Genomic DNA, 56445 nt, shown 5'->3' on the forward strand with positions numbered 1-56445 from the left:
ACCGCCCTCCGCCGCAGCGGCGCCCAACTCGTCGCCTCCGGCCGCCTCCACATCCAAGCCGTCCTCGCCGCACTCGACGCCGCAGAAGCAGCCGAGACGACCACGTCCTGAATCCGTGGCGGGCCCGGTCCCGGGCCCGCCGCACCGCGCGCAGGCGGCCTCACGGCCAGGGTCCGTGGGGCCGCCCCTCCGTGTCCCCGCCCGCACGGTCGGGGAGGTCCGTGGCAAGTACCGGAACGGGTGACGGTGTCCGAATTCCACACGGTCGAGTGAGCATGACCGGCGGGCGCTCGGCGAGCGCTGGGACGATGCGGCAGTCCGCAATTACGTTCGAGAGATTCGCCCCGGGTGAACCGTGACGGACGAACCGTGCCGCGAGTTGTTCGAGCAGCGTCCGGATCCGCGTCCGCCGGGGCCCGGTGCCGTCGCCGCACGCCGCCCTCGCGGGACCGCCCGGATTCGAACGTCGTTCCCCACCGATCGGACCGAGGAGCTTGTGATGACCCTTCCCGACGAGCCACGGGGTACCGCGGCGCTGCTGGTCGACTCCCGCGGGCGGTACCTGCTGCACCTGCGGGACGCCAACAAGCCGATCTGCGACCCGGGTACCTGGAGCATCCCGGGCGGGGACCGCGAGGCCGGGGAGACCTCGCTGGAGGCCGTCCGGCGGGAACTCGCGGAGGAGACGGGCCTGAGGGTCCCGCTGGAGCCCTTCACGGTCGTCGACTGCGTCGGCCCGGACGGCACCGCGGGCCGGATCCGCGTCTACCTCGGCGCCTGGGACGGCGACGCCGACGACCTGCCGTGCACCGAGGGGATCATGCTCCGCCACTTCGGTACGGACACGATCCCGTACCTGACGATGTGCCCCTGGACCAAGGAGGTCATCGACCTCCACGAGGCCCGGGCACCCACGCGCCCGCGGGTGCCGGACCTGGCCCGGTCCGGCGGCCGGGCCCGCCCGAACGTCGTCGGGGTCCACCTCTACCTGGAGGACGAGGACCGGGTGCTGCTCGGGCTCCGGCACCCCGACTCCGCGTTCGCGCCCTCCACCCACCACTTCCTGGCCGGCCACTGCGAACAGGAGTCCGCCGTCTCCTGCCTGGTCAGGGAAGCCGAGGAGGAGGCCGGTCTCACGATCGCCCCCGCCGACGTGGACCTCGCCCACCTCGTGCACGTCGTGGACCACCCGGGAGGGCAGCCGCGCATGCAGCTGGTCTTCCGTGCCCGGCAGTGGACCGGCACGCCCCACGTGCGGGAGCCCGACCGGTGCCTGTCCTGGGACTGGTGGCCGGCCGACGCGCTGCCGGAGCGGATGGTCCCGTACGCGCGCGCCGCGATCGAGGGCGTCCGCGCCGGCCGCCTCTACACCGAGATGGGCTGGTGAGCACCACCCGCCCGCCGGAGGCCGGGTCATGAGCGGCGGGCAGCGGCACCGGGAGGCGATCGACGTCCACCTGATCCTGCGCCGGGACCGGGCCGCGGGTCCTCAGGTGCTGCTCTCCCGCCGCGCGGGGGACGTCTACGCCTCGGGCCTGTGGCACCTGCCGTCGGGCCATCTGGACGGCCCGCACGAGGACGTGGTCACCGCGCTGTGCCGCGAGGCGCGCGAGGAGACCGGTGTCGTGATCGACCGCGCGGCGGCCCGCTTCGCGGTCACCGTGCACCACCGCGGACCCGGCGGCCGGTCCCGGACCGGGGTGTTCTTCGAGGTGCGCACCTGGCAGGGCGATCCCGGCATCCGGGAACCGGCCGTGTGCGACGCCATGGGCTGGTTCGCGCTCGACGACCTGCCGGAGCCGATCGTCGCCTACTGCCGGGCGGGACTGGACAGCTACCGCGCCGGCGAGCAGCTGGCCGTGCACTTCCAGGAACCCGGGGACGCGATCGCCCACGACCCGGCCGTCGACCGACGCCGCCCCGTCCCCAGCACCAGCACCAGCACCAGCACCAGCACCAGCACCGAGACGACGGGGCCGGACGCCGCCTAGCGCGCGGTCGGCCGCGGTGTCCTCCGTCCGGGCGTTGATGCTCGCCCGCGTGGCCCAAGACCACCTCGACCCGGACCCCGGATCCGCGCGCGGGGTGCTTGCGTGGCGTTCGGCGGCGCCGTCGGCCCCGGCCCGCCGGGGTCGGGGCGGGCGGTCGAGGAGACGAGGGAACACGCATGCACACCACGGTCCACCTGTTGGCCGCCGACGCCCCCGCCCAGATGCTCCCGGCGCGACAGCTGATGGCGTTCACGCTCGCCTCCCACATCATCCTGGTGCCGATGGGGGTGGCGCTGCCGCTCCTCACCCTCGTCATGCACCACCGGGGCCTGCGCCGCGACGACCCCGTGGCCCTGCTCCTGGCCCGTCGCTGGTCGGCGGTGATGGCCGTGCAGTTCGCGATCGGCGTCGTCACCGGGACCGTGCTGTCGTTCGAGTTCGGGCTGCTCTGGCCGGGGCTGATGGGCCGGTGGGGCGACGTGTTCGGCATCGGGTTCGGCGTGGAGGCATGGGCGTTCTTCCTCGAGGCCGTGCTCATCGCCGTCTACCTGTACGGCTGGCGCCGGCTCCCGCCCCGCACCCACTTCCTGCTCGGGCTGCCGCTGCCCGCCGCGGCGCTGCTCGGGGCCTTCGGCATCCTCTCCGCCAACGCGTGGATGAACACCCCGCAGGGCTTCACGCTCGACTCCCAGGGCAACCCGGTCGACGTGGACGTCTGGAAGGCGATCTTCACGCCGATGTTCGGGCCCCAGTACTGGCACTTCGTGGTGGCGATGCTGATGACGGCGGGGTACGTCGTGGCGGGGGTGTACGCCGTCGGATGGCTCCGCGGGCGCCGGGACCGCTACCACCGGCTCGGCTTCACGGTGCCGTTCACCGTGGCCGCGGTGGCCACCCCGGTGCAGCTCGTGCTGGGCGACTCGATCGCCCGGGCGGTGTTCCACAAGCAGCCCGTGAAGTTCGCGGCGATGGAGATCGTCTGGGACACCGACAGCCACGTTCCGGAGTACCTGTTCGGTCGGCTGCATCCGGACGGGTCGATCTCCGGGGGCATCAAGGTCCCCCAGCTCGACTCCATCCTGGCCGGGTTCAGTCCGGACACCGTGGTGCGGGGGCTGACCTCGGTGCCGTCGAGCGACCGGCCGAACGCCACCCAGGCCACCATCGCCCACGGCGCCTTCGACCTGATGGTCTGCATCGGAACGGCGCTCGCGTTCCTGGCCGCCTGGTACGGCCTGGTCTGGCTGAGGCACCGCAGGCTCCCCCGGTCCAAGTGGTTCTACCGCGGGGCGGCCTGCGCCGGCGTCGGGTCCGTCGTCGCCGTCGAGTGCGGCTGGGTCGCCACCGAGGTGGGCCGCCAGCCGTGGATCGTGTACCAGAACATGCGCGTGGCCGACGCCGTGACGTCGACGCGCTCCGCCACCCTCTGGACGATGTTCGGCCTGGTGATCCTCCTGTACGTGTGCATCTTCGGGGCGTTCCTCGCCGTCCTGCTCAAGATGCGCGCCCGCTGGCGCCTGGCCGACGGTGGCACGGGCCCGGCCGGGCCCGCGGAGGAACCCGAGGCCGTGACCCCGTACGGTCCGCGCTCCCGGGTCCCGGTCGGTGACGACGGGTCCGCCCCGTCCGGCGGGGGCGAGGGCTGATGGCCGCGCTCGTCGCCTTCGTGCTGCTGCTCGCCGTGGCCGCGTACGCGTGTGCGGGCGGGACCGACTACGGGGCGGGCTTCTGGGACCTGACGGCCGGCGGGGCCGAGCGCGGGCGGCGTCCCAGGTGGCTGATCGACCATGCGATGGCGCCGGTGTGGGAGGTCAACAACGTCTGGCTGGTCTTCGTCCTCGTCCTCACGTGGACCGGGTTCCCCGTGCTGTTCCAGACCGTCTTCACGGCGATGTGGCTGCCCCTGGCGCTGGCCGCCCTCGGCATGGTCCTGCGCGGGGCCGGCTTCGCCCTGCGCAAGCCCGTCCGCCGGCTGTCCCGGCGGCGCCTGTACGGGGCGGCGTTCGCCGTCTCCTCCCTGCTGACCCCGTTCTGCCTCGGGGTGACCGTAGGCGCCATCGCCTCGGGACGGGTCGTACCGGGTACGGAGGCGGTGGCCCACGCCTGGTTCAGTGCCGCCTCCCTCGCCTTCGGGCTCCTCACCGTGGCCTCGACCGCGCTGCTCGGCGCCGTGTTCCTGACCGCCGACGCCGCCCGCTTCGAGGCGCCCGACCTCGTCGGCTACTTCCGGGTCCGTGCCCTGTGCGCCTTCGTGGCGGTCGCCCTGACCGCCGCGGGCGTGCTCGTCGTCACCCACGGCGACGCGCCCTACGTGTGGCACGGGCTCACGCACGGCGCAGGCCTCGGCCTTGCGGTCGCCTCGGCGGTGTCCTTCCTCGTCACCGGACTCCTCGTGCTGCGCGGCCGCGCCCGGTGGGCCCGCTTCGGTGCCGTCGCCGCCGTCGGTGCGGCCGTGCTCGCCTGGGGCTTCGCCCAGCGCCCGTACCTGATCCCCACCTCCCTCTCGCTGGCGGACGCCGCCGGCGACTCCCAGACCCTGGCCTGGCTGCTGGTGGTCAGCCTCGTCGCCCTGCTGCTGGTCGGGCCGGCCGTCGGCCTGCTCTACTGGCTCGACACCCACGGCGAGCTCGAACCCCTCGCCGACTCCGACCTGCGTCGTACCCGCCCTGCCGGCGGCGCCCCGCCCGACGACGACTGACCCCGCGGACGGTGTCACCCTGAGCCCCGACCCGAGCGGCGCGGTCGCCGGCCGGGCCCGTCCGGGCGGGCCGTAGGGTACTGCTCCGTGCACCGACTCGAGATATCCGATCTGATCACCGCAGTGGATCCGGACACCGGCCACCGGCTCCCGGTCCGGCGCGCCGAGGTGATCCGGCAGTTGCGCGCGCAGGGCGACGAGCGCGCGGCCGGCATCGTCGCCGGGCTGGCTGCCGACGGGGACGGCGTGCTCGACCCGCAGGCGGTGGACCGGCTGCTCATCAGCGTGCACACCGAGCTGCAGCGCCTGAGCGAGGAACTCCGGATCGGCGAACGCCTCGTCCAGCTGCTGCGCCCGGTCTTCGCCGCGATCCGGGCGACCGGGCAGCCCGGGCCGTACCGCCTGGTCGACATCGGCTGCGGCCTGGGGTACCTGGTCCGCCGGCTGGCGGCCACCGGCGCCCTCGGAACGGACGTCGAGCTGGTCGGGGTCGACCTCGACGCCGCACTGGTCGGCCGGGCGGAGCAGCTCGCCCGCGAGGAAGCGCTCGACTGCCGCTTCGTCCACGGCAACGCCTTCGCGCTCCCGGAGGCGGCGACCGTCTACGTCTCCACCGGAGTGCTGCACCACTTCCGCGGGCCCGCCCTGGCCGAGTTCTTCCGGGCCCAGGCCGCCTCCCCCGCGCAGGCGTTCTGTCACTACGACATCGCCGCGACCCGCCTCGCCCCCATCGGTGCCTGGATCTTCCACCGCGCCCGGATGCGCCACCCGCTCGGGCGCCACGACGGCGTCGTCTCCGCGCAGCGCGCGCACGACGACGAGACGCTGCTGCGCGCCGCCGATGTACCCGGCATGCGGCCCCTGCTGTACGAGCCGCGCGGCGCGGCCAACCCGTTCTGCACCACGCTGCGCCCGGTCATCGGGGTGCGCCCGCACCTGGAAGCGCCGCTGCGCCAGGCCCTGGGGCGGGCGGCGCGCCGGCTCGTCGGCCCGGAGCACCTCGCCGGGGCCACCGGATGACGCCCGCGGTACCGCTGGTGCTCCTCGGCCTGCTCGACGCCGGGTTCAGCGGCTTCCGCGCCTACGCCGGCCGCGACGCCCGCATCCGCAAGCACCGGGCCACCGCCCGTGCCGCCCTGCGCGGGCTGGCCGTCGGGGCCGTCCTGATGCTCGTCCCCGTGCTGGCCGCCGTCCTGCTGCTGGTGACCGCCACCGACCCGGGCCGCACGTACGGGCTGCTGACCGTCGGGGGCACCGGCTACCTGGTCCCCCTCACCGGTTACGCCGCCGCCGTGTTGCTCTCCCTGGTCGCGTACTTCTTCCTGCCGTTCCGCGCCGGCACGCTCGCGGTGGTCGTCGGCCTCGGCCCGCTGACCCTGCTGCGCCCGCTGGCCGTCCTCGCCGCCTGCTGCGGCGCGCTCGTCAACGGCGGCGGCTGGCCCGCGCTGCTGGTCGGCGCGACGGCGGGCGCCGCCGTGCTGTGCGTGGAACCCGCCGTCCATCGACGCTGGTACCGCAACGTGCTGTGACACCCGTCCGGCGACCACCCCGGCCGGAGCACGACCCGGGTCCACCTCTCGCGGAGGTGCCGCCGCGTGCTTCTCGCGGGAGTGCCGCCGCGTGGTGTGTGGGGGAGGTGCTTGACGGGGGTGGCAGGCTGGTCCGGAGGCACGCCCGGGCCGGAGGTGGCCGAAGGCCAGGGCGAAGCCCCAAAGCCTCCGGGGTGGGCCTGCCGCAAGGCCTGCAGGCCGCCCCCGTCAAGCACTGAGGGGACCCACACACCACGCGGCGGCCCACGAAGCCGCGGTGAGGGCCCGCGGCCGTGGTCGTGACGGCGCGGAACCGCCGCACGCCCGCAGCCCCGGGCCCCGGCTGGCGCGCGTACCTACTGGTACGGGTCGAAGGGGATACCGGCCGGCTTGGCCTTGGCCAAGTGGGACGGCAGGGCGCTGTCGGTGAGGCCGAAGTGCGCGCTGCCGAAGTCGGCCTGGCTGAGCTTGTCGCGCAGGCCCGCGGGGTAGCCGTTCCAGCCGACGAGGGCGGGGAACTGCCAGGTGTGCTTGTGGTTCTCCGGGGGCTCGTCGTTGGTGTTGGCGGCGCGGAAGCAGTGGGTCGAGACGCCGTCCTTGTGGTAGACGATCTTGGGGTGGGTTCCCTCCCAGCGGATCTGGTCGCGGGTGCGGACGGTGAAGTCCCCGTGGTTGGACGTCGCGACGTACTTGGCCTCGTTGTTCTGGCTCCACACCACCACGTGCTCCCAGTCGTGGCGGTGGCCGCCGAGGCTGATGCCGGGGATGGCCTGGTCCTTCTCGAAGTACAGGCCGTAGATGACGGCGCACCAGCCGTTGTTGCACTTCGCCCGCGCGTACCCGTTGGTGTTGTCGAGGTCCGAGGCGTCCCGGCAGCTGCCGTTGAGGGCCCCGGTGGGGCTGAGGCCGCCGTTGAGGACTCCGTTCGGGCCGATGGCAGGGGTGGGGTAGCAGCCGTCGGTGTCGTAGTCGTAGGCCGGCTGGAAGGTGAGCTCCAGCGGGTCGGCCTGGGAGGGCAGGGCGGGGGGCGGGGCCGCGAACGCGACCTGGGGGACGCCGACGACGAGCGCGAGGGCGGCGCCGACGACTACGACGGATCTCGGGATGTGACGCTTCGTCCGCACACGGGCCTCCGGGCGCATGGGGGGTCTGGGACGTACGGAGGCCTGGCTACCGCTGGGTAGCCGGCCGCGAGCATCATTCGCCACCCCGGTCCGGCACGGCAAGGGTCCGGACGGCAAACATCCGCCGGAAGAAGGGGAGTTGGGTACGCCCCCGCGTCAGGAGACCGGGTCCGCGGCGTCGGCCGCGCGGGTACCGGGTACGGGCGCGCCGGATACCGGGGTGCCGGCCAGGGGCGCGCCGGGGGCCGCGATCCGGTCGGGCGCCGCGGCGGGGCGGCGGCCGGCCAGGCGGCAGCCGAGGCAGTTCGGGTGTCCGGCCCGGGCGGACGCGTCACGGGTGCCCATGCCCCACTGGTCTGCGGGCCGGGGGCCGGGAGCCTTGCCCCAGCCGGTCAGGTGCAGGGCCCAGGTGAGCAGGGCGGCCGCCACCACGACGACCAGTCCCAGCCACGTCCCCGGCGTCCAGCCGCAGACGCCCACGCCCAACAGCGCCGCTCCGACCGTGGCGACCGCCGTGCCGCCCCACCCGGCCACGGTGTGGCCCTCGTCGTACTGGTGTCCCTTGTGTTCGCTCATGTCCTGCACCCTCTCCGAGCTGCACCGACCTATGATGTCTCAGCAAGTGAGGAATTTATCTTAGACAGTAAGAGATTTTCAATGGAGGGCACGATCCGACCCGCAGCCTCGCCCGCGGAAGCGATCTCCGCGATGGACCACCTGATCGCGACGAGCATGGTCGGGCAGCAGGAGTTCGCCCGGCAGCTGGGACTGGGCGTGACGGACCTGGTCTGCTTCGCCTACGTCCTGGAGGCCGGCGACACCCCGGTCACCGCCGGGGACCTGGCGGTGCGCGCACACGTCACCACCGGAGCGGTCACCGGGATCATCAACCGCCTCGAACGCGGCGGATACGTCACCCGCCAGCCCGACCCGGCCGACCGGCGGCGGGTGCGCGTGGTCGCCGTACCGCAGGCCGCGGACCGCGTCCGTGCGATCTACGAGCCGTACTACGTGCGCCTGGCGACCCTCTTCGCGCAGTACTCGCCGGACGAAGTGGCGGTCATCGCCGACTGGTTCAACCGGGCCGGGGAGCTGGCGGCGACGTACCTCGCCGAATCCTGCGAGACCTGAAACACACGGTGGAGCGGGGTGGGGGGGGGGGGGGGGGGGGGGGGGCCCCCCCCCCCCCCGCGCGGCCGGGGGGGGCGGGGGGTGCGGGGGGTGCGCGGGGGGGGGGGGGGGGGGGGGCCGCCCCCGCCCCCCCCCCGCCCCCCCCCCCACCCGGGGGGGGGGGGGGGGGGCCGGGGGGGCCCCCGCCCCCCCACCCCTCCCGCGTCCCGGTCAGGTCCGGTAGCGGTAGAGGATCCGGCCCCGGGTCAGGTCGTACGGGCTCAGCTCCACGAGCACCCGGTCATGCGGGAGGATCCTGATGTGGTTCTTCCGGATCTTCCCGCTGATGTGCGCGAGCACGTGGTGGCCGTTGGGGAGTTCCACGGTGAAGGTGGCGTTGCGCAGGCACTCGATGACGGTGCCTTCCATTTCCAGGCCGTTCGAAGTTCTTGGCAAGGTGTGTCGCTTCTCGATTCGTCGTGTGGGTCGGGGTGTCGGTGAGGTCATGTGAGCCGGGTCAGGCGAGGTCGGGCGGGTTCGCGCCGGCGGCCGCGGTCAGCTCCGTTCCAGTTCCAGGTAGCCGCTCGTGCGCCGGGCTCCGGCGCTCTCGAAGAGGGCGATGGCGGGGGCGTTGGACTCGTCCAGCTCGGCCCAGGCCGATCCGGTTCCGGTGCGGTGCAGCGAGCCCAGCGCGTGGGCCAGGAGCGCCCGCCCGACGCCGTGCCGGTGCTGTTCGGCCCGTACGGCGATGAGCCCGATCCGGGCCCGCCGGCGGACCGGCACCACCCGGACCAGTCCGACGTACCGGCCGTCGCGGACCGCCACCGCGTACTTCGACGGGTCCCCCAGCGTGTCGCCGGGCGGCAGGGGCAGCACCTCGGCCGGCATGGTGCGCCACCCGGCGGCGGCGTCGACCTCCTCGCGGATCGCCCGGTCCAGGGCGCGCAGTCGGCCCTCGTCGGCCTGCGCACCGGGCAGGACCGTCACTCCGGCCGGAGCCGGTACGGTGTCGAGGCCGGTGGCGCGCGGGTCGGTGGGAACGACGTACTCCCACTCGCGGCGTACGGGGGTGAAGCCGAGCCGCTCCCACCGCGACCGCAGCTCGGTGTCGGACCCGCCGACGAGGGTGTGGAGCGGGGTGGGCAGGTCGGCCAGCATGGCGGCGGCGAGCTGGTCGAAGACCGCTTCCTGCCATACGTCGATGCTCACGAAGAGCCGTCCGTCGGTGCGGTGCGAGACGTCTCCGTGGCCGACGATGCGGTCGTCCGCCACGGCCTGCCAGTGCGTCTCGGCGGCTCGGGTGATCGTCACGGGGTTCATGGGTGTCGCCTTTCAGGAGTGCCTGGTCGGGGCGCTCCGGACGACCCAGGGGTCAGTCGCACACCGTGACGGAAGGAGGGAGCGCCCACCTCGATACAGCGTTCACGGGGCTCACCTCCTCACGTCCTGTCACGGTGCTCCGCACGCTATCAGCGAGGTGCCGCGCAGCCCCAATGCTTTTTTCGCTCGCGGCCGTTCGGGCCCGCCCCGGACCGAGCACGTGGCCGCATGGTCCACCACCTGCGTCCCCGGGCGGGCCGGGCCCACCCCCGGCCGGAGCCACCCCGCAATACGTGGTTTACAGTTCACCCACTGCCTCGTGTGATCAGCACGTCAGCCCGTCCAGGGCCCCGCACCACGGCCGACCGGACCACACCCGCCCCCGTGTCCGGTGGCCTGCCCCGGGGGCCGGCGCCTCCGCCCCGTGCGCGCCGGCCCCCACCCCACGTCACATGCGGCGACTCGCGAACCACCGGCCGGCGCCCGGTCCTGCTGACCGCCCCGACCGCCGGCGCGGAACGCCCATTACCTCAACGGATTTCATGCCTATTTGCTGTCGAATCGATACTTCCCAGGCATCCGGGTGAACGTTCGTTTCCCCGGGTACGGGCGAGCGGTTGCACCGACCGACGCGCCGTCAACAGCGCGTCGCTCCGATCGCTTCTTTGGAGAGTCATGCGTATTCGTTCTGCTGTGACCGCCTCTGTCCTCGCCGCGGGCATCCTGCTCGGCGGTGCCGGTGCCGCCCTCGCCCACGACGGCGTCGACATCGACTACTTCTCGGGCGGCCACAAGGCCTACTCCTCCAACTGCGCCTCCGCGGCGGCCATCCCGGCCGCGGTCGGCCCGGTCTACACGTCGACCTGCGCGAAGGAAGGCGAGAAGGAGTGGGCGGAGGGCAGCCACCTCGGCTCCCACTGATCACCGAAGGGGTACGCCAGGGGCGGCCGACGCGTGCGTCGGCCGCCCCTGGGCGTTCGTCCCAGCCGATTCGGGCGAACGGCGGACCGGGGCCGTCAGGGGTACGAGACGACCGTCGAGGGGACGGTGGCGGTGCCGGAGGTGGGGGCCCCGGTGTCGTTGATGACGTGGTCGTACTGACCGTTGCCGCCGAGGGAGACGGCCAGCAGGCTGTGGAACCGCACGCCGGGCCTGACCGGGGCCCGGAACCCGTGGGCCTGCCGGATCGTCGGGTCGACGTCGTAGTAGCAGTAGCTGCCCAGGCCCCAGGCCTCGTGCGTGGTCACGGAGTCGTCGACCCGGTAGGCGGCGTAGCCCCTGACGTCCCCGTTCTGGATGGCGGCCTGGTTCGGGGCGTCGTAGGCCTTCTCGTTCTGGAAGAAGACGGTGCGGCCGCGCTCGCCGTACCACTCGACGTCGTACTTGTTGAAGTGCTCCACGAACAGGCCGGTGGCCAGGACGTCGTCGCCGTTGACGCGGACGCCGTAGTCGGCGCGGTTGGTCTCCCAGCCGACGCCGTCGCCGTGGTCGGCGCGCCAGACCCAGGTGTGGTCGACGATCGTGTCGTCGCTGTTGACCACGACGGAGGTGGTGGCGCGGCCGGGGCCGGCGCCGCCGATGCGGACGTAGACGTCCTGGACGGTCGTCGGGTCGGTCGCGTGGTCGGCGGCGGCGCCCTGCGGGCCGATCTCCAGCAGGGTCGGGGAGTTGACCGGCCCCGCGTCGACGAGGAAGCCGGCGAGCCGGACGCCGTCCACGTCGGCGACGCGCAGCGCCGTGACGCCGTTGTCCGGAACGACGGTGGCGAGGCCGAGGCCGAGCACGATGGTGCCGGGGCGGTTGATCTCGACGGTGCGGTCCACGTGGTAGACGCCGGGGGTCAGCAGCAGGTGCAGGCCCTGGGCGACGGCCCGGTTCATGGTGGCCGCGGTGGTGCCGGGCTTGACCACGTAGAACCGGCTCAGCGGGATCGAGGTGCCCTGGAGCGTGGCGTCCGCCCAGCTCACGCCGCGGGCGTTGGTGCGCCTGGCCGGGGCGAAGACCTTGAACTCGCCGCCCTCGTAGTACAGGAAGGGCTTCTCCCGGGAGACGGGGGTGGTGTCGAGCGTGGTGTAGCGGGGGTCGGGGAAGGTGGTGGCCGGGGCGCCCTGCACGCCGGAGAAGACCTGGTTCCAGACGCTGTTGGACCAGCCGCCGACGGAGCTGTCCCGGGTGTACCACTGCTGCTGCGAGTAGTTGCCGACCTGGCCGTCGATCCGGGAGTCGGCGATGTAGCCGCCGCTGGCCCAGCCGTACCCGTTCGGGGAGAGGTTCAGGCCGCCCTTGACGTGCATGCGGCGGAACGAGGAGGCCTGGGACACCGCCCACCGGTCGGTGCCGTTGACCGGGTTGACGGCGAGGTTCTCGGCGGAGCGCCAGAAGTTCTGCGTGGCGTTGCCGCCGAACCAGCCGGCGTCGACGGTGACGTCGCCGTTGATGGTGGTGTCGTCGGGGCGCAGGCCGAGGCCGGCGATCTGGGTGTAGAAGCCGATCTGGGCGTTGAGGCCGTTGTACGTGCCGGGCTTGAAGAGGAACGCGTGCCGGCCGGGGCCGAACTGGGCCGACTCCTGCTGCCGGAAGACCTCGTCGAGCTCGCCCTGGATGTCGGGGGTCGACGGGTCGACGACGTGGACGTTCGGGCCGAGGTCACCGCCGCCGGGCAGGGTCGGACCGCCGCCGGGGGTGCCGTACACCTGGAACTCCCAGAGCGAGTAGCCCCATGGGGTGGCGCGTGCCGTGCCGGTGAGGCGGACGTGGCGGGCGGTCCCGGCGAGCGGGACGGTCTCGGTGCCCCCGGGGCCGGTGGTGGTGCTGTGGGCGGTGGTCCACGTGGTGCCGTCGAGGGAGGTCTCGATGCGGTACGCCTTCCCGTACGCGGTCTCCCAGCGCAGGACGGCGCGGTCGAGGGCGGCGGGGCCGCCGAGGTCCACCTGGCTCCACTGGGGGTCGGCGAAGGCGCTGGACCACCGGGTGCCGGGATCGCCGTCGACGGCCGCGGCGGCCGGGGTGCCGGCGTTCTCGGTGCTGGAGGCGGTGACGGGCCTGCCCTGCGAGAGCAGGACGGGGGCGGCCGCGGCCGGCGCGGCCGGGGCCAGCGCGAGCAGGGCCCCGAGGAGGGCGGTGACCAGCGCGGCGACCAGGGCGCGGTGCCGGCTGCGCGGCACCGCAATCGCAATCATGGGCATGACAGTTCTCCTAGCGCGGACGGAGATGTGGGAGGACGCGACGGAGGAGCGGGATGTGGGGAGCGGGGGCGGGACGTGGGTGGGAGTCGGTGCGTCGAGGGGTACGGGCCGTCAGCCCGCCTGCGCGCGGTGGCGGCGGATGAGGTCGGCGTAACGCAGGCCGCTGGACTTCGGGGTGCGGCGCTGGGTGGCGTAGTCGACGTGGACCAGGCCGAAGCGCTTGGCGTAGCCGTACGCCCACTCGAAGTTGTCCAGCAGGGACCAGGCGTAGTAGCCGGCCAGCGGCGCGCCCTTGCGGATCGCGCGGGCGCAGGCGGCGATGTGGGCCTCCAGGTAGGCGGCGCGCTCGGGGTCGTCGACGGTGCCGTCCGGGCCGGGGCGGTCGTCGAAGGCGGAGCCGTTCTCGGTGACGTAGAGGCAGCGGGCGCCGTACTCCTCAGTGAGCCGGAGCAGTACGGACTCCAGGCCGGCGGGGTCGACGGCCCAGTCCATGGCCGTGCGCGGCACGCCGGGCAGACGCACCTCGTGGGCGTGCGGAACCGGGCCGCCCGGGTCGTCGGCCACGGTCACCGGGAAGTAGTAGTTGACGCCGTGCCAGTCGAGGGGGGTGGCGAGGACCGCCGCGTCGGTGGGTCGTTCGGGCAGGTCGACGCGGTAGACCTCGCGCATGTCGGCCGGGAATCCGCGGCCGTACACGGGGTCGAGCCACCAGCGGTTGGTGTGGCCGTCCATCCGGGCCGCGGCGGCCACGTCCTCGGGCCGGTCGGAGGCCGGGGTGACGGTGGAGTGGTTGGTGACCAGGCCGATCCGGGCGGCGGGGGCGACGGCGCGGATCGCGCGGGCGGCGAGTCCGTGGCCGAGCAGCAGGTGGTACGAGGCGCGGACGGCGGTGGCCAGGTCGGTGAGGCCGGGGGCCATCAGGCCCTCGAGGTGGCCGATCCAGGCGGAGCAGAGGGGTTCGTTGAGGGTGGCCCACTGGGTGACGCGGTCGCCGAGCCGGGCGGCGACCGTGCCGGCGTAGACGGCGAAGTGCTCGGCGGTCCCGCGGGTGGCCCAGCCGCCGCGGTCCTGGAGGGCCTGGGGCAGGTCCCAGTGGTAGAGGGTGGCCGACGGGGTGATCCCGGCCTCCAGGAGGCCGTCGACCAGGCGGTCGTAGAAGTCGAGTCCGGCCTCGTTGAGGGGGCCGTCGCCGGTGGGCAGGATCCGTGGCCAGGCGATGGAGAAGCGGTAGGCGTCCGTGCCCAGGCGGCGCATCAGGGCGATGTCCTCGGGCCAGCGGTGGTAGTGGTCGCAGGCCGTGTCCCCGTGGTCGCCGCCCGCGACGGCACCGGGGGTGCGGGAGAACGTGTCCCAGATGGACGGTCCGCGCCCGTCGGCGGCGACGGCCCCCTCGATCTGGTACGCGGAGGTGGCGGTGCCCCAGGAGAAGCCGGGCGGGAACGCCGCGAGGTCGAGGGCGGGAGCGGCGGCGGGAGCGGACACGGTGGACCCTTTCGGTGGTGTGGCGTGTCGGGACGGGAGGGGCGAGCGGACGGGCCGGGTCACTTCACGGCGCCGGCGGTCAGGCCGCTGACGAGGTAGCGCTGGAGCAGCAGGAAGCCGGCCACGACGGGGACGCTGACGACCAGCGAGGCGGCCATGACCTGGTTCCAGTAGACGTCGTTCTGGGTGGCGTAGCCCTGGAGGCCGACGGCCAGGGTGCGGGTGGTGTCGTTGGTCATCACGGACGCGAAGAGCACCTCGCCCCAGGCGGTCATGAAGGCGTACACGGCGACGGCGACGATGCCGGGGACGGCGGCCGGGACGATGACCCGGAACAGGGCGCCGAGGGGGCCGCAGCCGTCGACCCGGGCCGCCTCGTCGAGGTCGCGCGGGATGGAGTCGAAGTACCCGATCAGCATCCAGACGGAGAACGGCAGGGAGAACGTCAGGTAGGTGAGGACGAGGCCGCCGCGGGATCCGAAGAGGGCGATCCCGGTGGCGTTGCCGATGTTGACGTAGATCAGGAAGAGCGGCAGGAGGAAGAGGATGCCGGGGAACATCTGCGTCGAGAGCACGGTGACGGTGAACACCCGCCGGCCGCGGAAGGAGTGGCGGCTGACGGCGTACGCGGCGAGGACCGCGACGGCGACCGAACAGACCGTGGCCAGGCCCGCCACGACGAGGGAGTTGACGAAGTAGTCGGCGAGCGGGACGGTGCGCCAGATGTCGGCGTACGGGCGCACGGTGAGCCCCGAGGGCAGCCAGCGGAACGTTCCGGACACGTCCTCCAGCGGCTTCAGGGAGCCGGACACCATGACGTAGACCGGGAGCAGCACGAAGCCGGTGAGAAGGGTGAGGAAGACCCGACGGGCCCACAGGAACGAGCGGGGCGGGGCCATGGGCGAGCGCGGACGGGGGCTAGGCATCGGCGGGCTTCCTCCCCCGGGTGGTAAGCAGCAGGTACGCGCCCGTGACGAGCAGCAGGAAGAGCAGCAGCAGGACGGACATGGCCGAGCCGGTGCCGAAGTTCCAGGTCTGGAACGAGGACTGGTAGATGTGCAGGGAGATCAGGTCCGCGGACTCCGGGGCGGCCTTGCCGAAGAGCACGAACGGCGTGTTGAAGTCGTTGAAGGTCCACAGGAAGAGCACCAGGACGAGGACCTGGTTGACGGGCCGGAGCGCGGGCAGGGTGACGTGCCGGATCTGCCGCCAGGTGCCGGCGCCGTCGAGGGCGGCCGCCTCGTACAGGTCGCGGGGGACGTTCTGCAGGCCGGCCATCACGATCAGGAAGGCGAACGGCCAGCCCCGCCAGACCGAGACGGCCAGGAGGGCCCAGAAGCCGTTGTCCCCGATCAGCCAGAACGGCGCGGTGGCGCCGATGCCGAGCTGGTCGTGGAGCACGTGGTTCACCAGGCCGTTGTCCCGCTGGAACATGAACGCCCAGGTGATGACGGCGGCGTAGACGGGCAGCGCGTACGGGACGAGGAACAGGGTGCGCAGCAGGCCGCGGCCGCGGAAGGACTCCTGGAGGAAGAGGGCGGCGGCGGTGCCGAGCAGCCAGCACAGGGCGACCGAGGACAGGGTGAACACGCAGGTGGTGGCGAAGGACCTGAGCAGGGCGGCGCCGACGGGGGCGTGGAAGTCCACGGAGACGGCGTAGTTGTCCGGGCCGGCCCAGGGTGCGTCGGTCCAGTGGGCGATGTGGAACTGGGTCAGTTCCTTGAAGCTCATGACGGCGCCGATGAGCATCGGCACGAGGTGGACGAGGAGTTCGAGGAGCAGGGCGGGCAGGAGCAGGAGGTAGGGCAGCCGGGCGGGGTGCGGGCGCCGGCGGCGGCGCGGGGTGCCCGCCGCCGGGTCCGGCTCCGCCCGGAGCGCCGGCTCCTCGGCCGGTGGTGTGACGGTGATGGTCATCGGCGCGTCCGTCACTGATCCGGCATCTGCTGCTGGGCCTCGTCGAGCTCGGCGCGGACCGCCTCGGTGGTGAGGGGGCGGCCGGCCGCGGCGTCGGCGAAGAGCTTCTTGACGGCGGTGCCCACGACGGTCTCGAACTGGGACTCCTGCGCGACCTGCGGGAGGGGGACGGCGCTGGTGGCCAGGGTGTCGCGGACGACGGTGAGGGACGGGGTGGCGAAGGCGGGGTCCGCCTGGGCACCCTTGACGGACGGCATCGAGCCGTAGGCCTTGTTGAGGGTCTTCTGCTCTTCGTCGCTGGTCATGAACTTGACGAATTCGAGGGCGCCCTCGAGGTTCCTCGTGTTCTTGAAGACGGCCATGTTGATGCCGGCGACCATGGAGTTGACGGACGTGCCCCGGCCGGGCGCGCCCGAGGGTACGGGCACGGGCGCGACGCCCCACTCGTCCTCGGTCATGCCCTGGGAGGCGAAGGTGGCGGTGGGCGTCTGCCACAGGACCATGGCGGTGCGGCCCTTGGCGAAGTCGCTCAGCGACTGGTTCTGGGCGTACTCGGCGTTGCCGGGGGCGACGATCTTGTGGGCGGCCATCAGGTCGACGTACTGCTTGACCGCGGCGACGGCCGCGTCGGACGTGAAGTCGGCCTTGCCGTCGGGGGTGAAGAAGTCGCCGCCGTGCTGCTTGGCGAGGACGTAGACCTGGTGGATGTTGTTCGCGAGGTTGGCGCCCTCGACGCCGATGGCGGAGCCGCCGTGCGCGGTGAGCCGCTTTCCGTCGGCGACGAGTTCGTCCCAGGTGGTGGGCGGCTTGGTGATGCCGGCCTGCCGGAACATCTTCTTGTTGTAGTAGAGCGCGTAGGCCATCGAGTAGAGGGGCACGGCCGCGGGGTCCGCGCCGCGGGAGCCGGTGGAGCCGAGCGCGGAGTCGACGAAGCGGTCGCGGCCGCCGATCGCCGCGAAGTTCTTGCCGTCCCAGGGCAGCAGGGCGCCGGTCGCCTGCAGGGAGGCGCTCCAGGTGTTGCCGATGTTGAGGACGTCGGGCCCCTGGCCGGAGGTGGTGGCGGTGAGGATCCGGTTGAGCAGGTCCGACCAGGGCACGACCTCGAGCTTGACCTTGATGCCGGTCCGCTGCGTGAAGCGGTCGAGCTCGGGCTGGAGGACCTTCTTGTCGGCCTCGATGCCGGGGCCCTGGTTGGAGGCCCAGTACGTCAGGGTCTTCGTCGAGCCTCCCCCGCCGGATCCGGAGGTCCCGGCGGTGCCGCCGCCGCAGGCCGTCGCGGCGACGGTGAGGGAGAGGACGACGGCTGTGGTGGCGGCGACTCTGATCCTGCGTGTGCGCATGGCTCGTCGGAACCCTTTCGGAGGTGGCGGAGGGAAGGAGTACACGGTGGAGCCGACTTAATTTAAGATGTGAGTTAAAGCGGAAGAGAAGGGCGCGTCAAGGGCTGCGGCAGCGGTATCGTGCACGCAGGGAAGCGACGGCCAACGGCTATCAACGGCGTTCAGGGGGCGGCAGGGTGGAAGCGAGAAGCGGCCGGACGGTGCGGGACCTGCGCCGGGAGAACCGCACGGCGGTGCTGCGGCGGCTGTACTTCGACGGCCCGCTGAGCCGCTTCGCCCTCGGCCCCGCCACCGGGCTCAGCTCCGGCTCGGTCAGCAACGTGGTCGCCGAGCTCCTGGCCGAGGGCCTGGTGGAGGAGGCCGGCAGCGTGGACTCGGCCGGCGGCCGGCCGCGCACCCTGCTCCGGATCAGCGCCGGCAGCGGCTGCATGATCGGGGTGGACGTGGGCGAGACGCGGATCCGGGTCGAACTGTTCGACCTGGCGCTCACCGAGCTCGCCCGGGTGGAGCGTCCGCTGGCCGCGGCCGGGACGCGACCGCACGATCCGTACGAGGTCTCGGTGGTCGTCGGCCACATCCGCGAGGGCATCGCCGAGGTGCTGGCGACGGCGGGCGTGCCGGCCGACCGGTTGCTCGGCGTCGGCATCGGCGTCCCGGGCATCGTGGAGCACACCGCACAGCACGGCACGGTCGTGCACGGGCAGACCATCGGCTGGGACGCCGTCCCGCTGGAGCGGCTGTTGCGGGACACGGGGGCGCTGCCGGCGGAGGTGCCGTACCGCATCGACAACGGCGCCAAGACGCTCGGCCAGGCGGAGATGTGGTTCGGCGCCGGACGCGGCGCGGACAGCGCGGTGTTCGTGCTCTTCGGCTCCGGCGTCGGCGCCTGTGTCGTCACCGACGACACAGGCCCCGGGCGGGCCGTCGAGTGGGGCCACCTCACGGTGCAGGTGCGCGGGCGGCGCTGCCGCTGCGGGGCCCGGGGCTGCCTGGAGGCGTACGCGGGGGCCGAGGCCCTGCTGGAGCGGTGGCGGGAGGCGGGCGGCAACCCGCCCGCCGGCGCGGACCAGGAAGCCGCCCTGGCGGCGCTGCTCGCCGCCGCCTACCCCGCGTCGGGCGGCGGCCCCGAGCCGGACGGCCGGACGGCGGACCGGCGGGGGGCGGACGGCCGGGCGACCGGCGACGGCGCCGCGGACGGCCCGGTGGCGGTCGCGCCGGAGGCGGCGGCCACGGCGCTGCTGGAGGAGACGGCCGAGTACCTGGGGGCCGGCCTCGCCGACCTGATCAACCTCTTCCAGCCGGACCGCATCCTGGTCGGCGGCTGGGCGGGCCTCCAGCTCGGGGCCCGCTTCCTCGACCGGGTGAAGGAGCACGCGACCGCCAACGCGCTGCGCTACCCCGCCTCCCGGGCCTCGATCGGCCTGGGCGCGCTCGGCCCGGACGCGGTCACGATCGGTGCGGCCATCCAGCCCCTCGCGGACTTCTTCGCCCGCGGCGGCCGCCGCCCCGCCGCGCTCCCCGAAGCGCCCGCCCCCGACTGGCAGTCGGCGGTGCGGGGACGTACCGGGGGCTGACCGGGCCGGCCGCCGGGGCCTGACGCGTTCGAGCGGCTCCGGCAGGGGACCGCTCCGGCGCCGACGCGTGCCGCCGCGCGGGCGGATCGGCCCGCACTCCCGTCCGTGCCGTCGGCGGGCATGAGCCGCGGCAGGCGCCCGTGGCGCACGACCCGCCGCCGATGACGGCGGAGGTCTCCGCCCGTCCGCACCCGGTCCGACGGGGAGGAACGCTTTACCTGCTCCTGGATGGCATGTTCCGGTCAACGCTGCGAGGCTGCGTAGCGGTGTGTCCCCGACCCGGGGACACGGCACGTCTCACCACGGCGCCCGCGCGCACGGGGCGCCGCCCGCGGCCGTCCGCCGGCGTACCCGGCCGGTGCCGGGCGGCCACCGAGCAGGCCGGAATCCCGGCCGCCGAGAAGGAGTTACGTGTGAGAGCCACCCCCCACAAGGCCTTCGTCGCGACCCTGAGCGCCGTCGCCGCGTTGGCCGCGGCCGCACTGCTGCCCGCGGCACCGGCCGCCGCGGCCACGGCTACGGCTACGGCCACGGCCACGGCCACGCGGCCGGCCGCCGCCTGCACCCCGGCGCAGGTCGTCGCCAACGGCGGTTTCGAGAGCGGCACTTCGCCCTGGAGCCAGTCGCAGACCGGTCTGATCACCAACCGCTCCGGCCAGAGCGCCCACGGCGGCGGCTACTTCGCCTGGCTCGACGGCACCGGCCGCACGCACACCGACACGCTCTCCCAGAGCGTCGCGGTCCCGTCCGGATGCAGCACCGCCACCCTCAGCTTCTGGCTGCACGTCGACACCGCCGAGCGGACCTCGTCGGTCAGGTACGACACCCTGACGGCGAAGATCGGGAGCACGACGCTCGCGACGTACTCCAACCTCGACAAGAACACCGGGTACGTGCAGAAGTCGTTCGACGTCTCGGCCTTCGCCGGCCAGACCGTCACCGTCGCGTTCACCGGCTCCGAGGACTCCAGCCTCCAGACCAGCTTCGTCGTCGACGACGTCGCCCTCGACACCTCCGGCGGTACGGTCCCGCCGACGGACTCCACCCGGACGCCGGCCGCGCCCTCGTACACCGTCAACCTCAGCAGCGACACGAGCGGCTTCGTGTGGACCGGCCACGAGAGCGCCTCGTTCACCAACGCCTCCGCCACCCCGCTGAGCGAGGTGTACCTGAGGCTGTGGGACAACTACCACGGCAGCTGCTCGGCCATGCCGATCACCGTCAGCAACGTCACCGGCGGCACGGCCGGCGCGCTGTCGGTCGCCTGCACCGCCCTCAGGATCGACCTGCCCACCCCGCTCGCCCAGGGCCAGGGCGCCACGATCGGGTTCGACCTGGCGATCACCGTGCCCAGCGGGGCGGACCGGTTCGGCCACGACGGGGCGTTCAGCAACATCGGCAACGCCCTGCCCGTCCTCGCGGTCCGGGACGGCGCGGGCTGGCACCTGGACCCGTACACCAACAACGGCGAGTCCTTCTACTCGCTGGCCGCCGACTTCAGCGTGGCCCTGGACCACCCCTCCGGCCTGCTGGTGCCGGCCACCGGCACGTCGGTCGACACCCCGGGCACCAGCGGGCGTACGGTCACCACGGCGTCCGCGTCCAAGGTGCGCGACTTCGCCTGGGGCGCCGGCCCGTTCAGCAAGATCTCCGGCACCTCGGCCGGCGGGACCCCGATCACGATCTACTCGGTGTCCGGGATCAGCTCCGCCGACTCCCAGTCCATGCTGACCACCGCGAAGAACGCCGTCGACGCCCACGCCGCGCGCTTCGGGGCGTACCCGTACGGCGAGCTCGACGCGATCATCGACAACAACTACTGGTTCGGGGGCATGGAGTACCCCGGTTTCGTCCTCGACCTCGTGAGCACCACCGCCCTCACCCACGAGATCGGCCACCAGTGGTGGTACGGCATCGTCGGCGACGACGAGTACGCGAGCCCGTGGCTGGACGAGGCGTTCACCGACTACGCCACCGACCTGGCGCTGGGCAAGACCGGCACCAACTGCTGGAACGGCGTCTCGTGGGCGTCGTCCGCCGAGAAGATCACCAACTCGATGGCGTACTGGGACGCCCACTCGTCCCGGTACTCGACCGTCGTGTACGGCTACGGCAAGTGCGCCCTGCACGACCTGCGGCGGGTGCTCGGCGACACCGCGATGGCCACGCTGCTGAAGGACTACGCCACGGCGCACTGGTACGGCGTGTCCACCACGGCCGAGTTCAAGGCGGCCGCGCAGGCGGCGACGGCGACCGACCTGACCTCGTTCTGGACCCAGCACCGCATCGAGGGCTGACGCACGGTACGCCGCGCCGCGCCGCGCCGCGACGCGCCACGCGCCGGTCCGCCGGGGTCACCCGCCCCGGCGGACCGGCCGCGCCGCCGTGGATGGGCCGGAGGTGTGACAGCGGGCGGTCGACGCCACCGAGCCGCGCGTCCGGCTCGTATCGTGGGCCCGGGCGCGGGGCCCGGGAGACGAGGACGTGCGCGTGAGTGATCCGGCGATCGACTACCGGGCGGTGTTCCAGGCGCTGCCGGGGATGGTGGCACTGCTGACGCCGGAGCTGGTGTACTCGGACGCCAACGACGACTTCGTCACCAACTCCGGTCGTCCGCGCGAGGGGCTGATCGGCCGCTACCTGTTCGACGTGTTCCCGGACAACCCGAACGATCCCAGCGCCTCGGGGGCCACCAACCTGGCGGCCTCCCTCCGGCGCGTCCTGGCCTCCGGGGAGCGGGACACCATGGCGCTGCAGCGCTACGACGTCGAGTCCGCCGACCGCCCCGGCGAGTGGGAGGAGCGGTACTGGAGCCCGATCAACGCCCCGGTCCTGGACGCCGAGGGGCGGGTCGTACTGCTGGTCCACCGGGTGGAGGAGGTCACCGAGCTGATCCGGGCCCGGGGCCGGGCGGCCGGGGACCGGGCCCGCGTGTTGGAGGCCGAGCTGTACACCCGGTCGCGGGAACTCCAGGAGGCCAACCAGCGGCTGCGGCAGGCCCACGCCCGGGAGCGGTCGGTCGCGCTCGCCCTCCAGGACGCCATGCTGCCCGCCCCGCGCCTGACGGAGCACCACCAGACGGCGGTCCGCTACCAGCCGGCCGTCGGTGCGCTGAACGTGTGCGGTGACTGGTACGACCTCGTCGAGCTGCCGGACGGGACCATGTCGGTGGCCGTCGGCGACGTCGTGGGGCACGGACTGGCGGCCGCGGGGGTCATGGGGCAGCTGCGCAGCGCGCTCAGCGCCGCCTCGCTCACCTCCACCGGGCCGGCGCAGGCCCTGGAGGCCCTGGGGCTGTACGCCCGGTCGGTCGACGGCGCAGAGTCGACGACCGCGGTGTCCGTGCACATCGACCGGGCCGGCGGCACCCTCACGTACAGCAGCGCCGGCCATCCCCCGCCCGCGCTGCTGCGCCACGGCGGCACGGTGGAGTTCCTGGACCGGGCCACCGACCCGCCCCTCGGGGCACGACCCGAGCACGTGGCGCGACCCCAGGCACAGCACGCCTGCAGCAGCGGGGACACCCTCGTGCTCTACACCGACGGCCTGATCGAGCGCCGGTACGAGGACATCGACATCGGCCTGGCGCGCCTGGCCGACTCGCTCGCCGCGCACCGCACGCTCGGGCCCGAGCGACTCGCCGACGCGCTGCTGCTGGACCTGCTCCCCGCCGCCGGCGCCACCGACGACGCGGCCCTGGTGGTCATCCGCATCTGAGTCCGCCTCGCCGCTCCGTCCCGGCCAGGGGCTGTCCGGCCCTCATCCGCCGGACACCCCCCTCATCCGCCGGACGCCCCCTGAGCGAGTTCGGCCAGGAGCGCGGCTTCGCGGGCGTGGCTGAGTCCGGCGCGGCGGGGGCGGTCCAGGCCCTCCGCGCGCTCCCAGCGCAGGACGTCCGCCAGGAGGTCGGCGCGCGGCCGGTGCCGCAGGCCGGCCGCGGCTGCGGCCGCGCCGCTGCGCGCGCTGAACCCCGCCCACTCCGGGTCCGCCAGCCACATCGCCAGCGATTCCGGGCCCATGAACTGGCCCACCTCCCGGGCGGTCAGCCAGTCGGGGTCCGGCGTGACGACCGGTCCGGTGTGGCCGCCCACCGCGCGCGAGAGTCCGACCCACTCGCCGAACGGCACGACCGGCCCGACCGCGTCGTACGTCCCGGTCGTGCCGCGTTCCGCGCAGTCCAGGAGCCAGGCCGCCAGGTCCCGGGCGTCCACCGTCTGGGTGGGCAGGCCTGCCGGGCCGGGCACCAGCAAGGGGGCCTGCGGGTCGCGGGCCGCGCGGGCCACCCAGTAGCCGGTCCGGCCGCTGTGGTCCCCGGGCCCGCCGATCAGGCCCGCCCGGGCGATCAGCAGCCGGTCCGGCACCACCGCCCGCGAGGCCTCCTCGCAGGCCACCTTCGCCCCGCCGTACGCCTCCCGGTCGACCTCGTCCTGCTCCGCCGCCGGGAGGAGTGCGGCCGACTCGTCGGCACCCGGTACGGCGTGCGAGGCGTACGCGCTGACCGAGGAGACGTACGACCAGTGGCCCGCCCGGTCCCCCAGGGCCGCCAACGCTCCGCGCACGAATCCCGGCTGCCACGACACCTCGAGGACGGCGTCCCAGTCCCGGTCCGCCACCTCGTCGTACGCCGCCGCCGAACGCCGGTCGGCGGCCACCAGGCGGGCGCCCTCGGCCACCGCGCCGCTCTCCCCGCGGGCGAGGCACGTCACCCGGTGCCCGCGCTCCACCGCCTGCCGCGACACCTCGCGGCCCACCCATGCCGTCCCGCCCAGCACCAGAATGTCCATGGGCCCACCCCATCACGGCCCGGCGGGCTTCCGGGCACGGCTTCACCCAGGGCGTACGCGTGTTCGCCCCGGGCAAAGCCGCCGGCCCGGGCTTCAGCGCGGCGGTCGGCCGGTCTCGGACAGTGCGCCGTCGGACAGGCGCAGCCAGCGGTCCACACCGATCGCGTGGAGGAACCGCTCGTCGTGGCTGACGACGACGAAGGCCCCCCGGTAGGAGTTCAGCGCGCTTTCCAGTTGTCCGGTGCTGACGAGGTCGAGGTTGTTGGTCGGCTCGTCGAGGAGCAGGAGGTGGGGGGCCGGTTCGGCGTACAGCACGCAGGCCAGGGTGGCCCGCAGCCGCTCCCCGCCGGAAAGGGCCCGTACCGGCAGGTGCGCGCGGGCGCCGCGGAAGAGGAAGCGGGCGAGCAGGGTGAGCCGTTCCGCCTCCGGCCGGTGGGGTGCGGAGTCGGCGAAGTTCTCGGCGACGGTGCGCCGCGGGTCCAGCAGGTCCAGGCGCTGCGAGAGGTGGGCGATCCGGCCCTCGGCCCGGCTCGTCGCGCCCGTGTCCGGGGCGAGGTCGGCGTTGAGCAGGCGCAGCAGGGTGCTCTTGCCCGCACCGTTCGGCCCGGTCAGGGCGATGCGTTCGGGGCCGCGGATGGTGAGGTCGACGCCCGGGTGTCCGAAGACGGGCCGGTCGCCGAGCCGGACCCGCATGCCTTCGCCGAGGAAGACGGTGCGGCCGGCCGGGACGCCGGTGTCCGGGAGGTCGAGCACGAGGCGCTGGTCGTCGCGCAGACCGCGCTCCGCCGCGTCGAGGCGGGCCCTGGCGTCGCCGACGCGGGTGGCGTGGGTCTGCCCGGCCCGGCCGGCCGACTCCTGTGCTCCGCGCTTCATGTTCCCGGCGACGATGCGGGGCAGGCCGGCGTTCTTGAGGGTGCGGGCGGCGTTGTTCTGGCGGCGCTCGGCGCGCTCCCGGGCCTGCTGCAGCTCGCGCTTCTCGCGCTTCAGGTCCTGTTCGGCGCTGCGGACGTTCTTCTCGGCGACCTCCTGCTCCGCTCGCACCGCGGTCTCGTACGCGGTGAAGTTGCCGCCGTAGAAGCGGAGTTCGCCGCGGGCGAGATCGGCGATGCGGTCCATCCGGTCGAGCAGCGCACGGTCGTGGCTGACCAGCAGCAGGCAGCCGTGGTAGTCGTCGAGCACGTCGTAGAGCGTGTGCCGGGCGTCCAGGTCGAGGTTGTTGGTGGGCTCGTCGAGGAGGAGGACGTCGGGGCGCTTCAGCAACTGGGCGGCGAGGCCGAGGGAGACGGTCCGGCCGCCGCTCAGGGTGTGCAGGGGACGGCCCAGGGCGAGGTCGCCGAGGCCGAGCCGGTCGAGCTGGGCGCGGGTGCGTTCCTCGATGTCCCAGTCGTCGCCGATGGTGGTGAAGTGCGCTTCGGTCGCGTCCCCCGCCTCGACGGCGTCGATGGCCCGGACGACCGCCGCGACGCCCAGCACCTCGGCCACGGTGCGGTCGCCGGTCAGCGGCAGGGTCTGCGGGAGGTGGCCGAGGGTGCCGGTCACCGACACCGAGCCCGCCCGGGGGCGGAGTTCGCCGGCGATCACCTTGAGCAGGGTGCTCTTGCCGGACCCGTTGGGGGCGACCAGCCCCGTGCGGCCCGGGCCGAGGGAGAAGGACAGGTCCTCGAGGACCGGGGTGCCGTCCGGCCACGAGAAGGACAGGTTCGAGCAGGTGAGGGCGGCGCGGGAAAGCGTGGACATGGGGCGACCTCGTACGGGGAGGAGGGCAGGGCGGATCCACTGCCCTGGGAGACGGGACGGAAGGGATGACTGCGGGACCGCCCGGGCCGTGCCCACTCGCACGCGCCGGCGGTCGGACCGCCTCCGGGTCTCACCCGGAGATGTCGTCGTCCCCTACCACGTCTGCTGCTCCTCGTTCGTCGGTCGGCGTCGGTCCCACGCTAACAGCCCGCCCGGCCGCCTTCACGTGATTTGTCCGCCGCCGGACGGCGCCGGAGCGCGCCGGCCCGTCCGCGCGGGCGGGGAGGTGACGGAAGCCCTACGGGCCCGAGCGGGAGCTCTCGGCGCGGTGTGCGGGCGCGTAGCGTCGGGTGGCATGCGAGTGCTTGTCACCGGCGGAGGGGGGTTCATCGGGTCGCACGTCGTGGCCGCACTGGTCGCCGAGGGGCACGAGGCGGTGGTGCTGGACGCGCTGCTGCCCGCCGCGCACCCGAGCGTGCCCGAGCTGCCGGACGCGGAGTTCGTGCGGGGGGACGTCCGGAACGCCGAGGACGTGCGCGGGGCGCTGCGCGGGGTGGACGCGGTGTGCCACCAGGCGGCGATGGTCGGGCTCGGGAAGGGCTTCTCGGACGCGGCGGCGTACGTGGCGTGCAACGACCTGGGAACGGCGGTGCTGCTGGCCGGGATGGCCGAAGCGGGCGTGGCGTCGTACTTCCGCTCCGCACTGGCCCGGGGCGAGCCCCGCGGGTCTTCGAGGACGGCGGTCAGCGTCGGGACTTCGTCCACGTGCGTGACGTCGCCCGGGCGAACACGGCGGCCCTGGCCGGCCTCGACGCGCGGCCGGCCGGGGTGCACGTGCCCTACAACGCCGGCAGCGGTGACCCGCGCACGGTCGGCGAGATGGCCGCCGTCCTCGCGGCCGCGTACGGCGGGCCGGGGCCCGTGGTGACCGGGGAGTTTCGGCTCGGGGACGTCCGGCACATCACGGCGGACTCCGACCGGCTGCGGCGGGAGACGGGCTGGCGGCCGCGGGTCGGGTTCGCCGAAGGCATGGCCGAGTTCGCGCGGGCGGCGCAGCGGGCCCCGTCCGGGGACGCGTAGGGGATCGCCCCTCGACGGGGGGACGGCTCAGGCGCGTGCGGGGGCGCCGGCCAGCGGCAGGGTCAGCTCGAAGCGGCAGCCGCCCGGCACGTTGTGGACCGACGCGCGGCCGGCGTGGGCCTCGACGATGCCGCGCACGATCGCCAGGCCGAGTCCGGCGCCGGCCGGGGGCGTCCGGGCCGGGTTGCCCCGCCAGCCGGTGTCGAAGACCCGCGGCAGGTCCTCCTCGGGGATGCCGCCGCAGCCGTCCGTGACCGACAGCACCGCGGTCCGGTCGTCCCGGTCGACGCGGACGGCGACGGTCCCGTCGGCGGGGGTGTGCCGGATGGCGTTCCCGAGGAGGTTGGCCAGGACCCGGGTCATCTCCTTGCCGTCCACGTCGACCGGCACGTGGGCGATGTCCTCGCCGAGCAGCCGTACGCCGCGCTCCCGGGCGAGCGGGTCGGCGCCGAGCAGGGCGTCGGCGGCCAGGTCCCGGAGCGAGCAGCGGCTGGGCGTCAGTTCGAGGGCCCCGGCGTGGATGCGGGAGAGCTCGAAGAGGTCGCCGACCATGGTGTCGAGGCGTTCGACCTCGGTGCGGATCTGCCGGTGGTAGCGGGCGGGGTCGGCCGCCACCCCGTCCTCCAGGGCCTCGGCCATGGCCCGCAGCCCGGCGAGCGGGGTGCGCAGGTCGTGCGAGATCCAGGCGACGAGTTCGCGCCGGGAGGCTTCCAGGGCGCGCTCGCGTTCGCGGGAGGCCGTGAGCCTGGCGCTGGTGGCGGCCAGTTCGTCGGCCAGGGCGGCCAGTTCGGCGGTGGCCCTGGTCCGAGGTGCGGCGAAGCTTCCGTCCGCGCCGAAGTCCCGGGCGGCCCGGGCCAGGTCCCGGCTGCGGGCCACCACCCAGCGGCCCAGCAGCAGGGCGGCGGCGAGGGAGACGACGGCGGCCATGGCCACCACGAGGGTGACCACGGTCAGGTCGTGCGGGGACAGGAACATCGCCCGGGCCACGGCGAGGGTGCCGGCGAGCATCGCGGTGACGGTGACCGCCGCGACCACGGCCAGGGACACCGCCACCGAGCGGTGGCGCAGGAGGCGCAGGGCGAGCGCACCGAGGGTGCCGGCGCAGGCCGCTCCGCCGAAGGCGAAGAGCGCGATCAGCAGGACGTCCTTCACCGTCGGCCGCCTTCCGCCCGATCCGTCGGCCGCCCGTCGACCGCGGACCCGAACGACGGCTCGGGACCGGTCGGCTCGGGACCGGTCGGCTCGAAGCGGTAGCCCACGCCCCACACCGTCCGGATGAGCCGTGGCGCGGCCGGGTCGTCCTCGATCTTGGCGCGCAGGCGGCGTACGTGGACGGTGACGGTGGACAGGTCGCCGAACTCCCAGCCCCACACGTCGCGCATCAGGGCCTCTCGGCCGTGGGCCCGGCCGGGGTGCCCGAGGAAGTGTGCGAGCAGGTCGAACTCCCGCAGCGTGAGCATGAGTTCCCGACCGTGCTTGGTGGCGCGGCGGGTCTCGGGATCGACACTGATGCCGGCCGCGCTCAGGACCGGCGAGGCGGGCGCGGCAGCGCTCCCGGCCCGGCTGCGGCGCAGCACGGACTCCACCCGCAGGACCAGCTCGCGCGGGCTGAAGGGCTTGGTGACGTAGTCGTCCGCGCCCAGCTCCAGGCCCGCGATCCGGTCGTCCTCGTCCCCGCGGGCCGTGAGCATGATCACCGGGACGGGGCGGTCGGCGCGCAGCCGGCGGCACACCTCCAGGCCGTCGATGCCGGGCAGCATGAGGTCGAGGACGACCAGGTCCGGGTCGTGCCGGGCCGCGGCCGCAAGGGCGCCGGGGCCGTCGGGGGCGTGGTCGACGTGGTGGCCGGCCCGGCGCAAGTAGCCGGTGACGACCTCGGCGACGGTCGGGTCGTCGTCGACGACGAGGACCCGGGCGGGCGGAGTGGGCGTGCTCATGGCCGTAAGCCTGGCAGCTGCCGCGGTCCGGTGTCCCGCCGCGGTCCCCTCCCGCGGCCGGCGTCCGCGTTTCGTAAGGAGTCGATGTCCGCTATGTCCGGCGGGAATTCCTACCGTGTCAGTCGTGACCGAACACACCGTGGACGTCGTCCTTCCCTGTCTGAACGAGGCCGAGGCGCTGCCCTGGGTCCTCGCCCGCATCCCCGCCGGCTGGCGGGCCCTGGTGGTGGACAACGGGTCCACCGACGGATCCGCCGACATCGCGCGCGCCCTGGGCGCCACCGTGGTGCCGGAGCCCCGGCGCGGCTTCGGGGCCGCCTGCCACGCCGGGCTGCTGGCCTCCGATGCCGAGTACGTCTGCTTCTGCGACTGCGACGCCTCGCTCGACCCCGGCCTGCTGGCCCCGTTCGTCCGGTCGGTGGCCGCCGGCGAGGCGGATCTCGCACTCGGGCGGCGCCGGCCCCTGGGGCGGGGTGCCTGGCCGCTGCACGCCCGCGCCGGCAACCGCGCGCTGTCCGGCATGCTGCGCCGCCGCACCGGGCTGCGGTTGCGCGACCTCGGTCCGCTGCGCGCCGCGCGGCGCGAGGCACTGGTCGGACTGGACCTGACCGACCGGCGGTCGGGCTATCCGCTCCAGATGGTGGTCCGGGCCTCGGACGCGGGCTGGCGGGTGCGGGAGGAGGACGTGCCGTACCTGCCCCGGGCCGGGAAGTCCAAGGTCACCGGGACGTGGCGGGGCACCTGGCACGCAGTGCGCGACATGCGCGCGGTCCTCGCCGAACCCGCGTGCACGGGTGCGGGGGGTGCGCGGTGACCAGCCTGCTCGTGATCGCCAAGGAGCCCGTGCCCGGCCGGGTGAAGACCCGGCTCACCCCGCCCTTCACGCCCGAGGAGGCGGCGGCGCTGGCCGCGGCCGCCCTCGCCGACACGCTGGCGGCGGTCGCGGCCGCTCCGGCCGACCGGCGCGTCCTCGTCCTGGACGGAGAGCCCGGCCCGTGGCTGCCGCCCGGCTTCGAGGTCGTGCCGCAGTGCGGGGGCGGGCTCGACGTGCGGCTCGCCGCGGCGTTCGCCGACTGCACCGGGCCCGCGCTGCTGATCGGCATGGACACCCCGCAGGTCACCCCGGAACTGCTCGCCCCCGCGCTGGACTTCGGCGGGTGCGGGGCGTGGTTCGGGCCGGCCGCCGACGGCGGGTTCTGGGCCCTGGGCCTGGCGGTGCCGGATCCGGCGCTGCTGCTGGGCGTGCCCATGTCCGTACCGGAGACCGGGGCCGTGCAGTACGGGCGGCTGCGCGCGGCCGGGCTGCGCACCCGTCTGCTGCCGCGGCTGCGGGACGTCGACACGGCCGCCGACGCGGCCGAGGTCGCCTCCCGTGCGCCGCGCTCGCGGTTCGCCGGACTGCACCGCCGGCTGGCCGGTACCGCCCGGGCGGCCCGGTGACGACGGTCGCCGCCGCGCGCGGCGGGACGGTGGCGGCGGGTCCGGCCTGGCATGACGACCCGTACGCGGCGGCGCTGCGCGCGGGGCGCGGGCCGCTGTTCCTGCGCCGTGCGGACGGCTGGCTGCTGCCGCTGGAGGTGGAGCGCTGGTGCGCCGACGCGGACGGCGCCGACGGCAGCGTCCTGGCCCGGTGCCGGGGCGCGGTGCTGGACATCGGCTGCGGGCCGGGCCGGCTCGTGGCGGCACTGGCCGAGCGGGGCCACCGGGCCTTGGGGGTGGACGTGAGCCCGGCCGCGGTGCACCGGACCGTGCGGCGCGGCGGGACGGCCCTGTGCCGTTCCGTCTTCGACCCGCTGCCCGGCGAGCGCCGCTGGGACACGGCGCTGCTCGTCGACGGCAACATCGGCATCGGGGGCGACCCGGTCGCCCTGCTGCGGCGGACCGCCCGCCTGCTCGCCCCCGGCGGGCGACTGGTGGTCGAGACGGCGGGGGTCGAGGTGGACGAGCGGTGCGAGGTGCGGTTGGACGACGGGCGGGGCGGCCTCGGTACGCCGTTCCCGTGGGCCCGGGTCGGGCCCGCGGCCCTGCGCCGGCACGCGGGCCGGGCGGGCTGGGCCGTCACAGGGGCCTGGACGGCGGCGGGGCGGTGCTTCGCCGAACTCGCCCTCCGCCCTCAGGAGTCCCCGGGCTCCTGCGTTCCGGGGTCCAGGCCCTCCGACGAGCGCTGAGGCGGCGCGCCACGGCCGCCGGGCGGCTCGGGAGGCCGGGCCGGGGCGCCACCGCCGCCCGGGGGCGCCGGGGGTCGCGGTTCCCGGCGCCCCGTCTCGGGGGGGGGCAGGCGCCCGTCTCGGGGGCGGTGGCCCGCCGGGCCCGTACCGGCCGGGCCCGCCCGTCCTGCGGGCGCCTTCGCCGTAGGTGGGTCACGCCCACCCGGGCGGTGGTGAGAACGGCGACCACCGCGAGGACCAGGACGAGGTTGCGCGCGTACGGCAGGGGCAGCGCCGAGGGGTTGGGGGCCGCCCCCGAACGCAGCAGCAGCGGCAGCGGCAGGGTGATCAGGACCAGGGTCCCCCGCCGGCGGCGGCCCGCTGGGCCTGGCGGTCGTCGTCAGACTCCTGCCGGCCGTCCTGCTCCCCGGGGCCCTGGCCGGCGTACGGCGCCCGCGCGACGCGGCATCGACCGTGCCGTCCGGGCGGTAGCGGCCCGGCCGGTGCCCGCGACGGACGCGGGCGAGGGCGGGATCCAGCCGTGGCTCAATTTAAGTTAGGTTAGGCTTACCTGACGTGCCGTAAGGTGTGCGCATGAGGAAGATCATTCGCAAGATCGCCTGCGTGGCGGCGGCATGGGCGTTGTCAGGTGCCATGGTGGTCGGCGGGACCACGGCGGCGGCCGCCGCCGGGACGGCCGGATCCCCGGGTCCGGTGCGGCTTGAACTGCCCCGACCCACAGGTCAGTTCGCGGTCGGACGGGACACCCTGCACCTGGTCGACAAGGGCCGCAAGGACCCCTGGGTCCCCACCGCCGACCGCGAGTTGATGGCGTCGCTGTACTACCCGGCGCTCGCCGGGACCGGGACTCCGGCCGCGTACATGACGGAGGCGGAGGCCCGGGCCCTGCTCACCGACCGCGGCGATCTCGGCCGGTACGTGACCGCCGAGCAGGTGGCCGCGGTGCGCACGCACTCCCGGGAGGGCGCACTCCCCCGATGGGGACGCGGCCGCCTTCCGCTGGTCGTCCTCTCCCCCGGGTTCACCCTGCCCCGGTCCTCCCTGACGACGCTCGCCGAGGAACTGGCCTCCCGCGGCTACGTGGTGGCCTCGTTGGACCACGCCTACGAGGCGGACGGTGCGAGCTTCCCGGGCGGCCGGACACTCGGCTGCGAGGCCTGCGCGCAGGTCTTCCCGGACCGGTCGCTGGGGCGCGTCTCGGACGGCCGGGCCAGGGACGTGTCGTTCCTGCTGGACCGGCTCACGGGAGACCGGCCCGCCTGGCGGTACGCCCGGCTGATCGACGCCCGGCGCGTGGGCATGGCGGGGCACTCCATCGGCGGAGCCTCCGCCGCGTCGGCCATGGCGGCCGACCCGCGGGTGGACGCCGGGGTGAACCTGGACGGCACCTTCTTCGCGCCGCTGCCGGAGCAGGGGCTGGGCGGACGACCGTTCCTGCTCATCGGGGGCGATCCGGCACTGCTGCCGCCGGACCTCGACGACCCCAGCTGGGCGCAGGCCTGGCCGCGGCTGGACGGGTGGAAGCGCTGGGTGACGGTGACGGGCATGGGGCATCCGGGATTCACGGACTGGCCGGTGCTCGGGGACCAGGTCGGCTACCCGCACCCCGAGACGCCGCTGTCGGGGACCCGTTCGCAGCAGATCACCCGGGCGTACGTGGGCGACTTCTTCGACCTGCAGCTGAAGGGCCGGCCCGCACCGCGGCTGGACGGGCCGACGGCGGCCGACCCGGAGGTGGCCTTCACCCACCCGTGAGTCCGGGACCCCGGCCGTAGCGTCACCGTGCCGGCCGGGTCCCGGTCGGACAGCCTGGTGCCGGTCAGACGGCCGGGTTGCCGGTCAGACGGCCGGGTTGCCGGTCAGGAACGCCGTGACCGGTGGGCGCGGGGCGCGGCGGCGGCGGGGGACATCAGGAGCCTGGAGAGCTTCTCCCCCGCCTCGGCCGCGCTCCCGGCCGGTTCAGGGAACCCGAGGCGCACGTCGGCGTACCCGTCGGGGTAATCGCAACGCAGGGTGATGCCGTGACGGTCCACCGCGACGGGGGCGACTCGGGTCCAGCCGCGGCGCACGCGGGGGCCGGCGAGGGCGAGCAGCCCGGCCACCATGTCCCCGTGGGCGTCCACGAGGTGCGTGAGCAGCGCCGCCTCCTCCAGCGCGAGCGGGTCCGGGGTGGCCGCGGCCCACTCGTGGAGGCCGACGTCGACCGGGCCGTTCCCGGTGCGCAGGGTGACGCGTGCGGTGTCGAGCCGCAGGCAGCTGACGTCCCCGCCGCGGTCCGGGGCGAGGCGTCCCCAGATCGCGACCTGGGCCCGCACCCGGGTGCGGACGGCGACGGGCGCGATGTCGGTGAACTCCAGCAGGGCGGCGACACCGCCGCGCGGCGCCTCCCGCACCAGGGCGGCGAGCGGACTGTCCGGCCCGGGGTGGAGCGCGATCCGGCCCCGCCGCCGCACGGCGTGCACGTCGATCAGGTCGTACTCGCGGCCTCCCGCGGCGAGGGACAGGGAATGCGCCGCGGCGACGACGGAGCGGACCCGCTCCGCCGCGGTCGGCTCGGTCGGCTCGGTCGGCGATGCATCGGCTGCGGTGCTCAACTGGACTCCACGGGGGTACGGATCGACGCGACACACACCCAACCCGGATGGCTAGGTAAGGCTTACCTTACTTCACGGGCGGCCACCGTGAGGCGCTGTTCGATCCCCGCCGGGGCTCGCGGGCGTACCGGCCCGCCCTCACGTGAGCTCCGCCGCCAGGAGGGCGGCGGCCTCGGCGACGAGCGGGGCGTCGAGCCCCCGTCAGCATGCGGCCGGTGCGAGGGCCTCCTGGTTGCGGTGGAGCGCGTCGCGCAGGCGGGCCGCCTGGGTGACCAGCCGGGAGCGCCCGGGGCGGGCAGCGGTCGCGGCGAGTCCGGCGGGGTGGGGTGAGGCTGCCCCGCACCGTTCCACGCACTCGGCCGCGATCTCGAGCAGCTCCCCGGTGCCCCGGGGGTCGGCGGAGCCGGTGAGCAGGGTGGGCAGGGCCGGGCCCAGGACCGACCAGGTCGTGGCGTGGGCGCCGGTGGACGCCGCGGTGCGCAGCGCGTCGGCGAGCCGGCCGGGCTTGACCGTGCCCAGGTCCAGCAGTTCGGTGAGGTCGGCGGCGAGGCGTTCGGCGTCCAACTCGCCGCGGCCGGCGAGGGTGAGCAGCGCGTCGACCGCCCGCAGCCGGTCCTGGGGGTGCCGGGCGCCGAGGCCGGTGGCGACGGCGAGGTGGAGCGCGGGTCCGGCCGGGCCGCCGGCGGCGGCGAGCCCCGGAAGGACGTCGGTCCCACCGCGTTCGTCGTCCAGGGCGCAGGAGGTGACGGCCGGCAGGGACCAGGCCGCCAGGGTGTCGCGGTCCTCGGGCATGAGTGCGATCAGGGACTCGGGGGCACCGCCGTCCCAGCAGCGGCCGGACACCGTGCGCCTGCGCCCCAGGGGCCGGAACGCCGCCGGGAACTCCGCGGCCACGACGGTCCGTTCGCCGGTGTCCAGGACGTGGCGGTCGGGCGTGCCGCCGTTGCGGTGGTACTCGGCCGGCGCGGTGTGACGGGTGACCTCCGCAGGGCTGCCGGCTCCGCCCAGCCAGGCCGCCAACCGGTCCCCCTCGGGCGTGCCGAGGGCGGCCGCCGCCGCCAGGGCGGAGGGGTCGCGGCGGACCCGGAGCAGGGCCTGTGCGAAGTCGGCCGGGGCGGGGGTCTCGCCCAGGCGGGCGTACTCGGCGAGTCGCGCGAGGAGCACGTGCGGGTCGAGGGTGCCGGAGCTCTGGGTGGGGGTGGCCAGCAGGAACGGCAGCGGGCGGGTGTCGACGCGCCGGGCGGCTTCGGCCAGCCGGGCGTGGCGGGCGACGGCCGCGTCGGTGTGGTGGCAGTCGCTGCGCCAGCCGACCACGGCCTGTCGCGTCCGCCGGGCGGGACGGGCGTCCAGGACGGCGGCGGCGATGTGCTCCAGGCCGGCCAGCTCGCCGGTGTACAGGTGGCGGCGCTCCGGGTCGAGCCAGTAGCGGTCGGCGAGCGCGGGACGCAGGGCTGCGGCCAGGGCGGCGCGGTCCCGGTGGGCGTGGCGGACCAGACCGTCCAGGGCCCGTTCGAACTCCTCGACCACCTCGGTACGGGAGTTGACCACGGCCGCGACGAGTTCCACCGTCTCCTCCACCGTCTCCGGGGCGGGGGCGAGCGGGACGGGGAGCGGGGGCGGCGGCAGGAGCTCCTGGTACGCGCCGGTGTCCTCGTCGGGGGCGGCGTCCGCACCGAGGACCGCCACCGCCCGCGCGCGGTGGACCGGGCTGAGGAGGTGGGCGCGGTCGGCGAGTTCGGCGCGCAGGGCCTCGTCGTCGCGGAGGTGTGCCGCGGCCAGTTCGAGCGCCCGCCCCTGGACGTCGGTGTCCGCGTGGCCGAAGGCCTCGCCGAGCAGCGGCAGCAGCTCGGCGGCGGCACCCGGGTGGCGGGCCAGCGCCCTGCCGAGGAGGGCCAGCTGGGCCCGTACGAGCTTGCGCTCGGGTCGGAAGAGCACGGCGGCGGACATGTCGGCCAGTTGGCCGGGGGTGACGTGACCGGCCGCCGCGAGCCGGGCCACCACCTGCTGCGCGTGCCAGGCCACGGGGGACGGCGCGTCGGCGGTGATCGCGATCCAGTCGGCGGTCCGCTCGCGCTCCTCCTCCTCGGTCGGCCGCAGGGCGGCTAGGACGGCCCGGTAGGGCTTGAGCACGAGGGCCGTGCCGCCGCGGAGCAGGCGGGCGGTGCAGCCGTCGAGCAGGACGGCGCGGTCGAGCAGGCCTTCCGCGGCGAGGGCGGCCAGGGCCGTGGGCCAGTGGTGGGGCTCGTCCGGTTCGCACTGCCAGGCCAGGGAGGTGACCGGTTCGGGGGTGTCGAACAGGCGCGGGACGAAAGCGGTCAGGTGCGGGTCCCGGCGCAGAGCGTGGACGAGCGGCGCGCGGGAGGCGCGCACGGCCGTCGCCCAGCCCTCGACGCAGCCGTCGGTGGTGGGTACGGGACAGCCGGCCCGCCGGGCCAGTTCGCTGATCAGCGGGAAGTCGTCCCGGGCGGTGGCGGGCCGGGCGGCGAGCCGGTTCGCGAGGTCGCCGAGCCATCGGGGGTCCCGGTCGGCCAGCGCCTCGAGGAGGGCGTCGTAGGGCCGTCGTGGCCGGCGGCGCATGTCGCGGCCGCCGATCCAGGCGGCTGCGGCGGCGGCCCCGGTCTGGCAGGCGGCGCCGGCGACCAGCAGGGCCGGGCTGATGCGCTCCCGTTCCTGCCAGCGGGCCCAGCCGGAGGCCCGCAGTTCGCCGCGCAGCTCCTTCAGTTCGGCCAGCAGGTCCCGGCGCTGCGCGCGGTCCAGCGGCCGGAGCAGGGCGGGCAGCTCGCGCGGCCGACCCGCCCGGACGGTGGCGAGGATCTCGGGCGGGGTGGTCATCGTGCCTCTCCGGTCGCGGCGGTGGTGCGGGGCGGGGTGCCGGTGGTCGCGGCCCGGCGGGCCATGCGGGTGGCGAGGGCGTGTTTGCAGGGTCCTCGGCGGCCCCGGTAGTCGGCCCACCACTGGCAGGTGCAGCTGAGCGCGCCGCCGGACTCGCGTACCTGGTAGCGCCGTTCACCGGAGGCTACGACGGCGGTGCCGCGGCCGTCGAGGATGACGGATCCCTGTGCCAGGAGGGCGCGGGCGGCGGCCAGCCGCGGGTTGTGGCGCTCGGCGCGCCGGGCGTCGTACGGCAGTTCGCGGTGGAAGTACGCGGCTTCGGCGAGGTCGTAGCCGACCCGGCCGGCCGTGCCGAGGCGGGTGAGGGCGGCCCGGACCCGCTCGACCGGGAGGCCCGACTGCTCGGCGAGGTCGGCCGGGGCGATCCGCGGTTCCCAGGCGAGCAGGACGGACACCAGGTCGGCGTCCTGGGCGGCCGTGTCGGTGGCGAGGGCCTCCAGCACGCTGCCCTCCCCGGAGAACCCGCGGTCGGCCTCCGGGGAGAGGGTGAGCGTGAGCCGCATGCCGGGCAGGGTGACCTCCCAGGCGGAGGCGGTGGCGGCGCCGTCGCCCGCGGGCCCGTACACGCGCAGGCCGGTGGCCTGCCGGAGCACGCGGTGGAGGGCGGCGAGGCGTTCGGGGCCGGGCAGGCAGACCGCTCCGGGCACGGGACGGGTGGTGGGGCGCAGCGTCCGGCCGGCGGGGACCACCCACAGCGGGCCGGCGGCCGCGCCGCCGGCGGCGGAGCCGCGGGGCAGCGCCCGCAGGAAGCGGACCGCTTCGGTGGCGGACAGCTCCGCGCGCAGGTCGAAGCCGGCGGTGATGGCCTGGGATTCGGCGAAACCGCGCAGCCAGCGGTCGGGCAGCGGCACCTTCTTCTCGACGACCGGTCCGTCGAGGGTGGTCACGGCGAGCTCGTCGGGGCCGACCCGCAGGTGCAGCGGGTCGTCGCCGGTGAGGCGGGACAGCGCTTCGCGCAGCGGGTTGTTGACGTCGACGTTCGTGGTGCCGTGGCCGGTGTCGGCTCCCTGGAGGCCTTCGGGCAGGACGTCGAGGCGGGCGTACACCCCGCAGCATCCGGAGAAGGACTCGAAGCGCAGCCGGTCGCCGTTGGCCGTCACCACCGGGTCGAGGGAGGCCCGCTCGGTCCGCCGGAAGTAGCGGGCCCCCGCCACGTCCGCGACGGCCAGCAGCGCCCGCGCGGCGGCCCGGGGCTCGCTCAGGAAGCCCGCGAAGAACCGCGGGTGGGCCTCGGCCCCGGCCGGGGTCAGGCCGCCCGCCGTCTCCAGGCCGAGGAGGCGGTGCGTGCCGGAGCCGGTCAGCGCGGAGGATCCGGCGTAGGCGAAGGTGTGTGCGGATCGCGTCATGCGGCAGACGCTACGAGGGGCCACTGACAACGCCGTTGCGGTCGCCGCCGGTTCGGCCCGGGCCTGTGCCGAGCGGGGGGGTGCGTGCCCGGGCAGCCGCCGCGCGACCCGGGAACGGGACGCGCCCGGTGCGGGACACGACCGCGGGGAAGCGGGGGCCGGGGACGGCCCGCCGCTTCCCCGCGGTCGGAGCGGTCAGCGCAGGCGCAGGGCCTCCGTGATCGTGGTGAAGAGGTCGGTCTGGTTGGTGATGCCGAGGACGCGGAAGGCCTGCGGGCCCTGCGCGGCGATGCGGACCTGCGTGCCGGTGTGCTCCTGCGACTGGCCGGGGGTGTTGGTCGAGTAGTTGACCTTCAGCTGCTGGCCCTCGTTGGTGACCAGGGTGGAGGACAGGCCGGGCGGGGTGGCCTCCAGCGGGACGATCTGGCTGGTGTGGCCGTGGTCGGCGGTGGTGACGACGAGGGTGTCGGGGTGGGTGGCCGCGTAGGCGCGGGCGACCTTCACGGCGCGGTCGAAGGCGGCCGTCTCGCCGATCTGGCCGCACGGGTCGGCGGCGTGGTCCTGCTTGTCGATCGAGGCGCCCTCGATCTGCAGGAAGAAGCCCTGCTGGGAGTGCTTCTGCTTCTGCTTGGCCTCGAGGAGCTGGATCGCCTTGGTGGCGGAGTCGGCCAGGCTCGGGGTCGTGGCGGGGCGGGCCGGGTTGGAGGTGAGGCAGCGCTGCGGGTCGGTGCCGCCGACCGCGGCGGGCTTGCCGGTCCACTCGACGGGGACGTTGCCGGTGGCGAACAGGCCGAGCACGGGCTTGCCGGCCTTGGCGTTCTTGAGGCCGGCGTTGTCGGTGACGACCTGGTAGCCGAGCTTCTGCGCCTTCTCGGTGACCGTGAGGCCCTTGTACCGGCCGTCGGTGATCTTCTGGTCGAAGCGCTGCTTGCCGCCGCCGAACAGGACGTCGACCTTGTGGCTGACCGACTGCTCGGCGATGGAGCCGGGGCCGCCGGCCTTGATGGTGTCGGTGGGGCACTTGGCCATGTCGGCCGGTCCCTGGCAGGAGCGGTCCGTCGCGTGCGAGGCGAGGACGGCCGGGGTCGCGTCGGTCAGCTCGGCGGTGGTGACGCTGCCGGTGGCGTAGCCCTTCTTCTGCGCGAGCTCCAGGAGGGTCGGGACGGCCTTGTCGGTGCCGGGGGTCTTGGAGATGCGTCCGTTGACCGTCTTCACGCCGGTGGCCCAGCCGGTGCCGCTGGCCGCGGAGTCGGTGACGTAGTCGGGCGTACCGTCGGCGTGGACCGCGTACGTGGTGTACGAGCCGGTGAGCGGGAACTTGTCCATGTTCAGGCGGCCGGCGGCGCCCACCGTGTAGTCGCGGGCGAGGGTGATCTCCGAGTCGCCCATGCCGTCGCCGATCAGCAGGATGACGTTCTTCGCCTTGCCGCTCTGGATGGCCGCCTTCGCCTTCTGGGCGCTGTCGAACGCGCCGGCGGTGGAGGTGACGGCCGCGGCGACGGTGGTCGCGGCGACCAGGGCGGTGGCGACCGCGAGACGACGGCGGGTGGGCTGGGACATGGGATCCACTCCTCGGTATGACTTTCGCACCGGCATGGTGACCGGCGGGAGCAAGACCATCAGCCCTCCGTGAAGCCGAGGTTAACGATCCGTCGAACATGCGTAGCCCACAGGCGTCCACCCGTCGCGCCGTCCGGGCCGATATCCGGTACCGGCTCGGGCCTCGGCCTCCTACGGTGGGGGCATGTACCGGGACCGCAGGCGTGACCGCCGCCCCGCCGCGAGTCCGTCCGCCCGGCCGGGGGCCCTCCCCCCGCACGACTCCGTTCTCGTCGCCGGGGCCGGCGTGGTGCTCGTCGGCTTCTTCTCCGGCAAGCAGAAGGACTTCGCGACGCTGATGGACGCCGCGGAGGCCGACCTGACGTCCCGGGGGATACGGGTCCTGGGCCGGGCCGTCCAGCGTCGCGGGGTACAGGACGGCGGCGTCCGGAACATGTCCCGACCGCTCTCCCGGCGCACCGTCATCCGCTCCGGGAAGGCCCGGGAGGTGGCGGCGCTCCGCGAAGCCACCGGCGCGCAGGCCGTGGTGTTCCTCCACCCGTTGACGGAGCACCAGCGGCGCGTCCTGTCGGACCTCTTCGGCTGCCCGGTCGTGAGCCTGTCGACTGCCACCGGATCCGCTCCGCCCCCGGACGGTGACGGGCCGGGCAGGTCCTAGACGAGCACCTCCCCGGCTCGGAGCTCCATCATGCGCAATGGCCGGCGCCCCGCGCGATTCGCGTCGTGCGGGGCACCGAACGGGCTGCGGGGCAGGGGATCAGCGGTCTTCCCACTGGGTGCGGGCCAGCTCCGAGTTCGTCCGGACCAGGGCATGGTGGTCCTCGATCACGAACAGCGAGTACCGGCCCGTTGAGGCGAGGGCGTCGAAGACCCGTTGGGCCCAGGCGTCCGAGTCCGGCTGATGGGCCGTGACCCTGGCCGGATGGGAGCGGTACGGCTCGTCGAGGTCCGGCGGCACCGAGACCCAGACGCTGAGCCAGTGCTCGCCGTCCCCCCACGTGAAGGAAGGGGAGTGCCCACCGGCGTCACCGGAGAACCGGACACCGAAGGCCGCTTCGAGGTCGGTCCACAGGGTTTCCGCGAGGGTGACCCCGGAGAGCAGCGGCTCCCGATGGCCGGCGTAGATGTTGCATCCGCTCAAGATGATCAGTCTCAGCCCACGTCGACGGTCTTGTCGTAGCAGTATCCGATCAACCGCACCCGGGTGAGGTCGTGCGACGCCCTCGGGCTGCGCAAGGACGTGTCAAGCCTCTTCCTGGCCTCGGCCCACGACCCACGTACGTCCCCACGCCCCCCCACGGCCCCAGAGACCTTTTGCGGGACAAGCCTTTTAGCCCCAGTTCTGCAGCTGCTGGAGCAGGTCGGCATCGCCCTCGATCCGCAGCGAGCCGGCCGGGATGCGCATGTACATGAGCAGGGCCATCTCACTCGCCGTGCCGTAGATGGCGGCGGTGGGCTTGCTCTCGGCGGCCTCCGCCGCGGTGAGGCGGGTGAAGCGGGAACCGGCGGCGTCCACCGTCTGGCGCCAGGAGCCGGCCTCGGCTGCGTGGTAGTCCATGGTCGCGGGCTCGCCCGGCCACGGGACCGTGACGGTGCAGACGGTGGCGAGGAACTCCTCGATGGCGTCGACCGCCTCGGTCGTCGGCAGCTCCTGCGGGTTACCGGAGGCCAGCTGGGCGTCGTAGGTGTGGATCATCGACTCCGGGACGCGGCGGCGGGCCACGGCGGCCACCGTGTGCGGCGAGGCCAGCGGCTCCCACCAGGCCCAGCAGCCCCCGTCCGGGCCGGCCTCGCGCAGAGCAGTGAGCAGCTGCTCCGTCGAGTCGGCCAGCCAGGGTATGAGGGCCTCGCGCTCCCTGGGCGCCGCCAGCCCGTCCTTGCTCGGCCGCTCGTCGCCCGGGGCGGTGTTCCGCACGATGTGGGCCCAGAAGCGGTCCCCCTCACTGAGGTGGTTCGCCAGGTCGTACAGCGTCCAGCCCGGGCACGACGGGACGTCGGCGTCGAGGCTGGGGGCCGCGGCGACGGCGGCGCGGAACGCGGCGGAACGCTCGTCAATCATCCGCAGCAGGGTGGGGAAGTAAAGATGATCAGTCACACAGACCTTGTACCACCTGGACCGGAACTCTCGCACTCGATTAAGGCCCCCACGCGAGATGTCCTCTTAGTCGTGGGGCGCCGGCTTCGTGGAGACCAGGACGCCGATCTTGTCGATGCGGTGCTCCGGGTTGCCCCGGGCGTCGCGCCAGCGGTTGCCGGCGGCGTTGTCCTCGGGGGTCGCGCAGGTGGAGAGCGTGATCATCGCCCGGGTCGGCTCCACTCCCGGCCGGCCCGGGACCGCGGCCCGCTGGGCGGCCAGGGAGCGCGCCGACCGGAAGGAGGTCTTTCTGGTCGCGGTGATCCGGTATTCGTACACCGTGCCGCCCGCCGTCACGAGGACGCGGTCTCCGAGGCCCAGGGAGGGCAGGTCGTGCAGGGGACCGCCGGCGGAGAGCCGGTGCGCCGTGATCAGGTAGTTGCCGACCTGGCCCGGGCCGACGCCGCCCCGCTTCCCGTACGGGCTGGCGGCCAGTCCCCGATCCTGTATCCGGGTTCCCGGCCGGTCGTCGGTGGTCCCCTCGTACGGGACGACCCGCAGGTCCGCCACACCGATGCCGGGGATCGTGAGCAGACCCGGGCTGGTGCGCCCGGTGTGGTGCGGGGGCGGGGTGGTGGCGGGCCCGGTCGTCACCGCGGTGGTCGGCGGGGCGGAGCGCGGGGCGGACGGCAGGGAAGCGGTCCGGGTGGCGGTCGGGGTCGTGCCGGGCAGGGCGGTCGGGGTGGTCCGCGCGGTCGGGGGCCCGCCGGTGGGGGGCGGCGCGGACGTGCGTATGACGGGGCCGGCGGGCCGGGCCGCGCCGCTCGCGGCGTCCGCGCCGGCGGAGCAGCCGGCCAGCGCGAGCACGATTGCGGCGGCAGCGAGCGCGGTGGGGGCGGTTCGGTGACTCGGCATGGCAGTCCAGATCGAGAGCCGGCAGATGTGTCCCCGGGACGCGGAAGACGCCCATCGGGCGGAACGACGCTAGCCGAGCGGTCGGCTCGCCAACAGGGTCCCCGTCCGTGAGGTCGGCCATCGCGGCACCGCCGGCGCCCCCTCCGGCCGCTTCCGGCCCCCTCCGGGCGCCCTCGAGATCGCCCCGGCCGCCCTCGGCAGCCCCCGGCCGGAGGGACAGAGGGGCGGAAGGGGCAGAGGGGGCGGGTTGCTGGAGGGGCGCCGGACGGGCGGAGGTGCGGCGGGCGAGCGGAAGGGCGGCGGCGAGCTGAAGCGGGTCCGGTTTGTCAAGCCACGTAGGGGAGTGGCATGACGGCGGCGCCCGGGTCGGGTTTATTTGAAGTACGCCCTCACCGGGGAAAGCACCCGGGACATACGGGGGCGGGAAATCGTCCCTCAATTCAGAGGGGGTGGTTTTCTCAATTCATTCCCGATATCCCGAGTGGAGAATTCCGATGTTCGAGCGCATCCTTTCCCGTCGCATCGTCCTGGCCGGCGCTTCCGTGGCCCTGGTGGGTGGCGGCATAGCCCTCCCGGCGACCGCGATGGCGGCTCCCGCCGCCGCACCGCAGGGCGTGGTCTCGCTGGCCCACGCCGACAGCGCGGACGGCATCGGCACGAGTGGCGACTCGAACGCCGAGAACACCACCGCGGGCGGCACCGCGACCGGCGGGGACGCCGACACCGGCGGCAACAGCTGCAAGGGCAAGTGCACCATCACCACCGGCAACGCCACGGGTGGAAACGCCAGTGCGGACGCCGTGAACACCGGTGACGCCACCTCCGTCAGCGGCGACGCCACCGGCACCGGCGGCACGGTGTCGAAGGCCGACATCAAGAAGCAGGTCAAGGCGGAACTGAAGGCCAAGCTCGGCAAGTGAGCCGTCCACACCGGCCGCCACCGTTCCCCCGGGGCCGCGACCCGGTGACGTCACCGGACGCGGCGGGCGCCGGAGGGGCCGTCGAGCCCCTCCGGCGCCCCGCCGCGCGAAGGCTCCCAGACCGAGCAGTCGTGGGCGAAGAGGACCCGGCGCGGATCGAAGTCCGCGAGTCGGTCCAGCCACGGCCGGTAGGGGGGCAACGGGGGCTCCACCCCGTCGAGCGCCGCCCGGCGGGCCAGCTGGTCGGAGGCGAAGTCGGACGCGAAGTCGTGCGCCTGGCCGGCGAGGACGACCGTACCGCGGCCCTGCTCGAGGACCAGTGACTGATGTCCCGCCGTGTGCCCCGGCGTCGGCACGATCCGGACGCCCGGCCAGATCTCGGCTTCGCCCTCGAGCTCCTCGTAGGTCGCGCCGGGGAAGTCGACCAGCTCCTCGAAGGTGTAGCCGCCACGGCGGGCGGTGGCCAGTTCGACGGCCTGCACCAGGACGGGCGTGCCGGCCAGGAGGGGGTTGCCGCCGCAGTGGTCGAAGTGCAGGTGGCAGTTGACGACCAGTGAGATGTCGTCCAGGGCGGCACCGGCCGCCGCGAGGGCCTCCCGCACGTCCCTGCGGTGCGGGCGGTAGTGCGCTTCGGTCTCGGGAGAGGTGTAGCCGATGCCGGTGTCGAAGAGGATCGATCCGTTGTCGTGGCGCACCAGGTACGCGAGAACGGGCTCGACCCGTGGTTGTCGACCGTCCGTCTCCGACGCCGGCCGGACGAAGTACCCCAGATCAAGTCGATGTACCGCAACGCTGTTCCCCATGCGGCCATCCTCGCAGGCCGCGGTGCGATCACGAGCAAAAGTCAACACACTCGGTCGAACTCGGGCAGGAGGCGCGGTGGTTCACCCGGCCCCGGTGCCCGCCTCCGGGCCGGGCAACGCGCCCGCCCCACGGACCCGGGGTCCGTGGGGCGGGCGCGCTCCGGTACTGCGCGGTGCTACGTCGGGTGCGGTCCGACGGTCACTTGACCGGCTTGGCCACCCGGGTGCCGGTGAAGCCGCTCCTGAGGAGCACGGCCGGCGTCGGGGTGGTGTTCTGGATCCAGGCCTCGTCCCAGATGAAGTTCTGGCCGTTGACGTCGCCGTGGGTCTGCCAGACGGTGCCGGACGTGGTCACGACCTTGACCCACGCGTCGTTGCCCTGGGAGTTGAAGGCGACACCGCACACGCCCGCCGGGTAGTCGGGGTTCGCCGGGTCGGTGGGGGTGGCGACCGCGTTGGTGAGGTCCTGCCAGGCGATCGTCCCGCCCGGGGCGGCGGCCCGGCCGGCGTACGTACGGCCGCCGGTGAGCACGGCCTGGAAGTCCTCGGTGTTGCTGGGGCTGTAGGAGTCGATGTCGGAGCACGGGCCCGCCGCGCCGGTCGCACCCGTGGCACCCGTCGCACCCGTCGCACCCGTGGCACCGGTCGCCCCGGTGGGACCCGTCGCGCCCGTCGGGCCGGCAGGACCGGTCGGACCCGTCGGACCGGTGTCGCCACCGCCCGGACCCTGCGGACCCTGCGGACCGGTGGCGCCCGTCGCGCCGGCCGGACCCTGCGGACCCGTCGCACCGCTGGCGCCGGTCGCACCCGCGGGACCCGTCGGGCCCGTGGCGCCGCCGCCGGTTCCGGCCGGACCCGTCGGACCCTGCGGGCCCTGCGGACCCGTCGCGCCGGTCGCACCCGCGGGGCCGGTCGCACCCGTGCCGCCGCCACCGGCGGGGCCGGTCGGACCCGTCGGGCCGGTAGGGCCGGTGGGGCCGGTGGCACCCGTGCCGCCGCAGTGGTCGTCGTGGCCGTCTCCGTCGCCGCCGCCCAGGTAGCGGTCCAGCAGCTTCACGTGCAGGGGCTTGCCCTCGTGGTGGCGCGGCTTCTCCTTGCAGTCGTCCCCGTCACCGCCGCCGGCCGGCCGCACCGCGGCCACGTCCGCTCCGGCCCGCCCCGCCGCCACGGCGATGGGACTGACGACACCGACCAGCACGAGGGAGAGCGAGGCCAGGGCGCCTCCCGCCACCCACGTCCTGTGCCGGGGAAGCGGCCCGAGCGGGGCCTTGGTCTGGTGCTCACGACTCATGAAGCGCTCCTTTGGGAAGGTAAGGGCGCACCGGGACCGTCGACATCCCGGTTGCGGGGACGAGCTTCCCGCGCCGATCACGCGACACGGACGCAACGCCTCACGGATCGGCCTCCGTTGTCAACACATCGGCGTACACGGTGCCCGCCAATCGGTCCATCCGGTATGCCCGGAAATGTCGCCAGCCGCGCGAATCCCCGCCCCCGGGCCCCCGTTGAGCCGGTGCCCGGGGCGGGGCGGGCCTCGACGCGGCGTTCGCCGACCCGCCCCGCCGCACGGCGCCGCACCCCGCACCGCCGGGACCGCAACCGATCTGCGCAGCCGCCCCGTTGCGGTTCCGGTGCGGCCCCCGGGCCGGCCGGGTGAATCCCACCGGGAGGCGGTGACCTGGAGGACCGCCGATCGGTTCGTCCGGGTGTCACCGCCGTGCAGCGCCCTCCTGCCCGACAGTTGGGCCCTTACGGCGAGGGGCTTCGGGGGCCGCGGCCGGCGCGCGTTCGGAGCCTGCCCGGCGAGGGCGCGGGCCGTGCCGCGACGGCTCCCCCGGTCCCGTCGGCCGGGACGTCAATCCACCAGCTGCGGCGCGAAGTAGTCCCGCAGGCGCGCGATCTTCCCGTCCCGGAGCCGGAAGACCTGGACGAGCGAGACCGTGGTGTCCGCCTCCCCACCGACCCCGTTCGCGTCCCCGTCGAAGACCGTGTCGATCTCGGCGATGAACACGTCGGGGCTGTCGGTGGTGTGCAGGACGCAGCGGGACTTCGCGGCGTTCGGCGCGCGGTCGTCCTTCGAGGACCGCTCGTAGTACGCCGCCATCGCCGTGCGGATCTCCTCGCGGCCGACGAGCCTCCGGGGGAAGGCACCGCCCTCGGGCACGAGCGGCGCCTCGAACACGCCGTCCTCGGTGAAGCATTCGGCCAGCGCCCCGGCATCGCGGGTCACGGCACCGGCGTGGACGTAACGCCGGAAGATCTCCTGGGGTGTTGCGGGCACGGCGGCCTCCCTTGCGAACGGACGGGAAGGCCCCATCATCGCAGCGGCCGGCGGCCGGTCAGAGTGACTCGGTCAGGGAGTCCGCCAGGCGGCGGCGGGCCGTGCGCGTGGCCGGCAGGGCCGCGGCCGCGACCGCGCCGAGGACCGCCGCCACGACCACCGTCAGCAGCACCGCGGGCGACGGGAGCCGGGCGATGCCCGCCCCGATCCCGCTCGCGGCGCCCTGGGCGTCCACCAGCCAGCGGCCGGCGAGCACGCCGACGGTCGTGCCCGCCACCGCGGACACGAGGGCGGTCAGCGCGGCGGCCGTCATGATCATCGCGCCGATCTGCCGGGGGGTCAGTCCGATCGCCTTCAGGGCGAGCAGGTCCCGGCCCCGGTCCCGTACGCGCGTGCCGACCAGGGTCAGCAGTTCGATCAGGCCGATCAGGGCGAGCACTCCGACCAGCGCGGCGACCACGGCGCGGGCCGGTTCGAGACGGTCGGCCGGGTTGGGGGTCTCCCGGACCTCCACCGTGCCGCCGGTCGCCGCCGCGACGGCGCCGCCGACCGCCCTGGGGTCCGCACCGGCACGCAGGACCAGGGCGTGGAAGCCGGGCCGCAGGTCCGGGTCGCCCTCGCGCAGGGTGTCCAGCGTCGTGGTGATCACGCGGCCGCCGGAGTCCGGTTCGATGGTGCGGCCGACGAGGTGGAGGACGTGCGGCCGTCCTTCGACGGTCATCCGGACCCAGTCGCCGACCTGCACGCCGAGGAGGTCCAGCAGCCCCTGCCCGGCGACCGCCTCGTCGGGGCCGCCGACCGGGCGGCCCGCCACCACCGCGGAGGGGTACGGACGGGCGGCCGTGCCGAGCCCGCGCAAGGTGATGGTGCCGGTCTGGCCCGGGACGAGGGCCGCGGTCTCCGCGCCCGGGTGGACCGCCGCGACGTCCGGGAGCGCGGCCAGGGTCTTCTGCAGCGCGGAGTCCTCGGGGCCGGCGTGCCGGTCGGCCCGTACGGTCAGGGCCGCGGGCAGACCCACCCGGTCGGGGCGGCTGCGGAACTGGTCCAGCGTGGACCAGGCGACGAGCGCGACCGTGATCAGCGCCAGGGGCAGGGCGAGCCGGACGAGCGGCACGAGCGTCCGGCCGCGCCGCGGGAACGCCGCCCGCCACCCCAGGACCAGCGCGGGAGGCACCCGCAGGCCGAGGGCCCGCTTGCCGAGGGCGGTCAGGGGCGTGGCGGTGGGCAGTGCCGCCCGGGCCACCGGGACCGGGGGCACGCGTCCGGCCCGCCAGGCCGCGAGCCCCGTGGCGGCCGCGATCAGCAGCACCGCGCCGCAGGGGATGCCGACCATCAGGGCGGTGTGGCCGGGCAGCTCCTGCCACACCTTCGCCGCCTCCCCGATCCGGCCGGGTATGCGGGCGCCGAGCAGCGCGATCGTCGCCGTGCCGAGGGCGACGCCGAGCAGCGCGAAGGCGAGGTGCTGGACGAGGAAGCCGCGGACCACCTGGGCGGGGGTGAAGCCGATCGCCTTGAGGACGGCGATGTCCCGGAGCTGGCCGTGCACCCGCGCGGCGATGGCGCCGGAGGCGGCGAGCGCCGCGGCGAGCAGGGCACCCAGGCCGAAGACCGCGAACAGTTGGCCGAGGAGCCGTTCGTCGCCGCCGGCCTCGGCCCGGGCCTGCTGCCACTTGGTGACCTGGACCACGTGGTCCGCACCGAGGACGGTCACGGCCCGCTGGACGATGAAGTCCGTGTCGTCGGGGTCCGCCAGGCGCAGGCCCACGCTCTGCCCCGTGTCCGTGTGCGCGATCTGCTCGAGCGTGCCGGCGAGGACCCAGCCGATGCCGGGCGCGGCGCCCGGGCGGTAGCGGAGCTCGGCCGCCTCGGCCGTACCGCTCACCCGCAGCGCGTGCGTGGCGCCGTCCGGCCCGGTGACCTGCACCGTGTCACCGGGTTCGGCCCACAGTGCGCGGGCGACCGAGGCCTCCAGTACGACGCTGCCGACGCGACCGGGGGCGCGGTCGCCGGTGGCCGGCCAGCGGCCGGCGGTGACGAGGGGGCGTCCCACGGCCGGGGGCTCGGGCGGGGTGCCGCGCAGGGTCACCGGGGCCCGCAGGCCGTGCCGCTCGACGGTGGTGGTCGCGGTACGGAAGGGCCCGGAGAGGGCGGCCACCCCGTCCACGCGGGACAGGGCGGCCAGGTCCGCGCCGCCCCGGGTGTGCAGCCAGACGTGTGCGCCCCGGGACTGGTTGAAGATCCGCTGCCAGGGGTTCGCGGCATAGCCGAAGAGGGCACCGGCCAGCAGGAGCGAGGCGATGATCCCGGCGCTGGCCAGGACGACGAAGAGGGCTTCGCCGCGGTGCGTGCGGACGTCGGCGTGCGCCCAGCGCAGGGTGGCCCGCACGGTCATTCCGACAGCTCGAGGGTGCGGGACACGCCGGCCGGGTCGCGGCGGGCGCGGCCGGGCGGAACTCCGTCGCCGAGCCGGGCGTCGTCGGCGATGCGCCCGTCGAAGAAGCTGATGACGCGGTCGGCGGCGCTGGCCATCCGGGCGTCGTGCGTCACCATCACGATCGTCTGGCCGCGCTGGTGGAACCGGGACAGCAGCCGCAGCACCTCGCGGGTGCCCTTGCTGTCGAGGCTGCCGGCCGGTTCGTCGGCGAGCAGCAGGGCGGGCTGGTTGACCAGGGCGCGGGCGAGTGCGACCCGCTGCTGTTCGCCGCCGGACAGCTCGCCGGGCATCGCCCGCCCGCGGGCTTCGAGGCCGAGTTCGGCGAGGAGTTCGGTGCGGGCGGCGCGGGCGGCCCTGGGGGTCGCGCCGGCGAGCAGGGCCGGCAGTTCGACGTTGTCCGCGACGTTGAGGTTGGAGACGAGGTTGAAGAACTGGAAGACGGTTCCGATGCTGCGGCGGCGCAGGACCGCCCAGCGGGCCTCGCGGTAGCCGTCCACGCGTTCGCCGCCGATCCACAGCTTCCCGCCGTCCGGCCGTTGGAGGCCGCCGATCAGGTGCAGCAGGGTGGACTTCCCGGCACCGGAGGGGCCGGTCACCGCCACGAACTCGCCGGGCCGGACGCTCAGGTCCACGCCGCGCACGGCGTGGACGGGGGCGCCCTCGCCGTGGTGGGTCTTGGTCAGGCCTTCGGCACGGACGATGGGGACGGCAGGAGGGGCGGGGTCCGCACCGCTCATTCCAGCTCCTCCTGACAGCGTTCCAGCCAGTCGAGGTCGGCCTGCAGGTGCAGCATCGCGCCCTCGATCAGCAGTTGGGAGATCGTGTTGTCGCGGTCCTCGGCCGCGGCCAGTTTCGACAGGTCCCGCATGGTGTTGAGGTACTGCCGGCGCTGCTTGTTGATCAGCGCGACGGGATCGGCCATCCCCGACCGCGGTGCGAGGGCGAGCTTCATGAAGAACTCGTCCCGGACCCGTGGTTCCTCGGCGGTGTCCTCGAACCAGGCCTGCACGGCCTCGCGCCCGGCGTCCGTCAGCCGGTAGGTGCGCTTGTTGGGCCGGCCCGACTGTTCGACATCCTCGCCCTCGATCAGACCGCTCTTCTCGAGCCGTCCGAGGGTGACGTAGATCTGGCCGACGTTGGGCTGAGGGTACGCGGCCCCCAGGAGCTTCTCAAGGTCCTGCTTCAGCTCGTAGCCGTGCGCCGGGCCACGGGTGAGGAGCGCCAGGAGCGGCAGCCGCACTCGCTCCCCCTCCTTCTCGCTCCGTAGTCAACTGTTGACCCGGCAGTGCACGGGTCGGCAGCAGCGCCCACCCCTCCTGCCTGGGCCTCTAGTATCGCGCATGCCTAACAGGTATACATAGGCCGCAATGGTCGGCGGTGCGGCCTGGTTCGTGCACTGGGAGGAACCTATGCGGTGGATGCGTGCCGCGGGTAGGGCTCTCCTGGTCGTGACGGTGGTCCTGGCGGGGTACACCGGTCTCGGTGTCCGTGCCGACGCGGGCGCGCGCGACGGGGCCCGCGGTCCCGTGACGCTCGCGACGGCCGGGGACCTGACCCACTACCTGGCCCCGCTGCTCGACGACTGGAACCGGGGGCATCCCGCCGAACGGGCCACCCTCGTCGAGCTCCCCGACTCGGCCGACGAGACCCGCGCCCAGATGATCAGCGAACTGCGTTCGGGCGGCCGCCGTTTCGACGTGCTCAACATCGACGTCGCCTGGACCTCCGAGTTCGCCGCGGCCGGTTGGATCTCCCCGCTGGAGCGGCGCCGCTTCCCGCTGGACGCCTTCCTGCGCCCGGTCGTCGACACCGCGACCTTCGACGGCCGGCTGTACGCGGTCCCGTACGTCACGAACGCGGGGCTGCTCTACTACCGCAAGGACGTCCTGGAGCGGGAGGGCGAGCGGCCGCCCCGCACCTGGGCCGAGCTGGCCCGGCTGGCGCGCACCGTCGCCCCCAGGTACGGGCTGGGCGGCTACGCCGGCCAGTTCCTGCCGTACGAAGGGCTGACCGTCAACGTCACCGAGGCCGTGCACTCGGCGGGTGGTGCGGTCCTGCGCGACGACGGGGCGCGCGTCGCCGTCGACTCGGCGGCCGCGCGCACCGGGCTGCGGTTCCTGGCAGACGGCGTGCGGGAGGGCTGGATACCCCGCGAGGCGCTCGCGTACAAGGAGGAGGAGTCCCGGCGGGCGTTCCAGGACGGCCGGTTGCTGTTCCTGCGGAACTGGCCGTACGTGTACGCCGATGCGAGCGGCGCGGGCTCCGGGGTGGCCGGCAGGTTCGGCGTCGTCCCGCTGCCCGGACCGGACGGTCCCGGCACCGCCGTGCTGGGCGGGTCCAACCTGGCCGTCAGCAGCGGCGCCCGGCATCCTGCGTCGGCGGCCGACCTGATCTCCTTCCTCACCAGTGAACGGGTCCAGCGCAGGATCCTCACCGAGGGCTCGCTGCCTCCGGTGCGCGCGGCGCTGTACGAGGATCCGGAGCTGGTCCGCGCATATCCGTACCTGCCGACCCTGCGGCAGAGCCTGCTGTCGGCGGTGCCGCGTCCCAAGAGTCCGCGGTACGACCAGGTCAGCCTCGCCGTGCAGGCGGTGGCGCAGGACGCGTTGGCGCTGCGCCAGACGCCCGAGCAGGCGGTGGCGCGGCTCGCGCGCGAGCTCGAGGCCCTCTCCCGCAAGGGCTGACCGCACCGCGTCGCTCGCACCTCTTCTGAGAGACCCCTCAAGGGCGGCTACTTACATGTTAAGTAGCCGCCCTTCGTCATGCGCGGCGAATTTTACGAACAAACCACCGCATTCCGCCGCCTTCGATGGACACATCGTTGACACCTTGCGGTCGCCGCTACTTAACATGCATGCATAACAGCGCATCCGATCAGACTGATCAGGGCGCTCTCGCATTCAGCGCATTTCATGCAGAAACAGGTCGACGCGAGATGCTCAGCACCCTTCCGGCCGACATCGGCCTCCCCTCCCGCAGCCCCGCCGGACACGGCTCCTGGTGGCGCGACGCGGTGATCTACCAGGTCTACGTCCGCAGCTTCCTCGACAGCACGGGGGACGGCATCGGCGATCTGGCCGGCGTCCGCGCCGGGCTGCCCTACCTGCGCAAGCTCGGTGTCGACGGCATCTGGCTCAGCCCCTTCTACCCGTCGCCGCAGCACGACCACGGCTACGACGTCGCCGACTACTGCGGCGTCGACCCGGTCTACGGCGACCTCGCCGAGTTCGACCGCCTGGTCGCCGACGCCCACCGGCTGGGGCTGCGGCTCCTGCTCGACGTCGTCCCCAACCACTGTTCGAGCGAGCACCCGTGGTTCCGCGACGCGCTCGCCGCCGGGCCCGGCGGCGCCGCCCGCACCCGCTTCCACTTCGCGCCGGGCCGCGGCCCGGACGGCGCCGAGCCGCCCAACAACTGGCGGGCCATGTTCGGGGGGCCGGCCTGGAGCCGGGTCGTCGAGTCCGACGGCCGTCCGGGCGAGTGGTACCTGCACCTGTTCACGCCCGAGCAGCCCGACCTGAACTGGCGCGACCGGACCGTGGGCGACGACTTCGAGCAGGTGCTGCGCTTCTGGCTCGACCGCGGTGTCGACGGCTTCCGCATCGACGTCGCGGCCGGCCTGTTCAAACACCCCGACCTGCCCGATTCGGACGACCCCGGGGCCGACGAGCGCTCCCGCGACGCCGTCAACCAGCTGGCCTGGAACCGGCCCGAGGTCCACGACGTGTGGCGCCGCTGGCGTGCGGTGTGCGAGGAGTACACCGCACGCGACGGACACGAGCGGCTGCTGGTCGGCGAGGTGTCCGTACCCACCGCGCGCCAGCACGCCGAGTACGTCCGCCCCGACGAGCTGCACCAGGCGTTCTTCTTCGACCTGCTCAGCGCGCCCTGGGACGCGCAGGCCTTCCGCCGGACGATCACCGAGGCGATGCGCGACATCGCCGGCACCGGCTCCACCGTCACCTGGGTCCTCAACAACCACGACCAGGTCCGGACCGTCACCCGCTACGCGGGCGAGCCCGGCGTGGAGGGGAGCGGACTGGGCGGCGCCCGCGCCCGCGCCGCCGCCCTGCTGATGCTCGCCCTGCCCGGCGCGGCCTACGTCTACCAGGGCGAGGAGCTCGGCCTCCCCGAGGTGCTCGACCTGCCGGACGAGGTCCTCACCGACCCGATCTTCCGCCGCACGGGTAGCCGCCGGCACGTCCGGGACGGCTGTCGCGTACCGCTGCCCTGGTCCGGGCACGCCTCTCCGTTCGGCTTCAGCCCGGCCGCGGCGGACGTCAGGACGTGGCTGCCGCAGCCCGCCTGGTTCGCCGAGCACGCCACCGACCGCGCCCTGGCCGACACCCGGTCCTTCTGGCACCTCTACCGCGACGGCCTGCAGCTGCGGCGCAGCCTCCCGCAGCTCGGCGACGGCACGCTGCGCTGGCTCGAGACACCGCCGCAGGTCCTGGCGGTGGTCCGCGGCGACGGCCTGGTCTGCGCGGTGAACTTCGGTACCGAGGCGGTGCCGGCCCCCGTCGCCGGGACCCCGCTGCTCGCGAGCGGGCCCTGCCCCGACGGCGTACTCCCCGCCGCCACCGCCGCCTGGTGGACCGGCGAGTTCCCGGCCCCGTAGCCGCGCAACGGCCCCGGCCCGAGGCCGCTCCCTCCCCCTTCCCCTCCCCCGCCCGTTCTCCTCCCCTCCCCCTTCGCAAAAGGAGCTCACGATGCGACGACCCAGCACGGCGCCCCGGCGGATCGCGGCCACCACGTCGGCGGCCCTCACCCTCGCCCTCGGTGCCACCGCGTGCGGCGGCACCACCGGACCCGCCTCCGGCGGTGAACTCAGCGGCCAGACCGTGACCGTGGCCGGCGTCTGGACCGGCAGCGAGCAGCAGAACTTCAAGAAGGTCCTGGACGCCTTCACCGCGAAGACCGGCGCCAAGACGGTCTTCGTCCCCTCCGGCGACAACGTCTCGACGTTCGTCGGAAGCAAGATCGAGGGTGGCAACGCCCCCGACGTGGTGATGGTCCCGCAGGTGGGCGTGCTCCGGCAGTTCGCGCAGAAGGGCTGGCTCCAGCCCCTGTCCGAGCGGGCCGCCGGCACCGCCGGCGCCTCCCTCGCCCCGGTGTGGAAGGACTACGGCACCGTCGACGGCACGTACTTCGGGCTCTACTTCAAGGCCGCCCACAAGTCCACCGTCTGGTACGCCCCCGAGGCCTTCGCCCAGGCCGGCGTGAGCGAGCCGAAGAGCTACGCCGACCTGCTGAAGGCCGGCCACGCCCTCGCCGACTCCGGCCGCCCGGCCTTCGCCGTGGCGGGCGAGGACGGCTGGACGCTCACCGACTGGTTCGAGAACATCTACCTCTCCCAGGCCGGGCCGGAGAAGTACGACCGGCTCGCCCGGCACGAGCTGAAGTGGACCGACGCCAGCGTGGTGAAGGCCCTCACCACGCTCGGGGCGCTCTTCAAGGACCAGCAGCTCGTGGCCGGCGGCGCCCGGACCGCGCTGCGGACCGACTTCCCCACCTCCGTCGAGCGGGTCTTCGGCCCCGAGCCCGAGGCCGGCATGGTCTTCGAGGGCGACTTCGTCGGCGGGGTCGCCAAGGACCAGTTCGGCAAGAAGCCCGGCACGGACGCGAAGTTCTTCCCGTTCCCCGCCGTCGACGGGGGCAAGGCGCCGGTCGTCAGCGGCGGCGACGCGGCCGTCGTCCTCAAGCGGGCGAAGAACGGCGCGGCCGGCATGAAGCTCGTCGAGTTCCTGGCCGGCCCCGAGGCCGCCGAGGTGTGGGCGGGAGCGGGCGGCTTCCTCTCCCCGAACACCGAGGTCGACCTGCAGGCGTACGGCGACGAGGTCGCCCGCAGCACCGCCGCATCGCTCGTCTCGGCGGGCGACACCGTCCGCTTCGACATGTCGGACCAGGCCCCGGCGGCGTTCGGCGGCACCAAGGGCGCCGGCGAGTGGAAGGTCCTGCAGGACTTCCTGCGCGACCCCCGGGACCCGCGGGGCACTGCCGCCACGCTCGAGGCCGAGGCCGCCAAGGCCTACGGGAACTGAGGTGGCCCCCATGACCGACACCCCGGCGGCGCGCGCGGACACCCGTGCGCGCACCGCGCCCGACCTGCGGCGCCGGGCCCGGAGCCGGCAGCGCCGCCTCGCCGTCCTCTTCGTGCTGCCGGCCCTGCTGCTGCTCGGCGCCCTGGTCGTGTACCCGGTCGTCTTCTCCCTCGTCCGCAGTCTCTTCGACGCCCGCGGCGACCGGTTCGTCGGCGCCGCCAACTACGCGGCGATCGTGCGGGACCCGGCCACCCTCAAGGCGATCCGCAACAGCACCATCTGGGTCGTCGTCGCGCCGACCCTGCTGACCGGGCTCGGGCTCGTGCTCGCGGTGCTCACCGAGAAGGTGCGCTGGGCGACCGCGTTCAAACTGGTCCTCTTCCTGCCCATGGCCGTGTCGTTCCTCGCCGCGGGCATCATCTTCCGCCTCGCCTACGAGCAGGACCCCGACCGGGGCGTCCTCAACGCGGTGGCCACCGGGGTCCACGACACCTTCCGGGACGCCGCCGCGTACCCCACGGCCCGGCCCCGCCCGGGCCACGGCCTGACGGGGGGTGCGGGAGGCCCGTACAGCACCACGGATCCGGTGCGCCCGGGCACCCCGGTCCGCCTCGGCCTGGTCGGCGTGGCGCCCGGCGCGATACCCGCCCCGGCCAGGGCCGCGGCCGCGCCGGCGCCCGGTGCGCAGGCCGCGGGCACCCTCGCGGGTGTGGTCTACCTCGACTTCGCGCCCGGCGGGGCCGGCACCCCGGGGGCCGTCGATCCGGGCGAGAAGGGCCTGCCCGGCATGACCGTGGAGGCGGTGCGCGAGGGCCGGGTGGCCGCCACCGCCACCACCGGGCCGGACGGGTCGTTCCGCTTCACCGGACTGTCCCCGGGCGCGTACACCGTGCGGCTGCCCGCGGCCAACTTCGCCGCCCCCTACGAGGGCCTGAACTGGCTGGGCCCGACCCTGGTGACACCTGCCATCATCGGCGCCTATCTGTGGGTGTGGACCGGCTTCGCGATGGTCCTGATCGGCGCCGGGCTCGCGGCCATCCCGCGCGAGGCGCTGGAGGCCGCCCGGGTGGACGGCGCCACCGAGGGCCAGATCTTCCGGAAGATCACCGTACCGCTGCTCGCGCCGGTGCTCACCGTCGTCTTCGTGACGCTGGTGATCAACGTGATGAAGGTCTTCGACCTCGTGTACGTCATCGCGCCCGGCCCCGTGCAGGAGGAGGCGAACGTGCTGGCCACCCGCATGTGGCTGGTCTCCTTCGGCGGCGGCGACGACCAGGGGCTCGGCAGCGCGCTCAGCATGGTGCTCCTGCTGCTGGTCGTGCCCGCGATGGTCTTCAACATCCGGCGGTTCCGAAGGAGTCGAGCATGAGCGGTCAGGGCACCATCGAACGTCGCCGACCGGGCCGGGCGCCGGCGGTCCGGCCCGCGTCCGGCCGCGCGGCGTCGCCGCCGGGGGCGCGCCACGGGAGGCGGCTGTCGCGGCTGCTGGGCAGTTCGGCGGTGCAGGGCCTGCTGGTCCTCGTCGCCCTCGTCTGGATCACGCCGCTGGCGGGCCTGCTCCTGTCCTCGCTGCGCTCCGAGCGGGACAACGCCGCGGGCGGCTGGTGGACCG

General features: G+C 74.5%; 48 protein-coding genes and 1 pseudogene (1 of these 49 only partly in view). 23 read left to right on the forward strand and 26 right to left on the reverse strand.

The annotated features are described in order from the left end of the window. The first annotated feature begins 499 nt into the window (after nucleotides 1–499). The 6 genes from ACIQCH_RS31045 to ACIQCH_RS31070 all read left to right on the forward strand — a co-directional run bounded on the left by ACIQCH_RS31045 (nucleotide 500) and on the right by ACIQCH_RS31070 (nucleotide 6218). Nucleotides 500–1387: an NUDIX domain-containing protein gene (locus ACIQCH_RS31045; protein ID WP_402586373.1), complete on the forward strand. Its 888-nt coding sequence runs from the start codon at nucleotides 500–502 to the stop codon at nucleotides 1385–1387. A gap of 28 nt (nucleotides 1388–1415) precedes the next feature. Next, on the forward strand, nucleotides 1416–1991 hold the full coding sequence (locus ACIQCH_RS31050) for an NUDIX domain-containing protein (protein WP_402586375.1): 576 nt from the start codon (nucleotides 1416–1418) through the stop codon (nucleotides 1989–1991). A 176-nt stretch (nucleotides 1992–2167) separates the two neighbouring features. Beyond that, on the forward strand, nucleotides 2168–3637 hold the full coding sequence (locus tag ACIQCH_RS31055; RefSeq protein WP_402586376.1) for a cytochrome ubiquinol oxidase subunit I: 1470 nt from the start codon (nucleotides 2168–2170) through the stop codon (nucleotides 3635–3637). Next, nucleotides 3637–4689 (forward strand): cytochrome d ubiquinol oxidase subunit II, encoded by a 1053-nt coding sequence (locus ACIQCH_RS31060; RefSeq protein ID WP_402586378.1) that lies wholly within the window; start codon nucleotides 3637–3639, stop codon nucleotides 4687–4689. Before ACIQCH_RS31055 ends, ACIQCH_RS31060 begins: the two co-directional genes overlap by 1 nt. Nucleotides 4690–4776: 87 nt before the next feature. After that, a complete protein-coding gene (locus ACIQCH_RS31065) occupies nucleotides 4777–5709 on the forward strand; it encodes a class I SAM-dependent methyltransferase (RefSeq protein ID WP_402586380.1) in 933 nt (310 codons plus the stop codon). Then, nucleotides 5706–6218: a hypothetical protein gene (locus ACIQCH_RS31070; protein ID WP_402586382.1), complete on the forward strand. Its 513-nt coding sequence runs from the start codon at nucleotides 5706–5708 to the stop codon at nucleotides 6216–6218. The genes ACIQCH_RS31065 and ACIQCH_RS31070 overlap by 4 nt, the downstream gene beginning before the upstream one ends. A 356-nt stretch (nucleotides 6219–6574) precedes the next feature. Here the strand turns inward: ACIQCH_RS31070 and ACIQCH_RS31075 are convergent, their stop codons facing one another. Both ACIQCH_RS31075 and ACIQCH_RS31080 read right to left on the reverse strand, forming a co-directional pair. Then, nucleotides 6575–7360 (reverse strand): NPP1 family protein, encoded by a 786-nt coding sequence (locus ACIQCH_RS31075; RefSeq protein ID WP_402586383.1) that lies wholly within the window; start codon nucleotides 7358–7360, stop codon nucleotides 6575–6577. A 138-nt stretch (nucleotides 7361–7498) separates the two neighbouring features. Then, complete coding sequence (locus ACIQCH_RS31080) at nucleotides 7499–7918, reverse strand: HGxxPAAW family protein (protein WP_402586385.1); 420 nt, start codon at nucleotides 7916–7918, stop codon at nucleotides 7499–7501. An 81-nt stretch (nucleotides 7919–7999) separates the two neighbouring features. Between ACIQCH_RS31080 and ACIQCH_RS31085 the strand changes: the two genes are divergently transcribed. Then, a complete protein-coding gene (locus ACIQCH_RS31085; RefSeq protein WP_402586387.1) occupies nucleotides 8000–8473 on the forward strand; it encodes a MarR family winged helix-turn-helix transcriptional regulator in 474 nt (157 codons plus the stop codon). Nucleotides 8474–8683: 210 nt separating this feature from the next. Here ACIQCH_RS31085 and infA read toward each other — a convergent pair whose 3' ends face one another. Both infA and ACIQCH_RS31095 read right to left on the reverse strand, forming a co-directional pair. Further along, complete coding sequence (infA, locus tag ACIQCH_RS31090; RefSeq protein ID WP_199922826.1) at nucleotides 8684–8881, reverse strand: translation initiation factor IF-1; 198 nt, start codon at nucleotides 8879–8881, stop codon at nucleotides 8684–8686. Nucleotides 8882–9007: 126 nt separating this feature from the next. Further along, complete coding sequence (locus ACIQCH_RS31095; RefSeq protein ID WP_402586389.1) at nucleotides 9008–9772, reverse strand: GNAT family N-acetyltransferase; 765 nt, start codon at nucleotides 9770–9772, stop codon at nucleotides 9008–9010. Nucleotides 9773–10465: 693 nt separating this feature from the next. On the opposite strand from ACIQCH_RS31095, the gene ACIQCH_RS31100 reads away from it, so the two are divergent. After that, entirely contained in the window at nucleotides 10466–10693 is a 228-nt protein-coding gene (locus ACIQCH_RS31100; RefSeq protein WP_402586391.1) for a hypothetical protein, read from the forward strand. A gap of 95 nt (nucleotides 10694–10788) precedes the next feature. On the opposite strand, the gene ACIQCH_RS31105 is transcribed toward ACIQCH_RS31100, so the two are convergent. From ACIQCH_RS31105 to ACIQCH_RS31125, 5 genes are all read right to left on the reverse strand, one after another. Next, on the reverse strand, nucleotides 10789–12957 hold the full coding sequence (locus tag ACIQCH_RS31105; RefSeq protein WP_402586392.1) for a discoidin domain-containing protein: 2169 nt from the start codon (nucleotides 12955–12957) through the stop codon (nucleotides 10789–10791). Between the two features lie 111 nt (nucleotides 12958–13068). Next, on the reverse strand, nucleotides 13069–14439 hold the full coding sequence (locus tag ACIQCH_RS31110; protein WP_402586393.1) for a GH1 family beta-glucosidase: 1371 nt from the start codon (nucleotides 14437–14439) through the stop codon (nucleotides 13069–13071). A 59-nt stretch (nucleotides 14440–14498) separates the two neighbouring features. Beyond that, nucleotides 14499–15338 (reverse strand): carbohydrate ABC transporter permease, encoded by an 840-nt coding sequence (locus ACIQCH_RS31115; RefSeq protein ID WP_402586458.1) that lies wholly within the window; start codon nucleotides 15336–15338, stop codon nucleotides 14499–14501. 19 nt (nucleotides 15339–15357) lie between these two features. Next, on the reverse strand, nucleotides 15358–16353 hold the full coding sequence (locus ACIQCH_RS31120; RefSeq protein WP_402586395.1) for a carbohydrate ABC transporter permease: 996 nt from the start codon (nucleotides 16351–16353) through the stop codon (nucleotides 15358–15360). 11 nt (nucleotides 16354–16364) lie between these two features. Continuing rightward, nucleotides 16365–17693, reverse strand: coding sequence for an ABC transporter substrate-binding protein (locus ACIQCH_RS31125; protein ID WP_402586397.1), 1329 nt, complete (start codon nucleotides 17691–17693; stop codon nucleotides 16365–16367). A 176-nt stretch (nucleotides 17694–17869) separates the two neighbouring features. Between ACIQCH_RS31125 and ACIQCH_RS31130 the strand changes: the two genes are divergently transcribed. The 3 genes from ACIQCH_RS31130 to ACIQCH_RS31140 all read left to right on the forward strand — a co-directional run bounded on the left by ACIQCH_RS31130 (nucleotide 17870) and on the right by ACIQCH_RS31140 (nucleotide 22984). Beyond that, nucleotides 17870–19267, forward strand: a complete 1398-nt coding sequence (locus ACIQCH_RS31130; protein ID WP_402586399.1) for an ROK family protein — start codon at nucleotides 17870–17872, stop codon at nucleotides 19265–19267. A gap of 413 nt (nucleotides 19268–19680) precedes the next feature. Next, the gene (locus tag ACIQCH_RS31135) at nucleotides 19681–21564 is read left to right on the forward strand and encodes a M1 family aminopeptidase (RefSeq protein ID WP_402586401.1); all 1884 of its coding nucleotides are present in this window, start codon (nucleotides 19681–19683) and stop codon (nucleotides 21562–21564) included. Between the two features lie 193 nt (nucleotides 21565–21757). Then, nucleotides 21758–22984 carry a PP2C family protein-serine/threonine phosphatase gene (locus ACIQCH_RS31140; RefSeq protein WP_402586403.1) on the forward strand — a complete coding sequence of 409 codons (1227 nt, stop codon included), beginning with the start codon at nucleotides 21758–21760 and terminating at the stop codon, nucleotides 22982–22984. Nucleotides 22985–23046: 62 nt separating this feature from the next. Here the strand turns inward: ACIQCH_RS31140 and ACIQCH_RS31145 are convergent, their stop codons facing one another. Continuing rightward, complete coding sequence (locus ACIQCH_RS31145; protein WP_402586404.1) at nucleotides 23047–24051, reverse strand: NAD-dependent epimerase/dehydratase family protein; 1005 nt, start codon at nucleotides 24049–24051, stop codon at nucleotides 23047–23049. Between the two features lie 93 nt (nucleotides 24052–24144). Next, nucleotides 24145–25788, reverse strand: coding sequence for an ABC-F family ATP-binding cassette domain-containing protein (locus ACIQCH_RS31150; protein WP_402586406.1), 1644 nt, complete (start codon nucleotides 25786–25788; stop codon nucleotides 24145–24147). Between the two features lie 355 nt (nucleotides 25789–26143). On the opposite strand from ACIQCH_RS31150, the pseudogene ACIQCH_RS31155 reads away from it, so the two are divergent. Further along, nucleotides 26144–26868: pseudogene (locus tag ACIQCH_RS31155) on the forward strand (NAD-dependent epimerase/dehydratase family protein). A gap of 27 nt (nucleotides 26869–26895) precedes the next feature. On the opposite strand, the gene ACIQCH_RS31160 reads toward ACIQCH_RS31155, so the two are convergent. Then, nucleotides 26896–28020, reverse strand: coding sequence for a sensor histidine kinase (locus tag ACIQCH_RS31160; protein WP_402586408.1), 1125 nt, complete (start codon nucleotides 28018–28020; stop codon nucleotides 26896–26898). Next, complete coding sequence (locus ACIQCH_RS31165; RefSeq protein ID WP_402586410.1) at nucleotides 28017–28805, reverse strand: response regulator transcription factor; 789 nt, start codon at nucleotides 28803–28805, stop codon at nucleotides 28017–28019. Before ACIQCH_RS31165 ends, ACIQCH_RS31160 begins: the two co-directional genes overlap by 4 nt. Nucleotides 28806–28920: 115 nt before the next feature. On the opposite strand from ACIQCH_RS31165, the gene ACIQCH_RS31170 reads away from it, so the two are divergent. From ACIQCH_RS31170 to ACIQCH_RS31185, 4 genes are all read left to right on the forward strand, one after another. After that, entirely contained in the window at nucleotides 28921–29619 is a 699-nt protein-coding gene (locus ACIQCH_RS31170; protein ID WP_402586412.1) for a glycosyltransferase family 2 protein, read from the forward strand. Then, nucleotides 29616–30245, forward strand: coding sequence for a DUF2064 domain-containing protein (locus ACIQCH_RS31175; protein ID WP_402586413.1), 630 nt, complete (start codon nucleotides 29616–29618; stop codon nucleotides 30243–30245). The genes ACIQCH_RS31170 and ACIQCH_RS31175 overlap by 4 nt, the downstream gene beginning before the upstream one ends. Next, nucleotides 30242–30973, forward strand: coding sequence for a class I SAM-dependent methyltransferase (locus tag ACIQCH_RS31180; protein ID WP_402586415.1), 732 nt, complete (start codon nucleotides 30242–30244; stop codon nucleotides 30971–30973). Before ACIQCH_RS31175 ends, ACIQCH_RS31180 begins: the two co-directional genes overlap by 4 nt. Nucleotides 30974–31546: 573 nt before the next feature. Further along, nucleotides 31547–32728, forward strand: coding sequence for an alpha/beta hydrolase family protein (locus ACIQCH_RS31185; RefSeq protein ID WP_402586417.1), 1182 nt, complete (start codon nucleotides 31547–31549; stop codon nucleotides 32726–32728). 104 nt (nucleotides 32729–32832) lie between these two features. On the opposite strand, the gene ACIQCH_RS31190 is transcribed toward ACIQCH_RS31185, so the two are convergent. The 4 genes from ACIQCH_RS31190 to ACIQCH_RS31205 form a co-directional block, all read right to left on the reverse strand. Beyond that, complete coding sequence (locus ACIQCH_RS31190) at nucleotides 32833–33567, reverse strand: DUF2470 domain-containing protein (protein WP_402586419.1); 735 nt, start codon at nucleotides 33565–33567, stop codon at nucleotides 32833–32835. 201 nt (nucleotides 33568–33768) lie between these two features. Then, entirely contained in the window at nucleotides 33769–36399 is a 2631-nt protein-coding gene (locus ACIQCH_RS31195; RefSeq protein ID WP_402586421.1) for a DUF6493 family protein, read from the reverse strand. Then, nucleotides 36396–37805, reverse strand: a complete 1410-nt coding sequence (locus ACIQCH_RS31200) for an SWIM zinc finger family protein (RefSeq protein ID WP_402586423.1) — start codon at nucleotides 37803–37805, stop codon at nucleotides 36396–36398. Before ACIQCH_RS31200 ends, ACIQCH_RS31195 begins: the two co-directional genes overlap by 4 nt. A gap of 195 nt (nucleotides 37806–38000) precedes the next feature. Beyond that, the gene (locus ACIQCH_RS31205; protein WP_402586425.1) at nucleotides 38001–39365 is read right to left on the reverse strand and encodes an alkaline phosphatase; all 1365 of its coding nucleotides are present in this window, start codon (nucleotides 39363–39365) and stop codon (nucleotides 38001–38003) included. Nucleotides 39366–39549: 184 nt separating this feature from the next. Here ACIQCH_RS31205 and ACIQCH_RS31210 point away from each other — a divergent pair, with 184 nt between their 5' ends. Further along, complete coding sequence (locus ACIQCH_RS31210) at nucleotides 39550–40023, forward strand: hypothetical protein (protein ID WP_402586427.1); 474 nt, start codon at nucleotides 39550–39552, stop codon at nucleotides 40021–40023. Between the two features lie 99 nt (nucleotides 40024–40122). Here ACIQCH_RS31210 and ACIQCH_RS31215 read toward each other — a convergent pair whose 3' ends face one another. The 3 genes from ACIQCH_RS31215 to ACIQCH_RS31225 form a co-directional block, all read right to left on the reverse strand. Continuing rightward, a complete protein-coding gene (locus ACIQCH_RS31215; protein ID WP_402586429.1) occupies nucleotides 40123–40506 on the reverse strand; it encodes a hypothetical protein in 384 nt (127 codons plus the stop codon). 189 nt (nucleotides 40507–40695) lie between these two features. After that, nucleotides 40696–41460 (reverse strand): maleylpyruvate isomerase family mycothiol-dependent enzyme, encoded by a 765-nt coding sequence (locus ACIQCH_RS31220; protein ID WP_402586431.1) that lies wholly within the window; start codon nucleotides 41458–41460, stop codon nucleotides 40696–40698. Between the two features lie 66 nt (nucleotides 41461–41526). Further along, nucleotides 41527–42354: a class E sortase gene (locus ACIQCH_RS31225; protein WP_402586432.1), complete on the reverse strand. Its 828-nt coding sequence runs from the start codon at nucleotides 42352–42354 to the stop codon at nucleotides 41527–41529. A 494-nt stretch (nucleotides 42355–42848) separates the two neighbouring features. Between ACIQCH_RS31225 and ACIQCH_RS31230 the strand changes: the two genes are divergently transcribed. Next, nucleotides 42849–43274 (forward strand): hypothetical protein, encoded by a 426-nt coding sequence (locus tag ACIQCH_RS31230; protein WP_402586434.1) that lies wholly within the window; start codon nucleotides 42849–42851, stop codon nucleotides 43272–43274. Between the two features lie 50 nt (nucleotides 43275–43324). On the opposite strand, the gene ACIQCH_RS31235 is transcribed toward ACIQCH_RS31230, so the two are convergent. The 6 genes from ACIQCH_RS31235 to ACIQCH_RS31260 form a co-directional block, all read right to left on the reverse strand. Then, entirely contained in the window at nucleotides 43325–44077 is a 753-nt protein-coding gene (locus ACIQCH_RS31235) for an N-acyl homoserine lactonase family protein (RefSeq protein ID WP_402586436.1), read from the reverse strand. Between the two features lie 199 nt (nucleotides 44078–44276). Continuing rightward, complete coding sequence (locus ACIQCH_RS31240; protein WP_402586438.1) at nucleotides 44277–45368, reverse strand: hypothetical protein; 1092 nt, start codon at nucleotides 45366–45368, stop codon at nucleotides 44277–44279. A gap of 564 nt (nucleotides 45369–45932) precedes the next feature. Then, the gene (locus ACIQCH_RS31245; RefSeq protein WP_402586440.1) at nucleotides 45933–46358 is read right to left on the reverse strand and encodes a nuclear transport factor 2 family protein; all 426 of its coding nucleotides are present in this window, start codon (nucleotides 46356–46358) and stop codon (nucleotides 45933–45935) included. Nucleotides 46359–46416: 58 nt separating this feature from the next. Beyond that, entirely contained in the window at nucleotides 46417–48744 is a 2328-nt protein-coding gene (locus ACIQCH_RS31250) for an FtsX-like permease family protein (protein WP_402586460.1), read from the reverse strand. 2 nt (nucleotides 48745–48746) lie between these two features. Continuing rightward, nucleotides 48747–49529: an ABC transporter ATP-binding protein gene (locus ACIQCH_RS31255; RefSeq protein ID WP_402586442.1), complete on the reverse strand. Its 783-nt coding sequence runs from the start codon at nucleotides 49527–49529 to the stop codon at nucleotides 48747–48749. Continuing rightward, complete coding sequence (locus tag ACIQCH_RS31260) at nucleotides 49526–50032, reverse strand: PadR family transcriptional regulator (protein ID WP_402586444.1); 507 nt, start codon at nucleotides 50030–50032, stop codon at nucleotides 49526–49528. The genes ACIQCH_RS31255 and ACIQCH_RS31260 overlap by 4 nt, the downstream gene beginning before the upstream one ends. Before the next feature lie 169 nt (nucleotides 50033–50201). Between ACIQCH_RS31260 and ACIQCH_RS31265 the strand changes: the two genes are divergently transcribed. From ACIQCH_RS31265 to ACIQCH_RS31285, 5 genes are all read left to right on the forward strand, one after another. Beyond that, nucleotides 50202–51476, forward strand: coding sequence for an ABC transporter substrate-binding protein (locus ACIQCH_RS31265; RefSeq protein WP_402586446.1), 1275 nt, complete (start codon nucleotides 50202–50204; stop codon nucleotides 51474–51476). 251 nt (nucleotides 51477–51727) lie between these two features. Beyond that, nucleotides 51728–53410 carry a glycoside hydrolase family 13 protein gene (locus ACIQCH_RS31270; RefSeq protein WP_402586448.1) on the forward strand — a complete coding sequence of 561 codons (1683 nt, stop codon included), beginning with the start codon at nucleotides 51728–51730 and terminating at the stop codon, nucleotides 53408–53410. A gap of 91 nt (nucleotides 53411–53501) precedes the next feature. Next, a complete protein-coding gene (locus tag ACIQCH_RS31275; RefSeq protein ID WP_402586450.1) occupies nucleotides 53502–54833 on the forward strand; it encodes an ABC transporter substrate-binding protein in 1332 nt (443 codons plus the stop codon). 10 nt (nucleotides 54834–54843) lie between these two features. Continuing rightward, nucleotides 54844–56202: an ABC transporter permease subunit gene (locus ACIQCH_RS31280; protein WP_402586452.1), complete on the forward strand. Its 1359-nt coding sequence runs from the start codon at nucleotides 54844–54846 to the stop codon at nucleotides 56200–56202. Next, on the forward strand, nucleotides 56199–56445 hold the 5' portion of the coding sequence (locus ACIQCH_RS31285; RefSeq protein WP_402586454.1) for a carbohydrate ABC transporter permease. It continues 692 nt past the right edge of the window; 247 of the gene's 939 nt are visible here — the first part of the coding sequence; the start codon lies at nucleotides 56199–56201; the stop codon falls past the right edge of the window. The genes ACIQCH_RS31280 and ACIQCH_RS31285 overlap by 4 nt, the downstream gene beginning before the upstream one ends.

It is taken from the genome of Streptomyces sp. NPDC093225 (assembly GCF_044753805.1).
GTDB lineage: Bacteria > Actinomycetota > Actinomycetes > Streptomycetales > Streptomycetaceae > Streptomyces.

Coding starts and splice junctions, on each gene's coding strand:
- ACIQCH_RS31045 (WP_402586373.1), top strand. CDS start 500: ATGACCCTTCCCGACGAGCCACGGGGTACCGCGGCGCTGCTGGTCGAC.
- ACIQCH_RS31050 (WP_402586375.1), top strand. CDS start 1,416: ATGAGCGGCGGGCAGCGGCACCGGGAGGCGATCGACGTCCACCTGATC.
- ACIQCH_RS31055 (WP_402586376.1), top strand. CDS start 2,168: ATGCACACCACGGTCCACCTGTTGGCCGCCGACGCCCCCGCCCAGATG.
- ACIQCH_RS31060 (WP_402586378.1), top strand. CDS start 3,637: ATGGCCGCGCTCGTCGCCTTCGTGCTGCTGCTCGCCGTGGCCGCGTAC.
- ACIQCH_RS31070 (WP_402586382.1), top strand. CDS start 5,706: ATGACGCCCGCGGTACCGCTGGTGCTCCTCGGCCTGCTCGACGCCGGG.
- ACIQCH_RS31075 (WP_402586383.1), bottom strand. CDS start 7,360: ATGCGCCCGGAGGCCCGTGTGCGGACGAAGCGTCACATCCCGAGATCC.
- ACIQCH_RS31080 (WP_402586385.1), bottom strand. CDS start 7,918: ATGAGCGAACACAAGGGACACCAGTACGACGAGGGCCACACCGTGGCC.
- ACIQCH_RS31085 (WP_402586387.1), top strand. CDS start 8,000: ATGGAGGGCACGATCCGACCCGCAGCCTCGCCCGCGGAAGCGATCTCC.
- infA (WP_199922826.1), bottom strand. CDS start 8,881: ATGGAAGGCACCGTCATCGAGTGCCTGCGCAACGCCACCTTCACCGTG.
- ACIQCH_RS31095 (WP_402586389.1), bottom strand. CDS start 9,772: ATGAACCCCGTGACGATCACCCGAGCCGCCGAGACGCACTGGCAGGCC.
- ACIQCH_RS31105 (WP_402586392.1), bottom strand. CDS start 12,957: ATGCCCATGATTGCGATTGCGGTGCCGCGCAGCCGGCACCGCGCCCTG.
- ACIQCH_RS31115 (WP_402586458.1), bottom strand. CDS start 15,338: ATGGCCCCGCCCCGCTCGTTCCTGTGGGCCCGTCGGGTCTTCCTCACC.
- ACIQCH_RS31120 (WP_402586395.1), bottom strand. CDS start 16,353: ATGACCATCACCGTCACACCACCGGCCGAGGAGCCGGCGCTCCGGGCG.
- ACIQCH_RS31125 (WP_402586397.1), bottom strand. CDS start 17,693: ATGCGCACACGCAGGATCAGAGTCGCCGCCACCACAGCCGTCGTCCTC.
- ACIQCH_RS31145 (WP_402586404.1), bottom strand. CDS start 24,051: ATGGACATTCTGGTGCTGGGCGGGACGGCATGGGTGGGCCGCGAGGTG.
- ACIQCH_RS31150 (WP_402586406.1), bottom strand. CDS start 25,788: ATGTCCACGCTTTCCCGCGCCGCCCTCACCTGCTCGAACCTGTCCTTC.
- ACIQCH_RS31165 (WP_402586410.1), bottom strand. CDS start 28,805: ATGAGCACGCCCACTCCGCCCGCCCGGGTCCTCGTCGTCGACGACGAC.
- ACIQCH_RS31185 (WP_402586417.1), top strand. CDS start 31,547: ATGAGGAAGATCATTCGCAAGATCGCCTGCGTGGCGGCGGCATGGGCG.
- ACIQCH_RS31195 (WP_402586421.1), bottom strand. CDS start 36,399: ATGACCACCCCGCCCGAGATCCTCGCCACCGTCCGGGCGGGTCGGCCG.
- ACIQCH_RS31200 (WP_402586423.1), bottom strand. CDS start 37,805: ATGACGCGATCCGCACACACCTTCGCCTACGCCGGATCCTCCGCGCTG.
- ACIQCH_RS31205 (WP_402586425.1), bottom strand. CDS start 39,365: ATGTCCCAGCCCACCCGCCGTCGTCTCGCGGTCGCCACCGCCCTGGTC.
- ACIQCH_RS31210 (WP_402586427.1), top strand. CDS start 39,550: ATGTACCGGGACCGCAGGCGTGACCGCCGCCCCGCCGCGAGTCCGTCC.
- ACIQCH_RS31225 (WP_402586432.1), bottom strand. CDS start 42,354: ATGCCGAGTCACCGAACCGCCCCCACCGCGCTCGCTGCCGCCGCAATC.
- ACIQCH_RS31230 (WP_402586434.1), top strand. CDS start 42,849: ATGTTCGAGCGCATCCTTTCCCGTCGCATCGTCCTGGCCGGCGCTTCC.
- ACIQCH_RS31235 (WP_402586436.1), bottom strand. CDS start 44,077: ATGGGGAACAGCGTTGCGGTACATCGACTTGATCTGGGGTACTTCGTC.
- ACIQCH_RS31240 (WP_402586438.1), bottom strand. CDS start 45,368: ATGAGTCGTGAGCACCAGACCAAGGCCCCGCTCGGGCCGCTTCCCCGG.
- ACIQCH_RS31255 (WP_402586442.1), bottom strand. CDS start 49,529: ATGAGCGGTGCGGACCCCGCCCCTCCTGCCGTCCCCATCGTCCGTGCC.
- ACIQCH_RS31265 (WP_402586446.1), top strand. CDS start 50,202: ATGCGGTGGATGCGTGCCGCGGGTAGGGCTCTCCTGGTCGTGACGGTG.
- ACIQCH_RS31270 (WP_402586448.1), top strand. CDS start 51,728: ATGCTCAGCACCCTTCCGGCCGACATCGGCCTCCCCTCCCGCAGCCCC.
- ACIQCH_RS31275 (WP_402586450.1), top strand. CDS start 53,502: ATGCGACGACCCAGCACGGCGCCCCGGCGGATCGCGGCCACCACGTCG.
- ACIQCH_RS31280 (WP_402586452.1), top strand. CDS start 54,844: ATGACCGACACCCCGGCGGCGCGCGCGGACACCCGTGCGCGCACCGCG.